Genomic DNA, 56234 nt, shown 5'->3' with positions numbered 1-56234 from the left:
ACGCCTGAACGCGGCCCCGTCAAAGCGTTCGCGCAGGCAACGCCTGCCCGCCGGGGTTGTAAGGTTGCTGCAAGGTCCGCCGTCCACTGCTGTGCGCATCGAAACACCCGTGACGGAGAGATCCATGCGTACCCCCCTTCTTGCCCTGATGCTGGCCGGACTGGCCTTTCCCGCTTTGGCCGCAGACCGCTGCGACGTGGCCCAGGCCGACTGGCGCCCGGTCGAGGAACTGACCGCCGCGCTGACCGCGAAAGGCTGGACCGTCAGCAACGTCAAGACCGAGGACGGCTGCTACGAGGTCTATGGCCACGACCAGGACGGCAAGCGCGTCGAGACGTTCTTCGACCCCGCCACCTTCGAGGCGGTGGGCGATGACGACTGACAGGGTACGCGTGTGGGACGGCTTCGTGCGGCTGTTCCACTGGTCGCTTGTCGCGCTGATCGCGGGGGCCTGGCTGACCGCCGATGGGCCCAAGATCGTGCACGAGCGCATGGGTTATGTCATCGCGGCGCTTATCGCGGCGCGCGTGATCTGGGGGCTGATCGGCCCCCGCCATGCCCGCTTCACGGATTTCGTCCGCGGGCCGCGCCCGGTGCTGGCCCATCTGCGCGACCTGCGGGCGGGCCGCGAACGCCGCTATCTGGGCCACAACCCGGCGGGCGGCGCGATGATCGTGGCGCTGCTGCTGACGGTCGCGGGCACCGCGCTGACCGGCTGGCTGCAGACGACCGACGCGTTCTGGGGATCGTCCACGATGGAGGAGGTCCACGAGGTTCTGGCCACGCTGATCCTGGTGCTGGCGTCGCTGCATGTCGCGGGCGTCCTGGTCGAGAGCCTGCGCCACCACGAGAACCTGGTCCTGTCGATGCTGACCGGCAAAAAGCGCCCCCTCTCCGACAGGGACCGCGGCTGAGGCGTGGCGCCCCGGCCGCGGCCACCGTGCCCCGCAGCATCGTCGCGCGATCCACACCGATTTGATTGTGGCCGGCTTTGTACCGGCCAACCACCCGGTCGGCCGGGGGGCCTCGTGCAAATGGCCCCTGTCGCTGCATCCTTGGAGCACAGTCGAGATGTGAATTTCGTGCAGCATTCTCGCTGCGTGCCGACAAAAGGCAAAGCAAAGCTGCACTCCGGCGCTGACCGGTGAGATGCGGCGTCCGGGCCGATGACATCCTTGCTGATCCTCGCACCCGACACAGGGCATCGAACCATTGCCGCACGCTATTGCCGGTTACCGCTGCCCTGCGCGTGATCCGCGGCGGTGATGACGTCGCGATCCCGAATGCAGGCTATCTCCACTGCGGTTCGCGTCACCCGGATGGCCTCGCATCGCGATTGATCGCGGCCATCGTGCGCCGCCGATGCCCGTCAGAGGAGGCAGCACGTAGCCCGTTGCAAATGGCAAAGGCGGTCTTCCGGGCCAATCCCAATCCCGCTGCGGCCAAGCACAGATGGCATTCCGCCGGGAACCGAGATGCGGCCGATTCAAAAACCATCGCGTGTATGGCGTTCGCAACCGGCGCCAAGGCGATGCTCCCGCCCTATAGGGCAAAACGTCACGTTGGAGACGAGACTGCCACACCCGTGCGGTCAGGGCAGGACCGCACCCTGGGTGGCGTTCCGCGTCATCATGCCGGCGATCAGGCCCGACTGCCGGGCATCCGCAAGAAACGCGTTCAGTGCGGCGACCACGGACGCATCGCGGCCGGCCGGCACGCCCAAGGCCTGGGGGATCACCATGAACCGTTCGGGCAGCAGGCGCAGGCCGGGATGGCGGCGCTGGTCGGATTCAAGCTGCTGGCGGATGCCGGCGGCGACCTCGAACCCTTCGCGCAGGGCGCAGTCGACGACTTCCTGCGAGGTTTTGACGCGTTCCAGGCTTGCCTGCACGATCGTGCGCGAGAGGTGCAGATCATAGGCGCTGCCCCGCCCGACCGCGATGCGGATGCCGGGACGGTCGACCTGATCCAGCGCGGTGATGGGCGATCCGTCGCGCACCAGATACCACCCCTCGATCAGCACCCAGGGGTCGGTGAAGGCCACGGTCGCGGCACGCGCCGGATCGACCGCGAAGAACCCCAGATCGGCGCGCCCCTCCGACACCATCGCGACCGAGGCGGCGGCATTCGGCACCGTCACCAGATCCAACGGCAGCCCGCGCCGTGCGGCCAGGGCGCGGGCCAGATCGACCGAGATGCCCGCGGGCTGCCCGTCCGCCGTGGGGCGGGTCAGGATCGCGTTCCCGGTGTTGATCACCACGCGCAGCGTGCCGGTGGGCGCCAGGGCGGCGTTCAGGTCGTCATCGGTCATGGGTGGCTCCGGGGTTGCGGATGGTGTCGACGATGCGCGCGGCAAAGGCGGCGGTGCCAAGCGGCCCGGCCAGATCTCCGGTCCGCCAGGCAGGAACGGCGATGACGCGAGCCACGGCATCCTCGATCAGGTCGGCCGCGGCTCCCAGGGCGGGATCGCCGCGGCGATCGCCCAGCCAGCGCAGAAGCATCGCGGTCGAATTGATCAGCGATGCCGGGTTCGCGCGGTCCTGGCCCGCGATCGACGGCGCCGATCCGTGCTGGGCCTGCGCCATGGCATGGGCCTCTCCGGCGTTCAACGATGCGGCAAGGCCGATGCTGCCCGCGATCTCGGTCGCCTGGTCAGAGAGGATGTCGCCGAACATGTTGGTGGTGACGATGGTGTCGAAGGCCGACGCGTCGCGCACCAGCAGGGCCGCCATGGCATCGACCAGCACCTCCTCGACCACGACATCGGGATAGGACTGTGCCACGGCGCGCGTGCAGGACAGGAACAGGCCGTCGCTGATGCGCAGGACGTTGGCCTTGTGGACGACGGTCAGCCGGCCGCCCCGCTGGCGCGCGATGCGGAACCCCGCCTCGGCGATGCGGGTCGAACCCTGGCTCGTCACCTTGCGCATGGCGATGGCCACGTCCTCGGTCGGCATGAACTCTCCGGTGCCGGCGAACATCGTGCGGTCGGCGTAAAAGCCCTCGGTGTTCTCGCGCACGATCACCAGGTCGACGGGCACGCCGCAGCGGGCCGGAAAATCGGGGTGGGACCGGGCCGGGCGGATGTTGGCGAACAGGTCCAGGTGCTTGCGCAAATGCCCCGACGGATTGACGCCGCCCTGTGCCTCGGGGGGATAGTCGTTGTGCGACACCGGCCCCAGGATCACCCCGTCCGCCGCGCGGGCCCGGTCCAGCAGGCCCGCGGGAAAGCTCGTGCCCTGCGCCGCAAGCGGCCGCAGCCCGACCTGGGCCCGGTCCAGGCGGAACCGCAGGCCGGTCCGGTCCTGCACCGCGTCCAGGACGTCCACCGTCGCCGCGGTGATTTCAGGGCTGATGCCGTCGCCGTCCAGGACCAGAAGCGTGACAGGATCGGATGGGGTCATGAAGGATCTCCGTTCTAGGAAGGGTCAATGCGGTGGGCGTTGTCCGGCAAGGTGCCAAGCCAGCATCTGTTGCCGGCGCGGCACGTGCTCAGACAGTCGCCGCGGTCGCTCACCAGCGGCAAGTCGTGCCCGCAGGCAGGGATCGCGCCAGGCCGTCCGCACCGCAGATCGCGGATGCGGGTGATGGTCGCGCTGCGGACTGGTTTGTACCGATGCTCAATCCACCACCGGACACATTGCGGATGAAGACCGCCAGCTGGCTTGGAAGATAGCGGCATAGATAGGAGGCGAAGAGCCGAGCCAGGGCATCGGTTCGCACGCCCGCGCCAAGGGGGATTACCCATTCCATCTGCTGCCCAGCATGATCAACCTTATGCGCGCGGGGGGCGGCGGGAATGGTCATCGTGGCCAGCAGCGCAGTCGTCAGGTTCCGTCGTCCGGTTGATCTCATGTCGTGGTTCCTTCGTCGGAAAATGCCCGCTGCGGCCCCAAGGCGGGCGCCTGTCACGGCTTCAGTGTGACACCCGCGCGGGCCGCCTCTTGCGCCAGCAGGCGCAGGTCCTCGCCGTCAAGGCGGATGCCGTCGCGCCTGCGGATCTGGGTTGCGCGCGCCTCGATCTCTCCGGGCATCATGATCCGGTCCACGCCGGCGGCGCGGGGCTGGTCCTTGGCGCGGCGGATCAGCTCCTCGATCCGCGCCTCGTACTGGCCGGGTTCCAGGAACAGGTCCGGGCGGAACGCCAGGAAGACGTGGCCCACATCCTGGGGGACGTCGAAATCGCTGTACTGATTGCCCACCGCGCCCCCGAAGGCTGCGCCTGACATCACCCCCGCCATGATCTCCATCATCAGGGACAGCCCCGACCCCTTGGCGCCGGCCAAGGGCAGCACGACGCCCTCGTATCCCTTCTGCGCATCCGTGGTGGGGTTTCCGTCCGCATCCAGCGCCCAGCCAAGCGGGATCGGTTCGTTGCGGGCGGCGGCGCGGCGCACCTTGCCGCGGGCCACGACCGACAGCGCCATGTCCAGGACGATCGGACGATCACCCGCCGGCGCGGCAAACGCAAAGGGGCTGGTTCCCAGAAACGGCGCCCGCCCGCCCCAGATCGGCATCGCCCGGGACGCGTTGGTGAAGACGAAGGCCGCCATTCCCGCATCCGTCGCCTGCAGCAGATAGCTTGCCGCCATGCCGAAATGCGTCGACCGCCGCACCGCGCACATGCCCATGCCATGGTCGCGCGCCATGTCGACCGCTTCGGCCATGGCACGGGTCGCGGCGACAAAGCCAAGCGCGTCATCCGCATCCAGCCGTGCCGCGACCGAGACCGGGCGGTCCAGCACCATACAGGGCCTGGCCTTGACCAGCCCACGACGCAGCCGATCCAGATAGATCGGGACGCGCGACACGCCATGTGACGACACCCCGCGAAGATCCGCCAGCACCAGGCATTCGGCAACCCGCCGCGCGTCGGCCTGGGGCACGTCATGGGCCGCGAAGATCGCGGCGACCGCAGACGTCAGACCGGCTTCGGTGAAGACTTGGCTTTCCTGCGGCATGCGCGGTCCTTTCGCTGTCGCGCATTTTATCCATTTTTGGTCGTTAAAATGCAATAGTGAAGACGACGACTGCGCGTGTTAGATCGGACGGACCCAAACAAAGGCCCCGCATTTGCCCCCCACGCCCCCGTCACGCAGCCGCATCGGCCCGCATCTTGCCGCCGACATCGCGGCGCATATCACCGCCGAATCCCTGACCGAGGGCACGCATCTGCGCACCGCCGATCTGGCCCGGAGATTCGCGGTGTCGCGCTGGCCGGTCGAGCAGGCCCTGAAGGAACTGGCAGAGAGCGGCCATGTCCGGCACGAACCGAACCGCGGCTTCTTCGTGCGCGGAAACGGGCCCGCGGCGCCCGCGGCGCCCGCGGCGCCCGATCCTGTCCATGCGGCCTATCTGCGCCTGGCGGTCCTGTTGACGGAACAGGCCATCGGTCCGCAGGTCACCGAACAGCAGATCCGCAACCGCTTTGCGCTGACACGGCGGCAGACCTCGGACCTGATGGGGCGGCTGATCCGCGAGGGGATCGCGGAGAAGCGCGCGGGCTATGGCTGGAACATCAACACTGAACTGACCGCACCCGACGCGCTGGACCATACCACGCAGATGCGGCTGATCCTGGAACCCGCGGCGCTGCGCCTGCCCCGCTATCACCTGCCCCAAGGCGACATCGCCCGCCTGCGCCGGGTCGAGCACGACCTGCTGGACGGCACGATCGACCGCGCGCCGCCCGATGCCCTGTACCTGCGCGGCGCGCAGTTCCATGAGGCAGTCATGGCCGGGGCGGGCAATCCCTTCATGCTTCAGGCGCTGACGCGGGTGAACCGGGTCCGGCGGCTGCTGACCTATCGCGCGATGGACGACCGCGAACGCTATTACCGGCAGTCGCGGGAACATCTGGCGATCCTGGACCTGATCGAGGCGGGCGACCATGCCGGCGCCGCCCTGCAGATGGAGGCGCATCTGCACAAGGTGCGCCACAGCCTGTCGGCGCTTGGCTTCATCCCCGCGCAGGACGTGGCGGGAACGACGCCCGGCTAGGGTCGGCGCCGGACCGGCCGCGGCACGCCCATATAGCGCGCCATCAGCGGGGCGCCGGTGATGACCACGACGATCCGCGTCAGGTGGTGCAGCACGACGAAGCCCAGGTCGGCACCCACGACGATGGCCAGCACTGTCAGTTCGGCCTGCCCGCCGGGGGCAAAGGCCAGGAACCCCTCCAGCGGGCGGGCCAGGCCGGTCAGGACCACGAATTCGGTGAAGGCCGCCGCCAGCACCGCCAGCACCATCACGAAGGCCAGCCCCGACAGCACGAACATCCGCAGCTCGCGCAGCGTGACGCCGACATACTGCACGCCGATGCCGATGCCGATGAACAGCTGCGCCAGCATGATCGCCTCGGCCGGGGGGCGCTGCGTGATGATGCCGGCCATCGACAGGGCGGCGGTGGTGATCATCGGACCCAGAATCGAGGCGCCGAACAGCCCCAGGTATTCGCCGCCCTTCCAGCCGACGATCGCGGATACCGCCATCCAGCCCAGCTGCCCCGCGCCGAAATCGCGCAGCGGCGCGCCCATCGCCCCGGTCAGCGGCGCATCGTACAGCCAGACCAGGATCGCCGGCGCGATGGTGACCAGCACCGCGACGCGGGTGGCGTGAATCAGGGACAGCGCCCGGACGTCGGCCCCGGCCTCCTGCCCGAAGATGACCATGTCCTGCAGCCCGCCGGGCATGGCGGCGTAATAGGACGTGGCCGGGTCAAACCCCAGCCTGCGAAAGAACGGCACCCCGATCAGGCCGATCAGCAGCACATAGACCGGGACAAGCGCCACGCTGAGTGCCATCTGCGGGATCTGGGCGACGACCTGGGGGGTGATCGACGCGCCGACGGCGACCCCCAAGATGGTCCGCGCCCCGACCGAGACCGGTCCCATCCCGCGCAGCCGCGCGCCCGTCAGCGCCGCCGCCAGGCAGAACGACATCGGCCCGAACAGGAACGGCAGCGGCAGTCCCAGCAGGTGGAATGTCGCCGCGCCCGCCAGCGCCAGCATCAGGGTGCCGGCCCGCGGGACCAGCGACGACAGCATGGAACGGTCGGGCTGCGTCATGGCATTCTCCTTGTTGACGCTTTATGTATCCAACTGTATGCAGCAGGATGCAACAAGGATCTGCAGGCCCATGACCGACGACACCGACGGCCCCCAGGGGCAATCCGCCTATCGCCGCCTGCTGGCCGACATCAAGTCGGGGCAGCTGCTGCCCGGCGCCCGCCTGCGCGAAACCGAACTGGCCGAGCGGTTGGGCATCTCGCGCACGCCGGTGCGCGAGGCGATCCGGCAGCTGGAGGCCGACGGCCTGGTCACCCACCAGGCGCGCCAGGGGGCCACGATCCGCAACCTGGACTATGCCGAGGTGATCGAGCTGTACGTGATGCGGTCGGTTCTTGAGGGCACGGCCTCGCGCCTTGCCGCGCGGATGGCGCAGCGCGTCGAGGTGGTCGAGCTGACCGAGCTGAACGACGCCTTGGCCGCCAGCGAACCGGGCGCCGCCGCGCAGGAGCTGAACCGCCAGTTCCACCGCACCCTGCTGGACGCCGCGCGCAACCGGTTCCTGGTCAAGACCATGAGCGCGCTGCAAAAGACGCTGCTGATCCTGGGGCCCACGACGCTGGCCGATCCGACCCGCCCCGAGGCCGCGGCGGCCGAGCATGCCGCCGTGATCCGCGCCATCGCCGCCCATGACGGCGACGCGGCCGAGGCCGCGATGCGCGCCCATGTCGAGGCCGCCCTGAACGCGCGCATCCGCGCCATGCGCGGCCGTGAAATACCGATGGAGGACGAATGACCCGATACAGCGACCTTTACGACATCGCGGTGGTCGGCGGCGGCAATGCCGCGCTGTGCGCCGCGATCACCGCGGCCGAGGCCGGCGCGCGGGTCATCATCCTGGAGGGCGCGCCCCTGCCCTATCGCGGTGGCAATTCGCGGCACACGCGCAACTTCCGTTGCATGCATCGCGGCCCGATGTCGCCGCTGACCGGCGCCTATGAAGAGGACGAATACTTCCACGACCTGATGCTGGTCACCAAGGGCAAGACCGACGAACACCTGGCGCGCATGACCATCCGCACCTCCGAGGAATGCCTGCCCTGGATGCAGGACCATGGGGTCCGGTTTCAGCCGTCCCTGTCGGGCACCCTGTCGCTGTCGCGCACCAACGCCTTCTTCCTGGGCGGGGGCAAGGCGCTGGTGAACGCCTATTACAACACCGCCGCCGACCTGGGCGTCACCATCGTCTACGAGGCGCAGGTCCGCCATGTCCACCGCGAGGGCCAGGCCATCACCCACCTGGACGTCGAGATCGCCGAGGCCCTGCCGGTCACCATCCGCGCGCGGGCCTTCGTGCTGGCATCGGGCGGGTTCCAGGCGGATCTGGACTGGCTGGCGCGGGCCTGGGGGCCGTCGGCGCGCAACTTCCTGATCCGGGGCACGCCCTATAACCGCGGCGTCGTGCTCAAGGACATGCTGGACCAGGGCGCCGACAGCGTGGGCGACCCAACGCAGTGCCACGCCGTGGCCATCGACGGGCGCGCACCGAAATACGACGGCGGCATCGTCACGCGGCTGGACTGCGTGCCCTTCTCGATCGTGGTGAACCGCGACGGCCAGCGCTTTTATGACGAGGGCGAGGATACCTGGCCCAAGCGCTATGCGATCTGGGGTCGCCTGGTCGCGGCACAGCCCGACCAAGTCGGCTATGCCCTTATCGATGCCAAGTCGATCGACCTGTTCATGCCGTCGGTCTTTCCCCCCATCGTGGCGGACACGATCCCCGAACTGGCCGCCAAGATGGGGCTGGACCCCGCCGCGGTGCAGACCACCGTTTCGGCATTCAACGCTGCCTGCCGCCCCGGCACGTTCCACCCGACAGAGCTGGACGGGATGGCGACCGAGGGGCTGGACATCCAGAAGACGAACTGGGCCCGCCCGTTGGATAAGCCCCCCTATTACGGCTATCAGCTGCGCCCCGGCGTGACCTTCACCTATCTGGGTCTGAAGGTGTCCGACAGCGCGCAGGTCCACACGCCCGACGGGCCGATCACCAACCTGTGGGCCGCCGGAGAGATCATGGCGGGCTCGATCCTGGGCCAGGGCTATCTGGCAGGCTTTGGAATGACCATCGGAACCGTCTTCGGACGCATCGCCGGCAAGGAGGCCGCCGCCCATGTCGCTTGATTTCGCCGCAACCACCCCGCTGACCGCCACTGAGGAGGCCCGCCGCCAGATCGAGATCTGCAACGCCTGCCGTTACTGCGAGGGGTTCTGTTCGGTCTTTCCCGCCATGACGCGCAGCAAGGCCTTTGCCGACGGCGACCTGACGCATCTGTCCAACCTGTGCCACAACTGCCGCGGCTGCCATTACGCCTGCCAGTACACCGCGCCCCATGAATTCGACCTGAACATCCCCGCCGCCCTGGCCGAGGTCCGCCAGGACAGCTGGGAACGCCTGGCGCGCCCGCAGGCGCTGGCCCGGATGTTCCATGAACGCGGCGTCGCCATGGCGGGACTGCTGGTCGTCGCGCTGACGCTGTTCTTCGCGCTGATCGCGGCGGCGCGCCCGACCGGGGGCGAGGGGTTCTATGCCTACATGGCGCACAATATGATGATCGCGATCTTCATCCCCGCCTTCGTCGCGCCCCTGGCGCTGATCGGGCTGTCGCTGCGCGACTATTGGCGCGAGGTCGGCGGCGGGCGGGTCCGGTTGCGCCACCTGGCCAAGGCAGGCGACATGGCCGGGCGGATGAAGAACCTGAACGGCGGGCATGGCGACGGCTGCAACTTCGAGGATGGCGACCGCTTCAGCCAGAAACGCCGCATCGCGCATCAGCTGATGATGTGGGGGTTCCTGGCCTGCTTTGCCGCGACATCGTCGGGCACGATCCTGCATTACGTCTTCGGCTGGTACGCCCCCTATCCGCTTTGGGCGCCGCCCAAGCTGCTGGGCGTGCCGGGCGGCATCGCGATGGTCGCGGGCGCGATCGGGCTGGCCGCGCTGAAGCTGCGCGCCGATCCCGGCCTGGGCGCGCGCCGGGTCTGGGGCGGAGAGATGGCCTTCATCGTGCTGCTGGGCGCGGTGGCGGCGACGGGGCTTGCGCTCTATGCGGCCACGGGCACGGGCGCGGTCGGCCCGCTGCTGGCGGTCCACCTGGCGACGGTCATGACGCTGTTCCTGCTGATGCCCTTCTCCAAGATGATCCACGGCTTTTTCCGCTTCACCGCGCTGGTGGCCGAGGCCGGGAAGCTGGAAAAGACCCGCTGATCCGTCACCCCCGCGCATGAAAAAGGCCCCGGCTGCGATGCCGGGGCCTTTGTCGTCCACGGGCGGGCCTATGCCCCGGCCAACGCGGCCGCGGGGACGAAGACCTCTCCGGTGACCAGCTTGCGCGCGGTGCGGATCGCGCCGGCGCTGACCACCTGCAGGTCGTGACCCCGGCCGCTGGTGCGCAGGGCCACGTCGATCATGCCGCTTGGATGCTCGATCAGGATCTCTCGGTCGTCTCCCTCCGGGCGCTGCGCCAGCCCGTCCGAGACCGACCCCTCCAGGACCGACACCGTCGCCACGCACAGCGCGCCGGTCACCGCGAAGGCGGCATGCGCCTTGTGCGGCACGAAATAGCGCGCGGCGACGTGCCCGCCGTCGCGCGGCGCGGCCAGGATCGCGACCTTGGGGATGACCTTTCCGGCCACGTCGCCCAGGCCCATGCGGCGCCCGGCCTCCAGCCGCATCGCCTCCAGCCGGGCAAAGAAGTCGCGGTCGGCGTCCAGTTCGGCGGGGGTCTCATAGCCGGTCTTGCCCAGGTCCGCCGCGCGCAGGATCATCATCGGCACCGCCACGTCGATCAGCGTGACGTCGATGCCGTCGATCTGTTCCAGCAGATGGCCCGAAGGCAGCAGCCCGCTGGTCTTGGACCCGACGATGTCCATGAAGTTCAGCCGCACCGCGGCGGCCGTGCCGGGCACCCCGGCGATGGCCTGATCGCCGTCGTAATCGACCGCACCGTCATCGGTGCTGACCACGGCCTCGATCCGGCTGGCGGTGTTCTCGTTATAGATGACGACGCGCGTCTCGCGGCCGGTCGCCGCGACCATGCCGCGTTCGATGGCAAAGGGGCCGACGCCGGCAAGGATGTTGCCGCAGGACGGCCCGGTATCCACCACCGCCTCGGTCACCGAGACCTGGGCGAACAGATAGTCGACATCCACCCCCTCGCGCGCGGAGGGACGCACCATCGCCACCTTGGAGGTCAGCGTGTCCGCGCCCCCGATGCCGTCGATCTGGCGCGCATCGGGCGAGCCCATCGCCGCCAGCAGCACGCGGTCGCGCGCAGCGGTGTCGGCAGGCAGGTCGTCAGTGCGGAAATACGGCCCCTTCGAGGTGCCGCCGCGCATGATGATGACGGGAATGCCGTGCTGTTTGGCCATGTTGTTCCTCCGTTCGTTCAACAGGAATGGCCCGCGCCTTTCGGTGCGGGCCAAGCTTTCGTCAAGAGACCAGCGGCCAGGGCAGCCGGTCGTAGAAGTGGTTCTGAAGCAGCCCCTCGGGCAGGATCAGGTTCAGCGCCGATGTCAGGATCAGCAGGATGATCGCCCCCATCAGCGTCAAGAGCAGGGTCTGAACCCAGCCAGACCTGGCGACGATGCGCAGGAACGCCACGAAGAACAGCACGACCGCCAGGAAATAGCCGACCAGCGCGATGGCGGCGACAAAGCCCACCAGCCAGCCGATGTATTTCAGCGGCGTCATCGGGCCCAGCTGGTCCGACACCTCCTTGGATTCCGCGTCGAAAACCGCCCCACTGGACCGGTTGCCGCGGATCTGCGGCCACAGGACCATGGCCGCCGTGGCCATGCCAACGACCGCGATGCTGACCGGGAAGATGCGGCCCAGCTGCGACAGGTTGATCGTCTCCATAAAGGTAAAGACGAACAGCGCCATGATGCCCAGGGTAAAGGCGATCTGCGGCCACATGGGCTGGGTCAGGGTCGCGGCGGACTTGCCCTCGACCTCGATCTTGCTGCCGCTCTTCTTCTGGGAATACATGCTGAAGCCGACGGACAGCAGGATGATCGCGCCGATGATCAGCACGATGGGACGCTGGAACGCGTTCCACCCCGAGAACTGCAGCGCCTGGTACAGATAGCGTTCGGCCTGCGTGGCCAGAACGAAGCCGATCAGGAAGGCCGGGCGCGGCCAGCCGAACCGGCGCAGCATCATGCCGACGACGCCCAGCACCACCAGCGCCACCAGGTCATAGAGCGAGCGGTTGGGCTGGAACGCGGCAAAGGTGATGACCAGGATCATGAACGGCGCGACCAGGGGATAGCGCACGACCGTGACCTTGGCGATGGCGGGCGCCAGCAGGATGCACAGCGCCGTGCCCAGGACGTTGGCGATCGCCAGCGACCAGACGATCGTGTAGGTCACGTCCAGGTTGGTGCTGACCATCGACGGTCCGGGCTGCAGGCCGATCAGGATCATGCCGGCCAGGAAGATCGCCATGGACCCCGACCCGGGAATGCCGAACAGCAGGGTTGGCACAAGGCCGCCGCCGTCCTTGGAGGCGGTGGTCGATTCCACCGCGATGACGCCGCGGATGTCGCCCTTGCCGAACTGGCTCTTGTCGCGCGAGGTCTGCACGACGTGGCCATAGGCGATCCAGTCGACGACCGATCCGCCCAGGCCCGGGATCATGCCCAGCATCGCGCCAAGCGCCGCCAGGCGCAGCGTCAGCCAGCGGTACATCCAGGTGTCCTTCAGTCCCTGCGACCAGCCGGCGCCGATGGCCGAGCCTTCCTGCGCGATCGAGCTGTTGCGGCGCAGAAGGTCGCCGATCTCGGGGATGGCGAACAGCGCCAGGCCCACGATGACCAGCGGGACGCCGTTCATCAGGTACAGCGAGCCGAACTCCATCCGGTATTCGCCGGTGGCGGGCGCCGCGCCGACCGCGCCAAGCGCAAGTCCGGCCGCGCAGGCGGCGACGCCCTTGGCCAGGCTGGAGCCGGACAGCGCGCCGACCATCGACAGGCCGAACATGGTCAGCATGAACAGTTCGGCCGCGCCGAAGGACAGGATCAGCGGGCGCGCGATCAGCACGCAGACCGTCAGGACCAGCGCCCCGAACAGACCGCCGATGAACGAGGCCGAGAATGCCGCGCTGAGCGCGCGGGCCGCCTGGCCCTTCTTGGCCAGCGGAAAGCCGTCCAGGATCGTCGCCTGCGAGGCCGACGACCCCGGGATCCCCATGAGGATCGAGGCGAAGGTGTCCGATGTGGACAGGACCGGCAGGATGCCGATCAGCATCGCCAGCGCCAGCGTCGGTTCCATGCCATAGACGAAGGGCAGCAGCAGCGACATCCCGACGATGCCGCCCAGGCCGGGCAGGACACCCACGACCAGGCCGGTCAGGACGCCGATCATCAGGTACTGGATATGTTGGAACGTCAGCACAGTGCCGAGCGCAGAAAGTATCGCGTCAGTGACCATGGTAAGCCCTTGGACCTTCTGATGGGGTGATGGCGCCGTGCAGCACGCGCGTCGCAGGACGCGGCGGCATGCCGCCGGGGGCGATCACCCGGTTTGCGGGGAACCGGCCGCACCCGGGCCCGGACTGCGTGTCGCAGGGGCATCGTGGCGCGGTCGGAACGGGGGGCGGGCGGCGCGCGTGTCGCGTGCCGCCCGCGGGTCAGGTCAGTCCAGCATCACGCTGTGGTTCTCGCTCAGATAGGTGCGGACCCATTCGCGGGCCTCGGGGTCGATGGTGGTCGCGACCTTGTACAGATCGACGACCTCGTCGCCCACGGCCTGGTCATAATCGCCCAGCACCTCGCCCGAACTGGCGATCAGCTCCGGATCCTGGACGGCGGCGGCGAATGCGTCGCGATAGGCCTGCACGATGTTCTCGGGCGTGCCGCCGGGCAGCATCGCGGGCTTCTGCGCGGCAAAGCCCGAGTTGAAGAACGCCTTGTACGCCTCGAAGGCCACGCCCGAGGGCGGCTCTCCGTGCATCATCTCGTAGGCTTCGACGAAATGCGGGATGTCCGGGAAGGACGGGTCGCGCTGCACGTTGCCTTCCGCGTCCAGCACCCCGTAGGAGAACAGCGGCACGGCCGAGCCTTCCTCGACCAGGGGTGCCACGTTCGTCAGATAGGCCGACGAAGTCTGATAGTCGATCGTGGCCTCGCCACGCTCGAACGCCAGGCGACCGTCGCCGCGTCCGGTCATGCCGAAGACGTGGCGCACGTTCAGGCCCATCACCTCGAAGGCCAGCATCGGCACCAGGTCCAGCGAGGTCGCGCCCTGGCTGGCATAGACCAGCTCGGTGTCGGCCAGCTTGCCCAGTTCGGACGCGTCGGCCACGCCGGCGCTGGCAGGGATGTAGACCACGCCGCCCGTGGGCGAGACCAGCACCGGTTCGAAATCGGCATAGTCATAGCGGACGCGCGTGTCGCCCAGCAGGAACGGGAACTGTGTCGAACCCGACGTGCCCAGCAGCTGCAGGCCGTTCGGACGCGCGCGGGCCGCGAATTCGTTGGTTCCGGTGATCGAGCCGCCGCCGGGGACGTTGCGGATGATCACGTTGGGATTGCCGGGCAGATGCCGCGACAGGTAGGGGGCGAAGAAACGCGCCCAGACATCCGAACCGCCGCCTTCCGAGAAGGGAACCCACCATTCGACGGTCTGGCCCGAGAAGTCGACCTCCTGGGCGGCGGCGGGGGCGGCGGTCAGGCTGGCGGCCACGAATGCGGCGGCGACGGCGCCCTTGAGGCGACGCAGTGTTGCTTGCATGTTTTTATTCCTCCCATTGGTCCGGCACCTGGGGCACCGGGCGAACGGGACAGTCATCGCACATGAAGCTGTCCAAAGACTGTCAGGATGCCGCCGCGTTAACTTTTTCTGCCCGATGGGGCATCAGCCTCTGCCAAGGGAAGCGTCAGCAGGATGACGCAGCCGCGGTCGGACGGTTCGACCCGCGCGTCGCCGCCCGCGCGCCGGGCGATGGCGCGCACGATGGGCAGGCCCAGCCCCGATCCGCCGTCATCCGCCGTGCTGACGCGGAAGAATCGCTCGAACACCGCGTCGTGCAGCTGGGCGGGGATGCCGTCGCCCTGGTCGCGCACGCGCAGCGCGGCCATGCCCCCGTCGCGCAACAGTTCCAGCCGCAGCGCGCTGCCCTGTGGCGTGCCGTATTTCAGGGCATTGTCGATCAGGTTGTCGACCGCCTCCTCCAGAAGGACGGGGTTCGCGGCCACGGGCAGCGGCCCCTCGACCCCGTCCAGGGACAGGTCGACGTCGCGGCGCAGGGCCGCGGGCACATGGCGGCGCGCGACCTCGGCCACGATCTGCGCCAGATCGGCGGGGGCGCCGCCCTGCGCATCCAGCGCGTCGCTGGCCGCGTCCAGCCGCAGCATCTGTTGGGTCAGGCGCGACAGGCGGCGGGACAGTTCGTGCAGGTCGGTCAGCCGCTGCTGGCGGTCGGCATCCGATCGCGCGTGCAGCGCGGATTCCGCCTGCGCCTGGATCGCGGCCACGGGGTTGCGCAACTGATGCGCCGCATTCGAGATGAACGCCCGCCGCCGGTCCAGTTCCGCGCCAAGCCGCTGGAACAGCCCGTTGATGGTCGCGACCAGCGGCACGACCTCGCGCGGGACGCGGCGGCGGATCGGGCGCAGCTCCTGGGGATTGCGCAGGGCGACCGCGTCGCGCAGGTCGGTCAGCGGCGACAGGCCGCGATTGATGCCGAACCAGACCAGCGCCGCCCCCAGGGCCACCATCAGTGCCACGACCGCCGCCGCCTGTCCCAGCATCTGCAGGGTCAGCGCCTCGCGCCGGGTCACGGTCTGCCAGACGCGTACGGTCGTCCAGCCGTCCAGTTCGGGATCGGTGATGTATTCGCGCAGCACCACCGCGCGGACCGGCTGGTCGTTATAGACGGCGTTGTAGAAGACGGGCACGGCCTCGGGGTATTCGCGGCCCGCCGGGATGGGCGGCGCATCGGTGCGCCCCACGATGAAGCGCCCGCCCGCCGCGTGCACCTGATAGAACAGCGGGTCCCCGATCGCGCCCTGCAGCGATGTCAGCAGCGATTCCGCAATCAGGTCGCCCTTGGTCACCATGACCTCGCGCGCGACGGCATGGGCCACCACCTTCAGCGTGTCGTCATAGAGGTTGCGCGACATGTCGCGCGCCATCCAGTGCAGCACCACGCTGGCCAGGACCGCCAGCACGAACTGCGGTACCACGATCAGCACGAACAGCCGCGTCCGCAGGCTGACCGCGCGACCGTCGGGCGCGGTCATGCGGGCCCGTCCTGCTGCAGGATATAGCCCAGCCCGCGGATCGACCGGATCTGCACCGCGCCGCCGTCGATCTTGCGGCGCAGCCGCGAGACCAGCAGTTCGACCGCGTTCACGTCCACATCCGCGCCGGTGCCGTAGATGCTGTCGCACAGGGCCGATTTCGCGACCACGCGTTCGGCGTTGTCGAACAGCGCCTCCCACAGGGCCAGCTCCCGGCGGGACAGCTCGATCACCCCGTCCGACCCGCTGAGGCGGCGCCCTGCGCGGTCGAAGGACAGCCCGCCGATCGTCTCGACCATCTGACCGCGCTTGCCGCGGCGCCGGCCCAGGGCGCGGACGCGGGCGCACAGCTCTGCCATCTCGAAGGGCTTGGTCATGTAGTCGTCGGCCCCGGCATCCAGCCCCGCCACCCGGTCGTCCAGCCCGTCGCGCGCGGTCAGGACCAGCACCGGGATGTCCAGGTCCATCGCGATGGTCCGGCGGATCACGTCCAGGCCGCCAAGCCGCGGCAGGTTCATGTCGACGATGGCCAGATCGGCGCCGTCATGGGTCAGGAAGTCCAGCCCGTCCTGCCCGTCGGCCAGCCAGTCGACGGAATGGCCCTGCTCGCGCAGCGCCTGCTCGACCGCGCGGGCCAGCATCTGGTTGTCTTCGATCAGGACGATCCGCATGGCCTTCGCCTCGGCTCGGGGGACTTTTCCCTCTTAGGGGGTGGATCGGCGAAGATACAGCCCCTAAACATGACGCAGCAGGGAGAGACGGCCGCAAGGTCGCCACGCCAGGGAGGCAAGCCATGCGACACGCACCGACCGCGCACGGCCTTGCCGGCGCGCTGATGATCTGCGTCACCGCCGCGATGGCGATGCTGTCGCCGCGCGCGGCCACGGCACAGGATGTAGACTTTGCCGGCCAGACGGTCGAACTGGTCATCCCGTTCTCTCAGGGCGGGGGGTCGGATGTCTGGGCGCGGTTCCACGCGCCGCTGATGGCGCGTCACCTGCCGGGGCAACCCTCGATCGTGGTGCGCAACGAACCGGGCAGCGGCGGCACGCGCGGCTCGAACGCCTTCGCCGAAGACGCGTCGGCCAACGGGCTCAGCCTGCTGGGCACGTCGGGATCGTCGCTGTTCGCCTATCTGCTGGGCGATTTCCGCGTGCGGTACGATTTCGACGACTGGTCGGTGCTGATGGCATCGCCCACGGGCGGCGTGGTCTATGTGGCGGGCGATCTGGGGGTCGCATCCTGGCGCGACATCGCGGCGCTTCAGGACCACCAGCTGGTCTTTGCCAGCCAGGGGATCACCTCGTTGGACCTCGTGCCGATGCTGGCCTTCCGGGTGCTGGGCCTGGATGCGAACTATGTCTTCGGCTATACCGGCCGGCACGACGGGCTGGAGGCGATGCGCCTTCACGAGGTCAACATCGACTATCAGACCACGTCGGCCTATCTGCAGAACGTGGCACCGATGGTCGCCGCGGGCGATGCGGTGCCACTGTTCAGCTGGGGAATCGTGGATGCCGACGGCAGCGTCCGGCGCGACCCGACCTTCCCCGACCTGCCCACGCTGGAGGAGCTGTACGAGCACCTGCACGGCACGCAGCCGTCGGGGCCGGAATACGACGCCTATCGCGTCTTTGCATCGGCAGGGTTCGCGGCGCAGAAGATGCTGGTCCTGCCCGGCGACACCCCGCCCGCGATCCGCGAGACCTGGCTGCAGGCGATCCGCGCGGCGCGCAGCGACCCCGAATACATCGCGCGCGCGCCGGCGATCCTGGGGGCCTATCAGTCGCTGGTCGGCGACGATGCCCAGCACCTGGCCGCCAGCGTGACGCGCATCGACGATGCCACCCGCCGCTTCGTGCTGGAATGGCTGGCCGACGAATATTCGATCAGGTTGACGGAGTAGCCTGCGGCCCGCCCCCGATGACGCGGATCCGTCGGCCGGCCTTCCAGGCCTCGACCGCCTCGACGGTCTGGCGGTAGAACATCCGGAACGTCTGGTCGCTGACATAGCCCAGATGCGGCGTGACGAGCAGCCGCCCGCTGTCGATCAGGTCGCGATCCAGGACCGGCGCCCCGTCGGGCAGCGGCTCGACGTCATGCACGTCCAGCGCGGCGCCGCCCAAGCGTCCCGCGCGCAGCGCCGCCAGCAGCGGGTCCACCTGCACGATCGACCCGCGCGAGGTGTTCAGCAGCAGCGCGTCGGGACGCATCAGCGCCAGTTCCCGCGCCCCGAACAGGCCGCGCGTCGTGTCGGACAGCACCAGGTTGATCGACACGATGTCCGATCCTTGCAGCAGCGCATCAAGATCGGGCGCGTGGCGCACCCCGTCGGCCGCGGCCCGGTCCGCCGTCAGGCTGCGCGACCAGGCCAGGATCTCGACCCCGAAGGGCCGCGCCAGCGTGGCGACCTGGCGCCCGATACGGCCAAAGCCCGCGATGCCAAGCGTCAGCCCGGACAGGTCGCGGCCCATGCCCGTCTGCCAGCCCCCGGCGGCGGCGGAATTGGCCTCGGGGACGATGCGCCGGGTCAGGGCCAGCATCAGCGCCATCACGAATTCGGCGGTGGTCGTCCCCCGTGATTGCGTGCCGCAGACGGTGATGCCGCGTTCCTGCGCGGCGGCCACGTCGATCGACAGGTTGCGGGCCCCGGTGGTCACGATCAGCTTGAGGTTCGGCAGGGCGCGGATCAGCGCGCCGTCCAGCGGCGTCCGTTCCCGCATGACGCACAGCACGTCGAAGGGCGCCAGCGTCGCGGCCAGTTCGGCAGGGTCAGTCATCGTGCGGTGAAAGACCGTGACATCGTCGCCCTGCGGCCAGTCGGCATATTGGCGCGCCACGTCGGCGTAGTCGTCAAGGACCGCTATCTTCAGTGCCATGGGATGCCTTCCGGGATCAGGTCGGACCGACTGTCGGCAACCCCGGCGGCACCGTCAAGCCCGCACGACCCGTCAGACCGCCTGGCCCTGGTTCACCCGCCGCGACAGCGCCTCGTGGCTTTCGACGCGTTCCGAGTAGCGGTCGACCAGCTGATCGCGGATGTCGCGGGTCAGCAGGGTAAAGCGCACCAGTTCCTCCATCACGTCCACGATGCGGTCGTGATAGGGGGACGGCTTCATGCGGCCGTCGTCGTCGAATTCGTCCCATGCCTTGGCGACCGAGGATTGGTTCGGGATCGTCAGCAGCCGCATCCAGCGGCCCAGGATGCGCAGCTGGTTCACGGTGTTGAAGCTTTGGCTGCCACCGCAGACCTGCATCACCGCCAGCGTCTTGCCCTGCGTGGGGCGCACGCCGCCCAGGGACAGCGGGATCCAGTCGATCTGCGTCTTGATCACCCCGGTCATCGCGCCGTGGCGTTCCGGCGAACACCAGACCATTCCCTCGGACCAGCCGACCAGGTCGCGCAGTTCGGCCACCTTGGGATGGTCGGCCTCGGTCGCATCGGCCAGGGGCAGGCCGCGGGGATCGAAGATGCGCGGTTCGGCCCCCAGGGCGGTCAGCATGCGGGCGGCCTCCTCTGTCGCGAAGCGAGAGAAACTGCGCTCGCGCAGCGATCCGTACAGCATCAGGATCCGCGGCGGATGGCTGCTGCGCGCTGCGGGCACCAGGTCGGCGGCCCGGACCGGGCGGAAGGCATTGGGGTTGAGGGTCGCGGCATCGCTCATCGGGCGGGTCCTTTCGGTGCGGAGGCTGAAGAGGGATCCGGGAACCGCCCCCGCGTACGGTTGGCGAAGGCGACCAGGGACAGCATCACCGGCACCTCGACCAGCACGCCGACCACCGTGGCCAGCGCGGCGCCGGAATTCAGGCCAAACAGGCTGATGGCGACCGCGACTGCCAGTTCGAAGAAATTGGACGTGCCGATCATCGCGCAGGGGGCCGCGATGCGGTGCGGCACGCGCATCAGCCAGGCCGCGCCATAGCCGATGGCAAAGATCAGATAGCTTTGGATCAGGATCGGCACGGCGATCAGCGCGATGATGGCCGGGCGGTCCAGGATGGTCCGGCCCTGCAGGCCGAACAGGATCGCGACCGTCGCGATCAGCCCCAGGACCGACAGGGGCTTGACCCGCGCCGAGAACGCCTCGATCCGGGCGGGGTCGCGCAGGACGCGCCGCGTCAGCAGGCCCGCCGCCAGCGGCAGCACCACATAGAGGACGGTTGCCAGGACCAGCGTCTGCCACGGCACCGCGATGTCGGTCACGCCCAGCAGCAGGGCCACGATGGGGGCAAAGGCCACGACCATGATCAGGTCGTTCACCGACACCTGCACCAGGGTATAGGTCGCGTCCCCCCGTGTCAGCTGCGACCAGACAAAGACCATCGCCGTGCAGGGCGCGGCGCCCAGCAGGATCAGACCGGCGATGTATTGCTGCGCATCCTGCGGCGCGATCCAGGGGGCGAAGACGTGATCGAAGAACAGCACCGCCAGCAGCGCCATCGTGAAGGGTTTGACCAGCCAGTTCACCACCAGCGTGATCAGCAGGCCCCTGGGCTGCCGGGCGACGCCGCCGATGGCCGCGAAATCGACGCTGACCATCATAGGATAGACCATCGCCCAGATCAGCACCGCGACGACGAGGTTGATCGAGGCGACCTCGGCCGCGGCGATGGCCTGCACGACGCCGGGCACCAGTACGCCAAGCGCCAGCCCGGCGATCATCGCCAGCGCGACCCACAGGGTCAGCCAGCGTTCGAACACGCCCAGGGGGCTGGGCTGTGCGGGGGACGGTTCGGTCATGGGGCGGCATCCGTGCGTGTCATGGGCCCGCAAGTGCAGGCGATCTGGTCCAGTACCGGCTGGCACAGGTCGGGGCGACCGCCGCAGCAGTCCTGCAGCAGAAAGCCCAGCAGGCCGCCCATCGTGTCCATTCGCGCGAAATAGCGGATCGAGCGCCCCTCGCGGACGGACCGGACCAGGGCTGCCGCGGTCAGGATGGTCAGGTTGTTCGACAGCGTGTTCGGGCGGATGTCCAGCCGCGTGGCGATGTCGCCGGCCGCCATGCCCGCGGGCCCCGCCTGCACCAGCAGACGAAAGACATCCAGGCGGATGTCATGGGCCAGCGCGGACAGGACGTCCAAGGTGCGATTCTTTTCCATACTTCATGTTATACAGAAACGTCATGGCCCGCAAGGACCGGACCGTCAGCGGAAATCGCGGGTCTTCACGGTGATCCCGTCACGCGGCAGGTCGCGGACATAGATCTGGCGGGGCTTGGGGCCCTCGCTGCGCGGATCGGGGGGCGGCGCGCCGCGGTGGAATTCGTCGCCGCGGCCGTGCGGCAGCGGAAAGGCGCCCTGCCGACCGACGGAGGCAAGCTCTGCCGACATGTCGGTCAGGCGGTGGGCGACCAGATGGACCACCTCTCCGGCGCGCTGGACGCGGCCCTCGACCCCGATCATGCCCGCACCCAGGACGATGCGGCGGTGCCGATCGAAGACCTTGGGCCACAGAACCAGGTTCGCGATGCCGCTTTCATCCTCCAGCGTGATGAACATCACGCCCTTGGCCGATCCGGGGCGCTGACGGACCAGCACCAGCCCCGCGACATGCATCCAGCGGCGGTCGGCGCTGGCCATCGCCTCGGCACAGGGGCGGATGCGGCGGCGGGTCAGGCTGTCGCGCAGGAAGGACAGCGGGTGGCGACGCAGGGTGACGCCGGTATGGGCGTAATCCTGGACCACCTCGCGTCCGGCGGGCATGGGGGACAGGGCGACGGCGGGTTCCGGAGCGGGGATGGCGGCGAACAGCGGCAGGTCCGGCTGATGGCCGCGAATGGCCCACAGCGCCTCGCGACGCGCCAGGCCATAGGTCGGGCGAAAGCCGTCGGCCTCGGCGATGCGGGTCAGGGCGGCGGCGGGCACGCCCGCGCGGCGGCACAGGTCCTGGGCCGTGGCGGCGGGCCGGGCGGCCACGATGGCGCGGGCATGGGTTTCGGCCAGCCCCCTGACCATGCGCAGACCCAAGCGGACGGCGAACCCCTGCCCCGCCGGTTCCAGCGTGCAGTCCCAATCCGACAGCGCGATGCAGACGGGGCGGATCGCCACGCCGTGATCGCGCGCATCGCGCACGATCTGGGCCGGGGCATAGAACCCCATCGGCTGACTGTTCAGAAGCGCCGCGCAGAACACGTCGGGATGCCAGCATTTCAGCCAGGCCGAGGCATAGGCGATCAACGCAAAGCTGGCCGCATGGCTTTCTGGAAAGCCATAGCTGCCGAACCCCTCCAGCTGGCGGAAGATCTTTTCCGAGAATTCGGGATCATAGCCGTTGGCGATCATCCCCTCGATGACGCGGTCGCGAAAGGCCGACACCCCGCCGGTCAGCTTGAAGGTCGCCATCGACTTGCGCAGCATGTCGGCCTGGCCGGGGGTAAAGCCCGCGCATTCGATGGCGATGCGCATCGCCTGTTCCTGAAACAGCGGCACGCCATAGGTGCGGCCCAGCACCTGTTCCAGTTCCGGCTTGGGATAGACCACCGCCTCTAGCCCGGCGCGGCGGCGCAGATAGGGATGGACCATGTCGCCCTGGATCGGGCCGGGCCGGACGATGGCCACCTGGATGGTCAGGTCCGCGATGCTGCGCGGCTTCAGCCGGGGCAGCATCGACATCTGCGCCCGGCTTTCGATCTGGAAGGTGCCAAGCGTGTCGGCCCGACAGATCATGTCGAATGTCGCCTCGTCGTCGGCCGGGATCGTGGCCAGGTCCAGCCGCAGGCCCTTGTGGCGGTCCAAGAGGGCGAAGCAGCGCGCGATGCAGGTCAGCATCCCTAGGGCCAGCACGTCCAGCTTCATGAACCTCAGCGCGTCGATGTCGTCCTTGTCCCATTCGATGATCTGGCGGTCCTGCATCGCGGCCGGTTCGATCGGGACCAGCTCGTCCAGCCGGTCCTGCGTCAGGACGAAGCCGCCGGGATGCTGGGACAGGTGCCGGGGCGTGCCGCGCAGCCGCGCCGCCAGGTCCAGCGTCAGCCGCAGGCGGCGGTCGGCGGGGTTCAGGTTCAGCTCCCGCAGCAGGGTTTCGGGCACGCCGTCCTCGGACCATGCCCAGATCTGGCCCGAGATGGCGCGGATCACGTCCTCGGGAAGGCCCAGGGCCTTGCCCACGTCGCGCAGCGCGCCCTTGGTGCGATAGCGGATCACGGTCGCGGTCAGCGCGGCGCGATCGCGGCCATAGGTGCGATAGATCCATTGGATGACCTCCTCGCGCCGCTCGTGTTCGAAATCCACGTCGATGTCGGGGGGTTCGTGGCGTTCCTCGCTGATGAAGCGCTCGAACAGCAGGTTGCCGCCTTGGGGGTCGATGGCCGTGATGCCCAGCACGAAGCAGACCGCGGAATTGGCCGCCGACCCCCGTCCCTGACACAGGATGCCCTGGCTGCGGGCGTGGCGGACGATGTTGTTCACGGTCAGGAAATAGGGCGCGTATTCCAGCTTGGCGATCAGGGCCAGTTCGTGGCGCAGGGTCGCCGCGACCTTGGGCGGGGTCCCGTCCGGATAGCGGACGGCCGCGCCCTGCCAGGTCAGCGCCTCCAGCGTCTGCTGCGGGCTGACCGAGGGGTCGGGGCGTTCCTCGGGATACTGATAGCGCAGCTCCTTGAGCGAAAATTGGCAGCGGTCGGCGATCTGGGCGCTGCGGGCCAGCGCATCGGGATAGCGGGCGAACAGGCGCGCCATCTCGGCCGGGGTCTTCAGGTGGCGGTCGGCATGGCGTTCGCGGCGAAAGCCCAGGGCGTCGACGGTCGTGTTGTGGCGGATCGCCGTCATCACGTCCTGCAGGATGCGGCAGTCGGGGTCATGAAACAGCACGTCGTTGGTGACCACCGTCGGCACCCCGGCCCGCGCGGCCAGCAGGGACAGCCGATGCAGGCGCAGCGGATCGTTGGGCCGCCGCCGCAGGGTCAGCGCCAGATAGGCGCGATCGCCGAAGACGTCGCGCATCCGGCGCAGGCGCAGCGCACAGTCGTCATCGGCCATGTCGGGGACCAGCACCGCCAGAAGGCCCTGGGCGTGGTCCGCCACATCGGCCCAGTCCAGGTGGCACGCCCCCTTGCCCGCCCGCGCCTTGCCCAGGGACAGCAGACGGCACAGCCGGCCATAGCCCGCGCGGTCCATCGGATAGACCAGCACCGACATGCCGCAGCGCAGGTCCAGGCGGCAGCCGACGATCAGCCGCACGCCGGTGTCGTTGGACGCCTCGAACGCGCGGACGATGCCCGCCAGGCTGTTGCGGTCCGTGACGGCCAGCGCCCGCATGCCCATCAGCGCCGCGGTGGCGAACAGCTCCTGCGCGGAGGACGCCCCGCGCAGGAACGAGAAATGCGAGGTCACCTGCAGTTCGACATAGCTCATCCGAAGACACCGTGCAGGAACCAGTTGTGGGACCCGGTGGTCACGTCCTCTCCGTCGCCCTGACGAAAGATCCAAAACCGGCGCCCGGCCTGGTCCTCGATGCGGAAATAGTCGCGCACCGCGCGGGTTTCGGCATCGCGCTTCCACCATTCGCCGAAGATGCGTTCCGGCCCGTCGGCGCCCTCGACGTCGTGGCGGGCGCCGCGCCAGACGATCCAGCGGGGCGGGTGGTCGGGCAGCAGGGCCATGGTGTCGATCGGTTCGGGCCGCGCCAGCAGCCGCGAGGGGCGCGGCCAGTGGTCGGGCCAGCCCTCGGCGATGACGCTCATCGGCGCCACGCGGGTGACCGACCGTTCGGGCACGTCGCTGGCCACCGGCGCCAGGCGATAGACGGCGCGCGCGCCGACCCGGTTCGTCAGGCTGTCGATCAGGCTGGACATGTCGGGAGCCGCGGGTTCCAGCAGGCTGTCGGTCTGGCGCGGGGCCAGGGGTTCGGCAAGGGTCGCGGTCAGGGACATGATCTCGATCCCGAAGCCCGGATCGATGGTGGGGATCCTGTCGCACAGCAGGCGCACCAGGCGTGCGGGGTCGCGCAGGGGCGCGGCCAGGCCCACGCGCACGGGTTGGGCGCGGCTGTCCACCCGCCAGCAGATCAGGTCCAGCCGCCGCGCGCCCAGGCCCCGCGCCTCCAGCTGGCGGCACAGGTCGCGGACCAGCTTGTCGATATAGCGGGCGATGGTCTCGGCCGCGCCGATCGGTTCGGCAAAGGCACGGCGTGCGGTCACCAGGTCGGCAGGGCGCAGCGGGTCCACAGGTTCGCCCAAGGTGCCCAGGGCCTGGTCCAGGCGGCGCATCACCTGGGGTCCGAACCGGCGGGTCAGCGGCGCACGCGGCACCGCGATCAGATCCGCGATGGTCGCAAGGCCCAGATCCTGCAGCCAGCCGACGATGGCGGGCGGCAGGCGCAACGCGGACAAAGGCAGGGGCGCCAGCGCCGCCTGCATGTCGCCGGTCGCGACGATGGGCAGGTTCGTGCCGTGGCGGGCCAGGGCATGGGCCGCGCCCCACGTGTCGGCCATGGCCAGCCGCGCGACGATGCCCGACAGGGTCAGCCGGCCCAGGATAGCCTGCAGCATAGCGTCCTCTCCGCCGTGCAGATGGTCGGTGCCGGTCGCGTCGATCACCACCCCGTCGGGCGGATCGACCGCGACGATGGGCGCGAAACGCTGCATCAGCCACAGGGCCAGCCGTTCCAGCGCCGCCATGTCGGCATCCGGGTCGGCCGGCTCGACGCGCAGGTCGGGGATCATCGCCTGCGCCTTGCTGACCGGCATGCCCGGCCGCAGCCCAAGCGCCAGCGCGCGGTCGCAGGCGGCGGTGACCACCCGGCGGCTGCCCGCCCGGCCCGACAGGATCAGCGGCGCGCTATCCGAAGGCGTATCGCCCACCCGCCGCAGCCGGTCGATCGGCCACATCGGCAGGCAGACCGAGATGACCCGTGCCATCGCATGCCTCCACTTCCAGATCGAAGGTCTCGCCCGCCCGTGCGCGCATCAGTTCCACCAACCACAGCGCACGGCCAAGGCCCGGCACCGGCAGCGCGGACGAGGGGCGTTCCGACACGCGCCAGCGCGTCATCGCCGCGGTGGGCTGGCCAAAGTCGTCGGCATCCGCCAGCCACCGCCAGCGTCGCAGCGCGATGCCCGTGGTACCGGTGTTCTTGGCCGCCAGGTGCAGCCTGCGCGAGGCGGTCATGGACAGGCGCCCGATCTCGGCCACGACGGCGGCCAGGCCGCCATGGCGCAGCCCCTCCTCCATGCAGGCCAGGACGGATGTCTCGTCCCCGGCCTCGACATGGATGACCCGGTCGGGGGTCAGACCGGCCTGCGCCAGGCCCGGCGCGAACAGGTCCGCCCGCGTCACGCACCACAGGACCTGACCCGGCAGGCGCGCGGCGATGCCGGCCGCGAAGCAGGCGGCCGCGGCCCCGTCATCGGCGCCCGCACCGCTGCCCGCGACCTCGTGCAGACAGCCCAGGGCCAACCCGCCCTGGGGCAGGCGGCGGTCCAGCTCGGGCAGCCCGAAGGGCAGCACCGCATGGGCCTGCACATGCCCCTCGAGATGCGAGATGCGACTGCGAAGCGCGGAAAGCGTGGCGGAGGAGGCAGACATGGGGTTACCAAAACAGGGCTGTAAGTTCCTGTTTTGTTCTTTTCACCATCAAAAGTCAACGCATCAGGCCATCCCCCTGCCCGGTCAGTCCGCGGACCGGGGTCCCGGCGCGATGGTCCGGCTGAAGAGCAGGAACACCGCCAAGGCCGCAAGGGCCACGCCCGCGCCGATGAAATGGGACATGCCATAGCCGTGGCCAGACACGATCCAGCCGGCGAAGACGTTGGAGAAGGTCGCCCCGACCCCCTGCACGGTCATCACCGTCGCAAAGCCCAGATTGAACCGCCCGGTCTCGGCCAGCAGCCGTTCCGCGGCAACCGGGGTCAGGATGCCCAGCATGCCGGCGCCGATCCCGTCCAGCATCTGCACCGGAACCACGACCCAGAAATCCGGGACCATCCCCGCCAGGACGCCGCGCAGCGGCAGCGCGCACAGTGCGATGAGAAAGCACGACTGCAACCCAAGACGCCGGATCAGCCACGGGGTCGCCGCGGCCACCGCGATCATCGTCGCCTGTGCGACCCCGGTGATCAGCGCCGTCGTGCGGAAAGGCGTTCCCAACTGGATCGAGAATTCCTGCGCGATCAGCCGGCTCATCGGGGCATTGCCGAAATGGAACAGCATCATCACCAGCGCCAGCAGGATCAGGCCGCGGTTGTGCAGCAGCACCGACAGACCGGATGGCCGGGCATGGTTGTCCGTACCCCGGCCCCCGACCATGCCGCGTGCCACGTCATGGTCGATCCTGTCCGGGCGGATCATCCGCAGCGCGATCAGCGCCCCAAGCGCCGTCACGATCATCAGCCAGACGACCGAGAACTCTCCGAACAGGCTGACGGCAAGATAGATCGCCATCAGCGATGCCAGGTTGCCGCTGTGGTTCCAGAATTCGTTGCGCGAGATCTGGCGCGGAAAGGCGCGCTGCCCGACCAGTCCCAGGCTGAGCCCTGCCAGGGCGGGGGCGATGACCACGCCCAGCACCGCGGTGGCGATGGTGCCGACCCAGACCACGGCCGGATCAGGCACCAGCAGCGTCAGCAGCGCCCCCGCGGTGATGACGATCACCGGGCCGGCGATCAGCGCACGTTTCCAGTGCGACCTGTCGACCAGCGCCCCCGCAAACGGGGTCAGGGCAAGGCCGATCAGCCCACCGACCGTCGCGATCGCCCCCAGGGTCAGCGGCGACCAGCCGCGCGTCGCCAGAAAGGCGTCCAGAAACGGCCCAAGCCCGTCCCGCGCATCCGCCAGGAAGAAATTCAGGATCGCCAGGCCCAGCAGGGAGCTGTCCGACAGGCCGGAACGCGAAACTGTGGCCATGGGATGCGCCCTTGTGATCAGTGGTCCGTCTGCCGAACCCGCCGATCACGCCATCGTTCCCGTTCGAACGATGAAATTGCGACATAAATGATGGCGCGCCATTCATGCCGTTCCTGCGACCGCGTCGGGCGCGGCCGCAGGGTGCGTCGTCACTGGGCGGCGAGCTGTGCCTCGTGCCGATTCCAGCGGATCGACGACCACAGCGAGATGCCGATCAGCGTCGCACCGCCCAGGCCGGTGATGACCTCGGGGATGTGGACAAGGGACTGGGCAAACATCACCACGGACAGCGCGATGATCGCATAGAAGGCGCCGTGTTCCAGATAGCGGTATTCCGACAGGGTGCTGTTCTCGACCAGCATGATGGTCATGGACCGCACGTACATCGCCCCGATGCCCAGGCCGATCGCAATCACGAACAGGTTCTGGCTGAGCGCGAAGGCACCGATCACGCCATCGAAGCTGAAGGACGCGTCCAGGACCTCAAGGTACAGGAATGCGCCCAGACCGCCCTTGGCGGCACCGTGCAGGGTCTCCTGCGTGCTGTCCAGCAGCCCGCCCAGAACCTCGACCAGCAGGAAGGTCATCAGGCCCCAGATCGCGGCGGTGAAAAAGGTCGTGCGTTCCACACCCTCCAACAGATGCGAGAAGCCCAGGACGAACAGCAGGACCACTGCGACCTCGACCCCGCGGATCGAGGCGTACTTGGCCATGTGATGTTCGATCCAGCCGACCCAGTGCACGTCCTTTTCGTGGTCGAAGAAGAAGCTGAGCCCGACCATCATCAGGAACGTCCCTCCGAAGGCGGCGATGGGCAGGTGCGCGTCATGCATGATGCGGGCGTATTCATCGGGCTGGCTTGCGGCCAGCACCAGCGCCTGCCACGGGCCGATGCCCGCCGCGATCACCACAATCAGCAGCGGGAACACGATCCGCATGCCAAAGACGGCGATCAGGATGCCCCAAGTCAGGAAGCGGCGCTGCCAGACCGGCTGCATGTCCTTGAGCTTGTTGGCGTTCACAATGGCGTTGTCGAAGGACAACGAGATCTCCAGCACCGCCAGCACCGTGACGATGAACAGGATCGACAGCATGCCCCCAAGCGTGCCGGTCGTCTGCCATCCCAGCACCGCGCCCAGGGCCAGGCCCAGGAAGGTGACGATGATCGCCCATTTCAGATAGGAAAGGACCGGGCGCTTTTGCGCGGTGGATAGGGTGTCCTGTGTCATGAGGAAAAGTCCAGGCGGTGAATCCGAAAACAGGTGCCGACATCACGAAAGCGCCGCCACTTTCGTCAGAGGGGCCCGGACACCACTCGATGCGTTCACGACGCCGTGCGACCGTGTGTCCGCCGGGAAGATTCGGCAAGCCCTTCGTTCAGCTTTTCCCGCGATGGGCGCCGTTCCGCGGATCGGGCCGGGGGATGTCGTGTCGATAGCGGGAAGCACGGACCCCTTGCTGATCTTGTCAGATCGGTAACAACGCTTCGGAAAACGACCCAAGCCGGCGTTGGCACGATTGCACCACTGTGGCTGCGTCATCTCAGGAGCAAAAAAAAATAAGGCCCGATGGGCCCTGAATTTTGCGTCCCGATGGGACGCGGCTTGACCGTAAAATGGGTCGGCAGACGCGCCCGTCACGGGTGACGGGCGCGGGCAGCGGATCAGGCGCTGCGGGTCTGGTCCTCGTGCCGCCCTTCGCCGAATTCCTCGATCAGCTTGGCGCAGAAGGCGGGCAGATCGTCCGGGTTGCGACTGGTCACCAGACCGCTGTCGGTCATGACCTCCTTGTCCACCCAGGTCGCGCCGGCATTGGTGATGTCGGTCTTGAGGCTGGGATAGGATGTGATGGTCCGCCCCTTCAGCACACCGGCCTCTATCAGCACCCAAGGGGCGTGGCAGATGGCACCGACGGGCTTGCCCTGCGAGAAGAAGTCATGGACGAAGGCCACCACATCCTTGTCCGCGCGCAGCGTATCCGCGCCCACGGTGCCGCCCGGAATGACCAACCCGTGGAAATCGCTGGCCGAGACCGATCCGACCGCGCTGTCAACCTGATGATCCGACCCCGGATCCAGATCGCCGTTCACCGTCTTGGCGGTGCCGGTCTGGGTGCTGACGACCGTAACCTTGGCACCGGCGTCGCGCAATGCGGCCAGCGGCTTGGAAAACTCCGGCTCTTCGGTTCCACGGGGAGAGATCAGCAGGGCGATATTCTTTCCGTCCAGTTTCATGGGACGTTCCTTTCAGCAGCAATTCGTTCGCTGATGAAACGCGGCCCCCCGGGGGAACGGTTCCTGCGCGCCGACCGGATGGCGCGCAAGCCGCGGGGCATCCTGAAAAATTTCAAGGCGCTTGGCGCGACAGGGCCAAGCTGGCCTGCAAGGCCGCCAGATGGCTAAGACCCTGGGGCATGTTGCCCAGCCATTCGCCGCTGTCAGGATCGATCATCTCGGGCAGGATGCCCGGCGCATCGCCGATACGTGCGCGCAGCCCCGACATCAGCGCAAGCGCCTTGTCGCGCTGATCCAGCAGGACGCGCGCCTCGACCATCCAGAACGAACAGGCTAAAAAGCACCCCTCCTCGGCGTCCATGCCGGTATATCGGTAATGCAGGTGTCCGCCCGCGCCCAGTTGCGCGTCGATCGCATCCAGCGTGCGGCGCAGACGGTCATGGCCGTCGTAATCGAAACGCACCGCCAGAATCAGCGCCGCGTCCAGCCGCGTGGTGCCGGGATGCATGACATAGGCGCCGATATCTGCGTCCCAACAATGCGCATCGATCCAGGCGGCGATGCGGGCGCGCTCGCGGCTCCAGCGGTCGCGGCAGGTGGTGGGCAACTGACCGGCATCGGCCAGTTCGACCGCGCGGTTCAGCGCCTGCCAGCAACTGATCTTGGACATCGTGTAATGTTCAAGCTGCGGCAGTTCCCAGATGCCGCTATCCTTCTGCTTCCAGCGGTCGGCGCATTCGTCGGCCAGATGCGACAGAGTCTCGGCGCTGCGGTCGTCGATCAGGCCGCCGGCGCGCACGAACGCCGACACCGTCTCGAAGATATCGCCATAGATGCCGTGCTGATGCTGGCGCGCCGCGCGGTTGCCCGACAGGACCGGGCGTGATCCGCGATAGCCGGGAACGGGAATCTCCTCCATGCCCTCCTCGACACCGCCGTCCAGCGAAAAGCAGACCTTGGCCCCATGCGCGCAAAGCTGGTTCAGAAGCCAGGTCAGCGCGGCCTTGGCCTCGGCCATGATCCCCAGATGCAGGAAGGATTCGATGACGTAGCCCGCGTCCCGCACCCAGGCAAAGCGATAGTCATAGTTCTTGTCGCCCCCGATCCGTTCGGGCAGCGAGGTCGTGGCCGCGGCGGCGATCGCCCCACTGGGCGCATAGAGCAGCACCTTGAGCGCCAGCGCCTGACGCATCAGAAAATCGCGGTCGGGCAGGTCGGGCGCGATCAGGGCGCACCAGTCGCGCCATTCCTGGTCGGACAGGTCGATGCGGGCGTCGATGTCTGACAGGGGCGGCACGACCAGCGGCTCGTTCGCGCCGGTGACGATGGCGATGACCTCGGTCTGGCCCCGGGTCAGGACCAGCCGCGCCTCGACCCGGTCGTCGCCACGATGGTCGATCTGCAGCTGTTCGCCATGCAGGAACAGGCCCAGCACCGATCCGACATGGAACGTCTCGTAGGGGCCGCGCTTGGCCATGTAGGGGCTGCGCTTGCCCGACCGGTGGCCCAGCTGCAGCACCACGTCAAAGCTCATCTGCCCGTCCAGGACCTGAATGCGTCGCGCCAGCTCCGCCCAGGGCAGCCGTCCTGCGGTGGAGCTGTTCAGGCTTTCGGTCAGCACGGCCACGCCGTCATCGGTGCGAAACCGCGTCTCCAGCACGTTGCTGTCGGGCCGGTAACGCCGGGTGGCCGAGAAGGTCCCCCGCGGCGTGATCGTGAAATGGCCGCCCTGCGCGCCGTTTTCCAGCACGTCGTGACCCACCAGAAGGCGATCGAACAACGGCGGGCTGTCCATGTTCGGCACGCACCACCAGTCGATGCCCCCGTCCGCACCGGACAGGGCCACGCCGCGCCCGTCGCCAAGCGCGGCATAATCGGACAGGGGCAGATAGCCCGCGGCGTCGCGCGCCATCAGGCGCCCTGCCCCAAGTTGATCGATAGCCCGCCATCGATGAAAAAGCTTTGCCCCGTCACGTATGCCGCCGCGTCCGATGCCAGAAAGGCGATCAGGTCCGCGACCTCGTGCGGTTCGCCCGCGCGGCCCAGGGGGATGTTCTTCTCCATCTTGCGGCGCAGGTCGGGGTTGTCCTTGGCTGCCTGGTTGATCGGGGTCAGGATCATGCCGGGCGCCACGTTGTTCACGGTGATCGCATCGCCTGCCAGCTCCAGCGCCAGCGTGCGCGTCAACATCCGCAGCCCGCCCTTGGCGGCGTCATAGGCGGCCGATCCGATGCGTGGCGTATCCTCGTGGATGGAGCTGACGTTGACGATCCGCCCGCCATTCCCCGCCTTGACGGCACGGGTGGCAAAGGCGCGGCACAGCATGAACGGACCGGTCAGATCCGTGGCGATCGTCTTGAGCCAGTCATCGTCGGTCATCTGTGCCGCCGGCGTGCCGCTGGCGTCGATGCCGGCATTGTTGACCAGAACGCGCGCGGCGATCCCCTGGTCATCCAGGTCCGCGAACATCGCAGTGATGTCGTCAGGGACGCTTTGGTCGCAACGCACATGACGTGCCCGGCGGCCGATCTGGGTGATCTTGGAGACGGTCTCGGACGCGCCGTCGCGGTCCGACCGATAGGTGATCAACAGGTCATGGCCCGCCTTGGCCAGCGCGATGGCGGTTGCCCGCCCGATGCCGGAATCGGCGCCGGTCACGATGGCAAGGGGGTTCTGCGGGGTGTCTGGCATGGGATGCGGTCCGAATGGCTGAGTTCCGGGGCCAACGCCTGCCCCCGACCGTCGTTCCGCGCCGCGGCATCGCGTCCCGATGTCACGGGCCGCAGCGAGGGTCAGCGCCCGTGTGGCAGGCGCAGGGCGTTCCCCTCAAGCGCGGACAGGAAATTGCCGATCTCTCGCATGCGGTTGGCCGTGTCGGTCACCTGATCATCCACGCCCAGCTGCCAGGCCAGATCCGTGCGGGCGGGGTCGTCGCTGAGCGCCTGCAGCCTGTCCGCATGAACCTCGACCGCCTTGATGCTGGCGGCCAGCCCGGCATCGACAAGGTCGGACGCCTGGCGGCGCAGCGAGGCCGCGACCTCGGCCAAGGTGATCTCGGGGTGATACTGGTCGCCCCAGAAGACGCCGTTGCCATGCCGGATCTCGGCTGCCTCGACGGGGGTGTCGGCGTTCCGGGCCAACACCCGTGCGCCCGGAGGCAGGGTCGTCACGACGCTGGAATGCATCGCGGGCGCCGTCCAGACCGGCGGGCGTCCGGCCAGCATCGGGTGGTCGCGACCGTCATCGGTGGTCAGGATGTTGCGGGCCAGCGCGGCCTCTATGCCCGGCTGTCGCGGGCCGGTCGCGCCCCCGGCAGCCACCGCCGCGATCTGCAATCCCGCACATGATCCAAAGGACGGCGTCCCTGAATCGAAGACCAAGCGCATGAATGCTGCGGCACGGCGCGTCTCGTCGCTGACATGGTGCATCTGGATCGGCGATCCGGCAAAGACGATACCGTCGAACTGGGCCACATCGCGCAGGCTCATCTGCGTGCCGTTCTCTACACAGGAGGTCGAGTCGATCTCAAGATCATCGCGCAAAGCCTTGAGCGCCAAGGCATAGCTTTCGTGGGAAGCGGTATTGGCATAGCGGCGCCGTTCGTCACGCTGGTCTTTGGTCTCGCTGGCGACAACCAGGATGCGAAGGGGCACGGTTCAGGTCCGATCAACAGGGAAAAAGGTGCCGGCCAACGCGACGGCGATCCGGTCGTTCCCGCACGATCGCGACAGGCGGGATCAGGTTGCGGGCCAGCGCGGCCCGCAGCCCGGTCTTATTCAAGGTCCAGCTTGGCTTTCAGCGCATCGATGCGGGTCGACGCCTCGGCCTTGCTGATGCTCTCGTCATAGGCGTCGGGCTGGTGCGCCTGCTCGCTGAGCGTCTTGAGGTAGGACGCCTGTGCGCCGGTCATCGGATCGTTGCCGCTGACCCAGGCCGACGGGTCCTTTTCGGCATTGTCGACGGGATGGGACTTGGGATCGGTATCGTCCATGGGAACAGCCTTTCGTGTTTCAGCCTGGTTAACGCGATACACATGTTCCGGTTCCGTTCCATTCGCACCGTGGACGACGGACGGTTGGGGTTTGCACATCGTGACCGGGACGCCTATGCGCAGGGCGCAAGGCAGCGGCGGGGACCACGATGTTGAAGACGGACACGCCCGCGCGGCTGAACGCCATCGGCGCGGCATGGATGATCGTCGCCATGGCGGCCTTCGCGCTGGAGGATGCGCTGGTCAAGGCAGTGTCTGACCTGCTGCCCGTGGGCCAGATCATGATGCTGTTCGGCTTGGGCGGTGCAGCGCTGTTCGCGATCATCGCCCGTGCGCAGGGCGACGCGCTGATGACGCCGGACGTGCTGTCGCGGGCCATGCGGGTCAGGGTGTTCTTCGAGATCACGGGACGGCTGTTCTATGTCCTGGCGCTGGCGCTGATCCCGCTGTCCACGGCGACCGTGATCCTGCAGGCGACGCCGCTGATGGTGGTCGCCTGTGCGGCCCTGATCTTTGGCGAACGGGTGGGCTGGCGGCGCTGGACGGCGATCGGGCTGGGCCTGCTGGGCGTGCTGATCATCCTGCGGCCGGGGACGGGCGGGTTCTCGGCCCTGTCGCTGCTGGCGGTGATCGGCATGCTGGGCTTTGCGGGCCGCGACCTGGCCAGCCGCGCAGCGCCGCGCAGCCTCAGCACCGCGATCCTGGGGCTGTACGGCTTTCTGGCGCTGGCCGTGGCCGGCCTGCTGTTTTCCCTATGGCAGCGGCAGGGCTTCGTGATGCCCGATGCGCGCGCCGCCCTGTTGCTGTCGGCGACCGTCCTGATCGGCATCGGGGCCTATTCCTGCCTGATGAAGGCGATGCGCACCGGCGACGTGTCGGCCGTGACCCCGTTCCGCTATACCCGGCTGCTGTTCGGCGCGGCCCTGGGGATCGCTCTGTTCGGCGAGACGCTGACCGTGGGGATGCTGGTGGGATCGGGACTGATCGTGCTGTCCGGCCTGTTCATCCTGTGGCGCGGCAAGGCCAAGGCCCCCGCCATCGGCGATCCCGTCCCGGTCCGCCACGCCGCGCGGCGATAGGCGTCGCGCGGGGGCCCTCCGGTCCCGACACGAACGGACACATCTGCTTTATTTTGCGTCTTCGCCGGTTCCGCGGGAAATATTTCGGGTATCACGCACGTTGACAGTACGGCTTTGATCCGCGCGGGAAGGACAGACATGATGCGACGCTTTATCATTTCCACGATGCTGGCAGGCACGATGGCCCTGCCCGGCCAGATGGCAATGGCGGAAACCGACCTGGGCGAGATGGTCGGCACGATCGCCAAGACCCTGCTGGAACAGCAGCAGGCCGCCCAGGAAAGCTCGCTGTGGCAGGGCGTGGTCGAGAACGGCTCTGCCGCGGCCTATCGCCAGTATCTCGACGCCTATCCGAACGGCACCCATGCGCGCGAGGCCCGCCAGCGGCTGTCGAACCTTGGCGGCGCGCCGGTGGCGCAGAACAACGCCGCGCGGGCCGAGGCCGATCTGGGCCTGTCGCGGGCCAGCCGCATGGCGATCCAGCGGCGACTGGCGACGCTTGGCTTCTATCGGTCGGGGATCGACGGCGTCTTCGGGTCCGGCACGCGCCGCGCGATCGCGGCCTGGCAGGATTCCCGACAGCTTCCGGGCAACGGCTATCTGAACGCCAACCAGGCGCGGATGCTGCAGAACGGGGCCGCCGCATCGAACCCCGCCCCCGCCGATCCGGCGACATCCGCGGCGCAGGCCGAACTGGACCTGCGGCTGTCGCGCAGCCAGCGCGTGCAGATCCAGCGCAACCTGATCGCCCTGGGCTATGACCCCAAGGGCGCGGACGGCCTGTTCGGCACCGGCACGCGCGAGGCGATCCGCATGTGGCAGCGCGACACCGGCGAACGGGTGACGGGCTATGTCACCAACGCGCAGGTCCGATCGCTGCAAAGCGATGCGGCAGGCCGCGACCCGGCGCCGACGGAGAACCGCGCGGCCGCCATCGACGAGGAGTTGCTGGGCCTGACCCGCGACGAACGCGTGGCGATCCAGCGTCAGCTGATCAGCCTGGGCTATCTGAGCGGGCGCGCCGACGGGGCGTTCGGACCCTCGACCCGCAGCGCCATCGCCCGCTGGCAGGGCGACAACGGTCTGGCGGCCAGTCGTTATCTGACGGCCGAACAGGTCCGCACGCTGCGGCAGCAGGCGCGCATCTGAACCTGACCCGGCCCTGCGCGGCGGCCGCGATCGCGGCGCAGGGGGTCGCGCGCGTCGGCAGGGAACCGCCTGTCTGCCATGGGCGGGCCATTCCGGCGGCGGGTTCCTGCTGAAAATGCGCGGAGATTCTTCCTTTGTCCGCCAGTTCGTGAAAGAGGAGGGTCAACAAAAGCGGCGCGGCACCGAATCGCGACCCGCCCCAGAGCAGGAGCAGCCTCGACGTGTCAGAACGATACGCCCGGAACCGGCATGATCGCGCGCCGGCCACCGTCGCCGCCTTTCAGGTGCGCGGTCGATTCCTGACCGCGCTTGTCCTGCGCATTGATCGTGACAGCCCGGACCCGGCCTTCTATGCCCAGCTGGACGAACAGCTGCGCACCACGCCCCAGTTCTTTGCCGGCGCGCCGATGGTGCTGGACCTGGCCAACGCCCCCGGCCTGCGCGAGGACGGCCGCATCGGCGACCTGCTGGCGCATCTGCGGACCCGCGAACTGCGGGTCTTCGGCGTCCAGAACGCGCATGGCATGGACGAGGCGCTGCTGGGCCGGCACGGGCTGATCCCGGTGACCACCGGACGCGACGCACCGCTGCCCCGCGCGGCCGCCGCTGCCGCCGCCGCGTCGGGTGCCGCGGCTGCCGCCGACGTGCCGCCCCCGGTCCAGAACGTCGTCATCCACGCGCCCGTCCGGTCCGGACAGCGGGTGATGGCCGAACATGGCGACCTGACCATCATCGGAACCGTGGCGTCGGGCGCCGAGCTGGTGGCGGCGGGCAACATCCATGTCTATGGCACGCTTCGCGGGCGCGCGATGGCGGGATGTCATGGCGACGAGGGCGCGCATATCTTCTGCCAGAACCTCAGCGCCGAACTGGTGGCCATCGCGGGCCTTTACCAGACCAGTGAGACGCTGGATGCGGCGGCCCTCCAACGCTGCACGCACATATATCTCAGGGATGAAAAACTTTGCATGGAGGTGATCGCATGACAACAGAACCCAAGACCAACCCGCCCCTTGGGCGGGTCATCGTGATCACGTCGGGCAAGGGCGGCGTGGGCAAAACGACATCGTCGGCGGCGATCTCGGCCGCGCTGGCCAAGAAGGGCTTCCGGACCGTCGTCATCGATTTCGACGTGGGTCTGCGCAACCTGGACATGACGATGGGCTGCGAGCGCCGGGTGGTGTTCGACTTCATCAACGTCATCCAGGGCGACGCCAAGCTGAAGCAGGCGCTGATCAAGGACAAGCGGGTCGACACGCTGTCGATCCTGCCGACCTCGCAGACCCGCGACAAGGACGCCCTGACCAAGGAGGGCGTCGAGAAGGTCCTGAACGAGCTGAAGGCCGAATTCGACTATGTCGTCTGCGACAGCCCGGCGGGGATCGAGCACGGCGCCCAGATGGCGATGTATTTCGCCGACGAGGCCGTCGTCGTGACCAACCCCGAGGTCTCGTCGGTGCGCGACAGCGACCGCGTCTTGGGCCTGCTGAGCAGCCAGACCAAGCGCGCCGAGACCCAGGGCGCCGAGCCCATCAAGGCGCAGGTCCTGATCACCCGCTATGACCAAGAGCGCGTCGACCGCGGCGAGATGATGACCGTCGACGACGTGCTGGAGATCCTGGCCGTCCCGCTGCTGGGCGTCGTGCCGGAAAGCAAGGCGATCCTGAAGGCATCGAACGTCGGCACGCCCGTCACCCTGGACGGCCCTTCCGCCGCGTCCCAGGCCTATAACGACGCCGTCAGCCGACTGACCGGCACCCAGGTCGAGATGCGCATCCAGGGCGAACGCCGCCCGGGCCTGTTCCAGCGTCTGTTCGGGCGGGCGTCATGAACCTGTTCGGATTCGCCCGCAAGAAGACCCCGCCCGCGACCGCGCAGACGGCCAAGGACCGCCTGCAGATCCTTCTGGCCCATGAACGCAGCAGCAGCGGCACCGCCGAGGCGGATTACCTGCCGATGCTGCAGCGCGACATCGTCGCGGCGATCCGCAAGCACGTGCCGATCGGCGACAAGGATGTCGACGTCCGCATGGAGCGTGGCGACAACATGTCCAGCCTTGAGATCAACATCGACCTGCCCGCGGTCAAGTCGAACTGATCCCTGCGGCCGGCCCCTGCACGGGGCCGGCCCTTTCCGTCAGATCAGGCTTTCGGGATGGATCGGGAACCGCGTCGGGCGGATGCCGGTCGCATGCCAGACGGCATTGGCGATGGCGCCCACCGTACCTGTGACGCCCAGCTCTCCGACACCCTTGATGCCAAGCGCGTTCACGAACTCGTCGTCCTCGTGGACGGTCAGCGCCTCGACATGCGGCACGTCGGCATTGACCGGGATGTGATATCCGGCAAGGTCGTTGTTGGTGAACCGCCCCGTGCGCGGGTCATGGACCGCCTCCTCGTGCAGCGCAAAGCCTATGCCCCAGATCATCCCGCCCAGCAACTGGCTGCGCGCCAGATGCGGGTTGACGATGCGACCGGCGGCAAAGGCCCCGACCAGCCGGCTGACCCGGATCTGGCCCAGGTCCGGGTCGACCAGCACCTCGGCGAAGACCCCGCCATGAGAGAACATGGCCCGTTCCGGCTCGCCCTCGCGGGCGCCCCTGCCCTCTCCGCGCAGCAGGTCCAGCCCGGCGCGCGCCAGGATGTCCTCATAGGCCTCGCTGCGGCTGTCGTCGTCGTTGCGGTACAGGCGCCCGCCCCGCGCGGTGACGCCCGCATTGCCGGCCCCGAACAGCGGTGATGCGGGATCCTTCGTCGCGATGTCGGCCAGCTGCCGCACCGTGTCGGCGCCCGCGTTGAACAGCGCCGTGCCCGCCGTGGCCGTGTGGCCCGATCCGCCCGCCACCCCGGCATCGGGCAGGTCGGAATGGCCCGACCGGAACTCCAGCCGGTCGACATCGATGCCAAGCCCGTCGGCGGCGATCTGCGCCAGCGCGGTCCAGGCGCCCTGCCCCATGTCCGCGGCCGAGGTTTCGACCACAGCGCTGCCATCGGCACGAAGCGTCGCATGCGCCGCGGCCTGGAACATCGGGCAGGGAAACTGCGCCGTGCCCATGCCCCAGCCCTTGAGGAGCCGCCCCTGGCGCATCTGCCGCGGCGCGGTCGGGCGGTCGGCCCAACCGAACAGGTCAGCGGCCCGCGCATAGCAGTCGCGCAGCGCCTTGGACGAAAACGCCATCCCCGATGCCGGGTCGGTTTGGGCATAGTTCAGCAGGCGGAAAGCCAGCGGGTCCATGCCCATCGCATGGGCCGCCTGGTCGATGGCCACCTCCAGGGCCGCCGATCCCGGCGCTTCTCCGGGCGCGCGCATCGGGCCGGGCGTGCCGGTATCGGCGCGCACCGCGCTGTGCGTCGTGCGCATCGCGGTCGTGGCATAGACGCTGTGCGAGGCGTTCGATGCGCTTTCGATGAAATCGTCGAAGCTGGAGGCGACGGCCAGCGTGTGATGGTCCAGCGCCATGATGCGCCCCTTGTCGTCCAGGTCCAGCCGCAGCGTCTGGCGCGTGGCGGGACGGTGGCCGACCGGGCCGTACATCTGGTCGCGCCGCAGGGCAAGCTTGACGGGCCGGCCCAGGTCCCGCGCCGCCAGGACCACCATCAGCTGGGCACCGTAGAGGATTGCCTTGGACCCGAAGCCGCCGCCCAGGAACGGGCTGCGGATCACGATCTGCGCCGGATCGATGCCCAGATAGGCCGAAAAGCTTTGCTTGAGCAGGCCGATGGCCTGGTTCGGCGTGTCGATCTCCAGCCGGTCGCCGATCCACCGGGCGGTGATGGCATGGGGTTCCAACGCGTTGTGATACTGGGCCGCGGTCTCGATCACCGTGTCGACATGGTGGGCGGCCCGCGCGCGGACGGCGTCCATGTCCCCCACCAGCAGCGATGGCGGGCGGCCGATGCTGACGGTCTCCGGCTCATAGGGCGCATCGCCGTCCAGGCCGATCCGCGGCGGGTCGGCACGATACTGCGGGTTCAGCAGGCGCGCGCCCTCAGTCGCGGCCTCCAACGTCTCGGCGACGACCAGCGCGATGGGCTGGCCGGCATAGCGGACCGTGTCGTCCTGCAGCGCCTCGGTCTTCCAGGCAAAGCCGTGGATCTTGGTGTCGGGATGGACCGCCAGCGGGGGTCGGTTCGCGGGGGTATAAACCCTGACCACGCCCGGATGCGCCATGGCCGCGTCGGTGTCCAGATGCGTGACCGTGCCCCGCGCGATGCCCGCGACGGCGGTGACGGCATGCAGCACGCCCTCGGGCCGCAGGTCGGCCGCATAGGGCGCCCGGCCCGTCACCTTCAGCACCCCGTCCCGCCGGGTCATCGGCTGACCCGCGTTCGAGCCCAAGCGCACATGCTGCTGGGTGGTCGTCATGTCAGCCATGGTCGTCTCCTTCGAAGACAGAGGCGGGAAGCGCCGGCATCCGGTCGGGCGTGCCCTGTGCGGCCAGCATCAGCGCGCGCAGGGCGATCCGCTGTGCCAGCACGATCTTGGCGGCATTGTCCCCCGATGGCGCGGCACCCTGCACCGCCAGCGCGGCGGCGTGGGCAAAGGCGTCCCCGGACGCGGGCTGGCCGATCAGGGCGGCCTCGACCGCATGGGCGCGCCACGGGCGGGCCGCGACCCCGCCCAGGGCCAGGCGGGCGGCCACGATCCGGCCGTCTTCCACATGGACCCCCGCCGCGGCCGAGACGATGGCAAAGGCATAGGACGTCCGCTCGCGCAGCTTCAGATAGCGGGCGTGTCGGGCCATGCCGCCGGGATCGGGCAGGGTCACATGGGTGATGACCTCTCCGGCCGAAAGGGCGGGCGGCACGCCGACCGCATCGGGCAGCGGGTGGAACAGGGCCATCGGCACGCTGCGGGTGCCGGTCGGGCCTGCGACATGGACCACCGCGTCAAAGGCCGCCAACGCCACGCACAGATCGGACGGGTGCGTCGCGATACAGGCGTCGGACCAGCCAAGGATCGCGTGGTTGCGCGTCACGCCGCCGATGGCGGAACAGCCCGACCCGGGTTCGCGGCGGTTGCAGGGCGACAGCGGGTCCTGGAAATAGCTGCAGCGGGTCGCCTGCATCACGTTGCCGCCCGTGCTGGCGGCGTTGCGCAGTTGCGGGGACGCGCCGGACAGCAGCGCCTCGGCCACGGCGGGAAACCGGGCCAGGATGCGCGGGTCGCGCGCCAGATCCGCATTGCTGACCATCGCGCCGATGCGCAGGCCGCCGTCATGGTCGTCGATCTCCCGCATCGGCAGCCGCGAGATGTCGACAAGCCGCGACGGCGTCGCCACACCGATCTTCATCAGGTCCAGCAGGTTCGTCCCACCCGCCAGGATCGCGCCATCGGCGCCAACCGCGGCCTCCAGCGTGTCGGCGCGGGTGTAATCGAACGGGTTCATGCCGCGTCCTCGCGGGCGGTCATGACGCGGGTCGCGTCCAGCACGGCCTCGGTGATGCCGGCATAGGCGGCGCAGCGGCACAGGTTGCCGCTCATCCCTTCGCGGACGCGCTCGGGGTCCAGCCCGGCCTCGCCTTCGGCGATCAGGGCGACGGCCGACATGATCTGGCCGGGCGTGCAATAGCCGCACTGGAACCCGTCATGGCGGATGAACGCGGCCTGAACGGGGTGCAGTTCCTCGGCCCGGGCCAGGCCCTCGACCGTGGTGATGCTGGCCCCGTCATGGGACAGCGCCAAGGCCAGACAGGCATTCATGCGCCGCCCGTCGATCAGCACGGTGCAGGCGCCGCACTGGCCGCGGTCGCACCCCTTCTTGGTCCCGGTCAGGCCGATCCGTTCGCGCAGCACGTCCAGCAGGGTCGCGCGCGGGTCGTCCAGGGCGATCGCCCGGGCGGTTCCGTTGATGGTCAGGTTCAGGGTCTGTGTCATCTTTCCCTCGTTGGCGGTAAGCTATCGGGAAGTCGGGCCGGTGGCGGCCATGGCATCACTATACGGAGGCATCCTCCGTTTCGCAACAATGATGAAGGAGACGCCGGGGGATGGGCGAAGACACGCCAGTCGCGCGCAAGCCGCGGGCCGATCAGGCCCGCAACCGCGACCGCCTGCTGACCGCCGCGCGCGAGGTCTTTCGCAGCGACGCCGCCAGCCTAGAGGCCGTGGCGCGGCGCGCGGGCCTGGGCATCGCGACGCTTTATCGCCATTTCCCCACGCGCGAGGCGCTGTTCCAGGCCGTCTATGCCCGCGAGGTCGAGGCGCTGGAGGCCCTGGCCCGCGCCGACGACCTGCCCGTCTGGATGCACGCCGCGCTGGACATGATGGCCACCAAGCGGGGCATGGTCGCGGCCCTGGCCCCGGTGCTGGACAAGGAGGCGCCGTTCTTCACCGAACAGTCGGCGCGCATGCTGGCGGCCGTGGGTGGGCTGCGCGACCGCGCCGTGGCCGCGGGACAGGTCCGCGGCACGGTCACGGCGGACGACCTGATCCGGGTGCTGCTCAGCCTCAGCTATGGTCCCGGTGCGGACCCGGCGCGGGCCGGCCTGCTGCTGGACGTGTTCCTGGACGGGCTGCGGCCGCGATAGGACCGCGGACCATCACGCACGCCCCGCGTCGCGGACCATGGCCAGGAACGCCGAAAACCCCGCCGACGGGTTGCGCCGATCCGGATAGTACAGGCTGAAGCGCGCTCGCGGCGGCGTCCAGTCGGCCAGCAGGCGCACCATCCGCCCGGCGGCAATGTCATCGGCCACGTCCTGTTCGATGAAGAACCCGATGCCGGCGCCATCCAGCACCGCGGCGCGCGCAATGGCGGCCTCGTCCAGGGTCAGGCGGCCCTGGGCCTCGATCTGCACCACCTCGGCGCCGCGCTGGAACGGCCAGCGCAGCAGCGCGCCGTTGGGCAGCCGCACCCGGATGCACTCCGCCGGCGGCAGATCGGCGGGCGTCAGGGGCGTACCATGTGTCGCGATCCAGTCCGGCGATGCGACGACGGCATGGCGCTGCGGCCGCCCCACGGGCAGGGCGATCATGTCACGCGGCACCAGGTCCGCAGGGCGCAGGCCCAGGTCGAACCCTTCGGCCACGATGTCGACCAGCCGCCCTTCGGTGACAAGATCGACCAGCATCCGGGGGTGACGGCGCAGGAAGGCCAGGACCAGGGGCGCCACCTCGCGCCCCGCCTGGACGGATGCGTTGATGCGCAGCAGGCCGGAGGGGGTCGTCCCTTGCGACTGCGCGGTCTCCATCGCGGTGCGGATCTCGGTCACCGCGGGGCCGATGCGGGCGACAAAGGCGCGACCGGCATCGCTCAGCGACACGCTGCGGGTGGTGCGGTTGAACAGGCGGACGCCAAGCGACGCCTCCAGCCGTGCGATGCTGTGCGACAGGGCGGTCGTCGACATGCCCAGGTCCAGCGCCGCCGCCCGGAATGATCCGCGCCGCGCGATGGCCAGCACTGCCTCCAGCGCCTTCAGCCCTGCATCCATCGCACGACGCCCATTGTCCCGATCCTGTCATCACCAGATGCCGATCTATCCCGATTATCCGCATGACCGTCCAGCGCTATGTTGGGGGCAGCAGACATGAAAGGACGTCCCATGCAGATGCCGCCCCCGATCCGCACCTATTTCACCGCCCGCGCGCCCCAGGATAGCGACGCCCTGGCCGCCGCCTTCGCCAACGATGCCGTTGTCCACGACGAAGGTCGTGACCATCACGGGCCGCGGCAGATCCGCGACTGGTGGCTGGCCGCCAAGGCCAAGTACCGCCACCATGCCGAACCGATCGACATGACCCAGGGCCATGGCAGGACCTTCGTCCGCGCCACCGTCACAGGCGATTTCCCCGGCAGCCCGGCCGTGCTGCGCTTTGCCTTCGCGCTGTCGGATGATCGCATCACCGCATTGGAGATTGGCGCATGACCGGGTTCCTGACGCTGGCGGGCAAGCGCGCCCTGATCACCGGCGGAACGCAGGGCGCGGGCGCGGCGACGGTGGCGCTGTTCCGCGACCTTGGCGCGCGGGTGCTGACCACGGCGCGCAAGGCCGCCGACCTGCCGGACGACCTGTTCGTCGCTGCCGACCTGACCACCCTGGCGGGATGCGACAGCGTCGCGGCCATCGTGCGGGATCGGATGGGTGGCGTCGACATCATCGTGCACATGCTGGGCGGATCGTCCGCCCCCGGCGGCGGCTTTGCCGCCCTGGGAGAGGCGGAATGGGAGGCCGAACTGGACCTGAACCTGCGGCCCGCGCTGCGTCTGGACCGCGCGCTGGTGCCCGGCATGGTCGCGCAGGGGTCGGGGGTGGTGATCCACGTGACCTCGATCCAGGCGCTGCTGCCCCTGCCCGAGGCCACGACCGCCTATGCCAGCGCCAAGGCCGCCCTCTCGGTCTACAGCAAGAGCCTGTCCAAGGAGGTCACGCCCCATGGCGTGCGCGTGGTCCGCGTGGCGCCGGGATGGATCGAGACCGAGGCCTCGGTCCGGCTGGCCGAACGCGTGGCGTCGGATGCAGGAACGGACCTGGACGGGGGGCGGCAAATCATCATGGACAGCCTTGGCGGCATCCCCCTGGGCCGCCCGTCCCGGCCCGCCGAGGTGGCCAACCTGATCGCGTTCCTGGCGTCCGATCGCGCCGCCAGCATCACCGGCACGGAATACGTGATCGACGGGGGGACCGTGCCGACCGCATGACGGTCGGCGCCATTTCCGCCCGGCGCGCGTTGCAGCAGGGATCGGCGGGCCGCAGCCATGCCCGCCCCCACCAGTCCGGACCGGAGAGAGCAGAATGCAGACATTCGTCATCGCCCTGGGCGCCGCCCCGCACATGAAGCTGTCGCAGGCAGGCGACGGATTCACCGCGACCGACGCGCCCATGGCATTCGACAGCCATCAGGCGGCCTATGACTATCTTGTCCGGCACACCGAGGACGACCCGCTGAAGGGCGTGCGGGCCGAGATCATCGAGGATCTGTCGCTCTAGGCGATCTTGCCCGCATAGGGTGAAACTTTTCCGGACCCCGCCCGTAAACTGTATGTGCAGGGTTTGCCCGATCAGCGAGTTCCCTCTCCTCTCAGCCTTCATTAGGCGGGTGGATCGGGCCCCTGCAGCGGCCCCCGGTCCCGTTTCCGGGGGCCGGTCTTGTTCGTGCCGTCCGATATGCGATCACCCCACCCTGTCGAAACAGATAGGCTGACTGGTCAATCAATTTCAGGCATAAGGTACATAACAATCGGGGACGTTGATTGGTGTTGTTTTAGTTTCTTTCCCCGGTTGTTTATCTGCCCGAACCGGTTTTGTACGTGACGCGTGCGGGACGGGATCGCCGATCGATCCATCCGCGATCATTGCTACGCCCCCTGCCATTATCACGACACTGTGCCGCCCTTCGGGGAACCGGCTGCGATCCCTCCTGTTGAGGTGGGACGCAAACGGGAGATGCATGATGGATGACACACGGATCTGGAACTTTGAGGAAAGCCTGTGGCGCGCCTCGGAAGGGCGGTACCATGAGCGGGTCGACCCCGAATGCGTGATGGCGCTGAGCCATGCGCCCTATCTGTTTCATGGCGAGGCCGCGGTCGAGGCCGTCACCGGCACGCCGGGATGGGACGAGGTCGCTTTTTCGAACCGCCATATCTCTCGTCCCCAGGAGGGCCTGATCGTCGTCGGCTATGAGGTCAAGGCGCAGAAGGGCGACACCACCTTTACTGCCGCCTGTACATCCGTCTATCGGCAGAAGGCCCATGAGGACTGGACGGTCGTCCAGCACGCGCAGGTCGTGCAGGGGCATGGCGATCAGGCTTGATGACCGGTCAGCAGTTCAGGCAGTAGGATCGATCCCGGCAGGAATGCCGGGGTTTTCTTTTGGATTTGTTTGGTTCGGGATCGAACCTTTCCGTAACGCTTTCCTTGTAACGGTCTTGAATGACGCCCCAATGGCCGCGCTGGAGGGCGGACAGGCGATCACTTATTGGCGTTGGGCATTAGGGCGACGATGTCCGTCGAACCTTGGGTGGTGCATCGGATGCCGTCTTGCTCTATTCCCTGCCTGAACGGACGAAGGCGGCATGAACCGGCAGCCACCAGATGAGGCAGCATGACTGACACGACGATGTCCTCCATGGCGGATCACCTAGGCATGGTGGCGACGGGGCTGGAATGGATCGTGATCGCGCTGGAGCTGTTCGCGATTGGGATCCTGCTTCTGGGCGTGGCGCGTTTCGCCACGCGCTTCGTGTCGGGCGACGTGATGCACCGCGACGCGCATGACCGCCATCATCAGCTGAACCACGGGCGGCTGGCACTTGGCCGGCACATCCTGGCAGGGCTGGAGGTGCTGATCGTGGCCGACCTGATCCGCACCATCCTGCATCTCAGCTTGGCGAACATCCTGCTGCTGGGCGCGATCGTGGTCATCCGGTCCTTCATCTCGTTCATGATGGAGTACGAGATGAAGGCGTTGAAGAACGACTGACGGCCCTTGGCGCTGCCTGATCCGCAGGGGTCAGGCAGCGTCGGGGCCAATCGGCCGTTCCGCCGCCAGTCCGCCTGTCAGATCCCGAAACAGCGCCGTTGCCACCAGATCGTCCAGCGGCATCGACAGCTTGCGCCGCCAGTTGGGATATTCGTCCACCGTCGACGGCACGTTGACCGGGTGCAGCTCGGCCGCCAGATCCTCCAGACGCACGGCGAACAGGCGCGACGGCGCGCTGGCCAGGTGGCGATGCACGGCGATGGTCAATGTGGTGGGGGCGTCGCTCGGGTCGATCCCCGCCGCGACGTCGGCCGTCAGCAGCCCTGCCGCGACAAGATCGGCCAACAGATCGGCGCGTTCCACCGTGCGCGCATTGCGCTGTTCGGTCGCGGCCGCGTCGCTGATGAAGCCGAACCGCTGGCGCAGGGCTACGTCATCGCCCTTCCACCAGCCGCGAAACGTCGGCAGGTCATGCGTGGACAGGCAGGCCAGCGCGTCGCGCGGATAGTCCGCAGGCGGGATGAAGCCGTCCTCGCGTCGTTCGAAGAAGAAGATGCGATAGGACAGGATGCGGCACGCCTCCATCACCTCGCGGAAGCCCGGGGGGACGTTGCCCAAGTCCTCTCCGATGATGGTGGTCCGGTTCTGCCGGGACGCATCGGCCAGTGCGGACAGCATGTCATCCAGCGGATAGCGGGCATAGGTTCCGTCGGCGGCCCCTGCCCCCTCCGGCATCAGGAACAGCTGCCACAGTCCCATCGCATGATCGATCCGCAGCGCGCCTGCCTGCCGTGTCGCGTGCCGGATCAACTCGCGGAACGGCGCCGCGCAGGTCGCGGCCATGGCGACGGGCGACAGCGGTGCCAGACCCCAGTCCTGCCCCTGTTCGTTGAAGTAATCGGGCGGCGCGCCGATGCGCACGTCGGGCAGCACGATGTCGCTGCCCCAGCTGCCGGACCCGTCGGCCGCCTCTCCGACGGCGAAATCCAGATAGAGGCCGATCGCCATGCCCAGATCGCGACAGCGGTCGCGCAGGGCCCGCAGCTGCGACTGGCACAGATATTGCAGCCACATATGAAAGGCGACGTCATCCGCCCGTTCCTGCGCCATCTGCCGCATGGCATCGCCATCGACATCGCGCCACGCCTTGGGCCAGCCAAGCCAACCTGCGCCATTACCGGCATCGACCATCGCGGCCGAGGCGACCTCGAACAGCGCATGACGGCACAGATCGTCGCCGCCTTGGGCCACGAAATCGTCCGGCAGGGTCGCGCCTGCGGACCAGATGGCGCGCAAGGCCGACAGCTTGGCCGCGGCTACGCCCGGATAGTCGACCAGTTCCGCGGCGCGCAGATCCTCAAGCACCGCCGCATCGGCCATGTCGGCGCGAAATCCCGGCACCTGATCGACCGCCAGGTACAGCGGGTTCAGGAACCGGCGGTTCGACGGAGAGAACGGGCTGCACCGTGACGGGTCGGCTAGGAACATCGCGTGCAGCGGGTTGAGGCCCAGAAACGCCGCCCCGGCTTGTGCGGCATGACCGGCCAGCACGCGCAGGTCGCCGAAATCGCCGATGCCCCAGTTGCGATCGCTGCGCAGCTGGTACAGCTGCAAGGCGATGCCCCAGTGACGACCCTGCCCGGGCACATGGCATTGCGCACCGGCGGGCGCGGTCAGGCGTGGCTCTGATGCCAAGGGCGGCAGCGTGTCCGCATCGAACGCCTCCAGCAACCCGCGCAAAGTTTCGTCGGGGGCGTCATGCACCGCGCCCCCGACCAGGTCGTATTGCGGCTGGATGCCATAGGCGCGGGCGCGGGCATGCAGGTCGCTGCCATCACCCTGCGCCGGAGGGGCAGAGGTCATGCCTGCACCGGCATCAGCACGATGGTCGCCAGCGGCGGCAGGGTCAGGCTCAGCGACTGGTCGCGACCATGCCAGACGACGGCTTCGGCATCGCGCACCCCCGCGTTGCCGACACCCGATCCACCATAGGCCTGATCGTCGCTGTTCAGCACCTCGCGCCAGGCACCGGGAACCGGAACGCCGATCCGGTAGTCCTCGCGCACGACGGGGGTCAGGTTGCACACCACCACCACCGGAGGCGCGCCGTCGTCGGACTTGCGCATCCAGACCAGCACGCTCTGGGCGCTGTCGCTGCTGTCGATCCATTCGAACCCGTCCGGATCGCAATCCAGCCGGTGCAGCGCGGGCGTGTCGCGATACAGCCGGTTCAGGTCCCCGACCAGCGCCTGCACGCCGGAATGCATAGGATCGTCCAGCAGATGCCAATCCAGAGACTGGTCGTGGTTCCATTCGCGGTCCTGCGCGAATTCGCAGCCCATGAACAACAGCTTCTTGCCGGGATGGGTCCACATGAAGGCATAATAGGCCCGCAGGTTCGCGAACTTCTGCCAGCGGTCTCCGGCCATCTGGCGGATCAGCGATCCCTTGCCGTGCACGACCTCGTCATGGCTCAGCGGCAGGACGAAATCCTCGGAGAAGGCATAGACCAGGCCGAAGGTCAGATCGTGCTGATGATACTGCCGATGGATCGGGTCCAGCCGGAAATAGGCCAGCGTGTCGTGCATCCAGCCCATGTTCCACTTGAACGCGAAGCCCAGGCCCCCCTGGTCGACCGGACGGCTGACCATCGGGAAGGCGGTCGATTCCTCGGCGATGGTCACGGCGCCGGAATGGTCGGTGGTGACACGGGTGTTCACCTCGCGCAGAAAGTCGATGGCCTCCAGGTTCTGGTTGCCGCCATGGCGGTTGGGCACCCATTCGCCGGGCTGGCGCGAATAGTCCAGATACAGCATCGACGCCACCGCATCGACGCGCAGCGCGTCGACATGGAACTTGTCGACCCAGTACAGCGCGCTGGCCTGCAGGAAATTGGCAACCTCGCGGCGGCCGAAGTTGTAGATCAGCGTGTTCCAGTCCTGATGGAACCCCTGGCGCGGATCGGCATGTTCGTACAGCGCCGTGCCGTCGAACTGCGCTAGACCATGGGCGTCGGACGGGAAATGCGCGGGCACCCAGTCCATGATGACGCCGATGCCCGCCTGGTGCAGCCGGTCCACCAGCCGCGCGAACGCCTCGGGGGAACCAAAGCGGCTGGTCGGGGCGAACAGGCCCACGGGCTGATAGCCCCATGATCCGGTAAAGGGATGTTCGCCCACCGGCAGGAATTCGACATGGGTAAAGGCCATCTGCTGGACATAGGGCACCAGCAGATCGGCCATCGCGTCATAGTCCAGGATCTCGGCATCGCCGCCCCTGCGCCATGACCCCAGATGCACCTCATAGATCGAGATGGGCGCCTGACGGTCCTGCCGACGCGCGCGTTCGGTCATCCATTCGCCGTCGCGCCAGTCGTGATCGGGCAGCCCGTGGACAACGGACGCGGTTTCCGGCGGCTGCTGATGGGCGAAGCCGACGGGGTCCGCCTTCAGCGGCAGGCGTTCGCCATGCGCGCTGAGGATTTCGTACTTGTAGACCTCTCCGGTCGTCAGGCCGGGGATGAACAGCTCCCAGATGCCGGGTCCAAGACGGCGGCGCATCGGGTGGCGGCGTCCGTCCCACGCGTTGAAATGGCCGACCACGCTGACGCGCCGGGCATTGGGTGCCCAGACCGCAAAGGCCACGCCGGCGACGCCCTGATGGGTGACCGGATGGGCGCCCAGCTTGTCGTACAGGCGGCGGTGGCTGCCTTCGGCCAGCAGATATTCGTCCATCTCTCCCAGCACGGGGCCAAAGCGATAGGGGTCATCGACCTGCCATTCATGGTCGCCTGCCCGCATCGCCAGTCGATAGTCCCTCTGCGGGGCGGGCCCGCAGAAGAACCCCTCGGGGTGGATGCGTTCCAGCGGAAAGACACCGCCATCGGCCACCGCGCGGACCTCGGCGGCTTGGGGCGCAAAGACGCGCAGCTGCCCGTCATGCGGACCCAGGATCGCGAAGGGATCGTGATGCTGACCCCGCAGGATCGCCTCGATCCCGGTGGAGGTCAGCCCGTCGGGCAGATATGCGACATCGGTCATGCGTTCTCCTGCGTCAGCAGTTCCAGGATACCGGCCAGCGGGATGCCGACCCAGGCCGGGCGATTGCCCAGCTCGTATCCGGTCTCGTAGATGGCCTTCTGCAGCAGGAACAAATCCAGCAGTGCATCGGCCACGGCGCGATCAGACGGCAGGTTCGCGGACCCGTCGACATGCTGGCGATAGCTGTCCAGGAAGGCCGCACTGGCAGTGCGCCGCCAATCCTCGATCCGCTCCAGCGCCTGTTCGACCGTCGTGCCAAAGCTGGCGCGATGCCGTGCCACGACCGTCATCGCGGCATAATCAAAGGACCGCAGCATCCCCGCCACATCGCGCAAGGGCGACGACAGGGCCCGACGTTCGTCCAGCGACCGCGCGGGTTCGCCTTCGAAATCGATGATCGCCACATCGTTCTGCGCCAGCAGGACCTGACCCAGGTGATAATCGCCATGGATGCGCGACAGCCCGCCGGACGGAGTCAGCTCCGCAACCCGGCGCAGACGGTCCAGCAACGCGTCGCGCTGCGCCAGCACCTGTTGCGCCAAGGGCGCCGCATCGTCTGGCAGGTCGGCCTGTTCCAGCCGGGCCAGCATCGCCTCGGCATCGGCGACCGCATCATCGGCCCAACCGCGCAGCGTCTTTGCGGTCAGGTCCTGCAGCGCGAAGGCCGGATCATCGGTGGGCGTCGCCAGGGCGCGGTGCAGCTCGGCAGTCCGCTGTCCCAGCAAGGTGCCGATCGACAGCGGAAAGTCGTATCCGTGCCGCACCGGCGCGGCATCGCCCGCCGAGGTCCAGCCGTCGCTTTCGTTCAGCTCCAGCATCAGCGCATCGACGATGCCCGTCCAGGCGTCGCCCCGGTTCGGAACGAAGGCAAAGGCGGCCGCCAAAGTCGTGTCCTGATCACCCTTGTGATCCAGATGGCCCAGATAGCGCGGCGTATGGGCAAAGCCCGCGACCGTGGTCAGGAACTGCGCCACCTCGACATCGGGCTGATGCCCGGTGCGCAGGCGACGATACAGCTTCAGGATGATCTGGTCCGAGAAGGCGATCGACAGGTTCGACTGCTCGACCCCCATCTGGCGCGGAGTGCCCGGTTCAGTGATGGCCCGCAGGGCGTCGGTGCCGTGGAACTGCAGATCGCCCTGGGTCTTGCCCTCAACCATCCCGTCCAGCAACAGCTGCGGCAGGCGTTCGTCGAAGGCGCCGTCGACCAGCGCGCCAACCCGTGCGGTGTGGCGGATCTTGGCCAGCGTCCAGGACAGCTTGGGCGCACCGGGACGCAGATTCTCGTCGCCCCACCGGGCCGACAGGGGCAGGAAATAGCTCTGCTCCTCGCCCTCACCGCCGGGGGTCACGTCCAGGGCGACCATCGCATGTTCGCCCTGCCCCAGATCGCCCAGCTGACGCAGACGGACACGGGTCGGGACGGACTGGTCCTTGGCCGCGAACCAGCGCTGCAGCGGCAGCCATTGGGGCAGAACCTCTGCCTGCAGCTGCGCGCCCTCACGTCCGGCCAGCGCGGTGCTGACCTTGCCGTCGCGGGTGGTCAGCGTCATGAATTCCGGCAGGATGTCGGGCAGCTGTTCGTGCCAGGACGGCATCTCTTCCTCGCCCGACAGGGCGAACCAGAAGAACCCATAGGCCGGCAGCGTCAGCATGTAGGGCAGATCGCCGATCGGCGGAAAGGCCGACCGACCGGTCAGTTCCACCGGCACCATGCCGCGGCGGCTGGCCAGGTCCAGCTCGACCGCCTGCGCGCTGTCCGACAGGTTGGCGACGCACAGATAGGCGCGCCCCTCGTGTTCGCGGACATAGGCCAGGATCTTGCGGTTGCGCGGATAAAGCAGCGTCATCTCTCCGCGCCCGAAGGCCGGATGCTGGCGGCGCACGGTGATCATCCGGCGCATCCAGTTCAGCAGCGACGACGGGTCGTCCGCCTGCGCCTCGACATTGATCACCTGGTGGCCATAGACCGCATCGATGATCGTCGGCAGATAAAGCTGCTGCGGCTTGGCCGTGGAAAAGCCCGCATTGCGGTCGCCCGACCACTGCATCGGCGTCCGGACCCCGTCACGGTCGCCCAGGTAATAGTTGTCGCCCATGCCGATCTCGTCGCCGTAATAGATGATCGGCGTACCGGGCATCGACAACAGCAGCGAATTCAGCAGCTCGATCTTGCGGCGGTCATTCTGCATCAGCGGCGCCAGGCGGCGGCGGATGCCCAGGTTGATGCGCGCCCGCGTGTCGGTAGCATAGGTCTGCCACAGATAGTCGCGCTCCTCGGACGTCACCATCTCCAGCGTCAGCTCGTCATGGTTGCGCAGGAAGATGCCCCACTGACAGTTCTCGGGGATCTCGGGCGTCTGGCGGATGATGTCGGTGATCGGATGTCGGTCGGCCTGCGCCAGCGCCATGTACATGCGCGGCATCAGCGGGAAATGGAAACCCATGTGGCACTCATCACCCTCGCCGAAATAGGGGCGGGTGTCCTCGGGCCACTGGTTCGCCTCGGCCAGCAGCATCCGGTCGGGGAAATGCTTGTCCAGATCGGCACGGATGGCCTTCAGGACGTCATGCGTCTCGGGCAGGTTCTCGTTGTTGGTGCCGTCGCGTTCGACCAGATAGGGGATCGCATCCAGGCGCAGACCGTCCACGCCCATCTCCAGCCACATGCGCATGACCTTGAGAACCTCGGCCAGCACCTTGGGGTTGTCGAAGTTCAGGTCGGGCTGGTGCGAATAGAACCGGTGCCAGTAATAGGCGCCCGCGACAGGGTCCCAGGTCCAGTTCGACTTTTCCGTGTCCAGAAAGATGATCCGCGTCTCGGGCCATTTCTCGTCCGTGTCGGACCAGACATAGAAATCGCGCGCCGCCGATCCGGGCTTGGCATGGCGGGCCTTCTGGAACCACGGATGCTGGTCGCTGGTGTGGTTGATGACCAGTTCGGTGATCACGCGGATGCCGCGCCGATGCGCCTCAGTCACGAAGGCCTTGAAGTCGCGCATCGCGCCATAGGACGGATTGATCGACCGATAGTCGGCGATGTCATAGCCGTCGTCGCGCAGGGGCGACGGATAGAAGGGCAGCAGCCAGATGGCTGTCACGCCCAGTTCCTGAACATAGTCCAGCCGCTGCATCAGCCCGGCGAAATCGCCGATGCCGTCGCCGTTCGAATCCATGAACGCCTTGATGTGCAGCTGATAGATGACCGCGTCCTTGTACCAGTCGGCCTGGTCGCGGTCGATGCCGCCGGTCACGGCGAAGGTTGCGCCGTCGCGCTTGGGGTTCGGGATGTTCATGGGCGCGGCGCTCCGGGTGCGATGAGTTGCCAGATGGCATAGGGACGGGTCTGCGGATCAAGATCCAGGGTCTGGGTCTTGCCGTGCCAGGTGAAGCTGTTGCCGTGGATCAGGTCACGGACCTCGATCGACGCGTCGTCGGGCAGGCCGAATTCCCACAGCGGGACCTCGAACTGGAACACCTGGGTGTTGTGCGGGTCCAGGTTGACGTGGATCAACACGTAATCGTCCCCGGAACGCTTGCCATAGGCCAGAACCTGGTCGTTATCAGCCACGTGGAAGGTCAGATCGGTGAACTGACGCAGCGCAGGATGATCGCGCCGCAGGCGGTTCATCAGGCGGATGTCGTCCTGGATGTTGCCCGGCTGGTCCATGTCCCAGACCCGCAGCTGGTACTTCTCGCTGTCCAGATACTCTTCCTTGCCGGGCACGGGCGCGGCCTCGCAGATCTCGAAGCCGCTATAGACGCCGTAATTGCCGCCCAGGGTCGCGGCCAGTGCCAGGCGGATGCGAAAGCCGGGCCGGCCGCTGGACTGCAGATAGCGCGGATTGATGTCGGGGGTATTCACGAAGAAGTTCGGGTTCATCACCAGACGGCTGTCGGTCTGCGTCAGCTCGGTCAGGTATTCGGTGATCTCGGCCTTTTCGTTGCGCCAGGTGAAATAGGAATAGGATTGCGAAAAGCCGACCTTGGCCAGCCGCTTCATCACCTTGGGCCGGGTGAAGGCCTCGGCCAGAAAGATCACGCCCGGATCGACGCGACGGACCTCGGCGATCATCCACTCCCAGAACGGGAAAGGCTTGGTGTGCGGGTTGTCCACGCGAAAGATGCGCACCCCGTGGTTCACCCAGAACAGCACGATGTCGCGCAGCGCGTACCACAGCCCCGGCAGGGCATCGCGATAGAAATGGACATTGACGATGTCTTCGTACTTCTTGGGCGGGTTCTCGGCGAACTTGATGGTGCCGTCGGGGCGCCAGTCGAACCATTCCGGGTGTTCTCTGATCCACGGGTGATCCGGCGAGCACTGGATCGCGAAATCCAGCGCGATCTCCAGCCCGTGGTCGCGAGCGGCATCGATCAGGCAGCGGAAATCGTCGAAATCGCCCAGTTCGGGGTGGATCGCATCATGCCCGCCATCCGCGGACCCGATGGCATAGGGGCTGCCGGGATCGTCCGGCCCTGCGGTCAGGCTGTTGTTCGGACCCTTGCGGTTCGTACGCCCGATCGGGTGGATCGGCGGGAAATACAGCACGTCAAAGCCCAGATCGCGCACATAGGGCAGGCGCGCGATCACGTCGTCGAAGGTGCCGTGCCGGTCCATGCTGGCCGATTGTGACCGGGGCATCAGTTCATACCACGCGCTGAAGGCCGCGGCCTGCCGGTCGACATGCAAAGGCAGCGTGTCGGACAGCGTCAGGTCGGTCCGGGGTGCAGCGCGGTTCATCAGCGCGGTCACCGGATCATCCGTCAGTACGGCCAGGCGGGCCGCATCGCCCTGCGCGGCCAGACCGTCGTCCTGCACCAGAACCGCATCCAGCGCGGCCCGGTCGTCGGCGCCGGCGCGGCCCTTGGGGCCCATGGCGGCCTCGACCAGACGCCGGCCCTCAGTGAGTTCCAGCGATATGGCTTGACCCGCGGCGTGCTTGGCCAGGATCTCCTTGCGCCATGTCGCGAACAGGTCGCGCCAAGCGGCAAAGCCGATCTGATAGTCCCCCGGCGCGTCGAAGGCGTGACTGGCCTGCCAGCGGTCGTTGATGACGAAGGTCATCGGCACTTCGGCAAAATCATCCTGCCCGACCGGGCGCCACAGCAAAACGGCGTCGATGATGTCGTGCCCGTCCGAAAAGATGTCCGCCTGAAACA

General features: G+C 68.2%; 50 protein-coding genes (1 of these 50 cut by a window edge). 18 read left to right on the top strand and 32 right to left on the bottom strand.

The genetic code is table 11. The features are described 5' to 3' along the window. Window positions 1-124 precede the first annotated feature (124 nt). Together LZ686_RS10725 and LZ686_RS10720 are read left to right on the top strand one after the other, a co-directional pair. Window positions 125-382 carry a PepSY domain-containing protein gene (locus tag LZ686_RS10725; protein WP_045982517.1) on the top strand — a complete coding sequence of 86 codons (258 nt, stop codon included), beginning with the start codon at window positions 125-127 and terminating at the stop codon, window positions 380-382. After that, complete coding sequence (locus LZ686_RS10720; RefSeq protein WP_349547768.1) at window positions 372-914, top strand: cytochrome b/b6 domain-containing protein; 543 nt, start codon at window positions 372-374, stop codon at window positions 912-914. Before LZ686_RS10725 ends, LZ686_RS10720 begins: the two co-directional genes overlap by 11 nt. Before the next feature lie 677 nt (window positions 915-1591). On the opposite strand, the gene LZ686_RS10715 is transcribed toward LZ686_RS10720, so the two are convergent. The 4 genes from LZ686_RS10715 to LZ686_RS10700 form a co-directional block, all read right to left on the bottom strand. Continuing rightward, window positions 1592-2311: a transporter substrate-binding domain-containing protein gene (locus tag LZ686_RS10715; RefSeq protein ID WP_349547767.1), complete on the bottom strand. Its 720-nt coding sequence runs from the start codon at window positions 2309-2311 to the stop codon at window positions 1592-1594. Further along, a complete protein-coding gene (locus tag LZ686_RS10710) occupies window positions 2301-3404 on the bottom strand; it encodes an isocitrate/isopropylmalate dehydrogenase family protein (RefSeq protein WP_349547765.1) in 1104 nt (367 codons plus the stop codon). Before LZ686_RS10710 ends, LZ686_RS10715 begins: the two co-directional genes overlap by 11 nt. A gap of 109 nt (window positions 3405-3513) precedes the next feature. Then, a complete protein-coding gene (locus LZ686_RS10705; protein WP_349547764.1) occupies window positions 3514-3855 on the bottom strand; it encodes a hypothetical protein in 342 nt (113 codons plus the stop codon). 53 nt (window positions 3856-3908) lie between these two features. After that, window positions 3909-4961, bottom strand: coding sequence for an Ldh family oxidoreductase (locus LZ686_RS10700; protein WP_349547763.1), 1053 nt, complete (start codon window positions 4959-4961; stop codon window positions 3909-3911). 112 nt (window positions 4962-5073) lie between these two features. On the opposite strand from LZ686_RS10700, the gene LZ686_RS10695 reads away from it, so the two are divergent. Further along, a complete protein-coding gene (locus tag LZ686_RS10695) occupies window positions 5074-6000 on the top strand; it encodes a GntR family transcriptional regulator (RefSeq protein ID WP_349547762.1) in 927 nt (308 codons plus the stop codon). Here the strand turns inward: LZ686_RS10695 and LZ686_RS10690 are convergent. Next, complete coding sequence (locus LZ686_RS10690; RefSeq protein WP_232303380.1) at window positions 5997-7067, bottom strand: AbrB family transcriptional regulator; 1071 nt, start codon at window positions 7065-7067, stop codon at window positions 5997-5999. The genes LZ686_RS10695 and LZ686_RS10690 overlap by 4 nt on opposite strands. A gap of 70 nt (window positions 7068-7137) precedes the next feature. Between LZ686_RS10690 and LZ686_RS10685 the strand changes: the two genes are divergently transcribed. From LZ686_RS10685 to tcuB, 3 genes are read left to right on the top strand one after another with little or no spacing between them, the layout of a single operon-like run. Then, window positions 7138-7803: a GntR family transcriptional regulator gene (locus tag LZ686_RS10685; RefSeq protein WP_349547761.1), complete on the top strand. Its 666-nt coding sequence runs from the start codon at window positions 7138-7140 to the stop codon at window positions 7801-7803. Beyond that, window positions 7800-9194, top strand: a complete 1395-nt coding sequence (gene tcuA / locus LZ686_RS10680) for an FAD-dependent tricarballylate dehydrogenase TcuA (RefSeq protein ID WP_349547760.1) — start codon at window positions 7800-7802, stop codon at window positions 9192-9194. The genes LZ686_RS10685 and tcuA overlap by 4 nt, the downstream gene beginning before the upstream one ends. Continuing rightward, entirely contained in the window at window positions 9184-10278 is a 1095-nt protein-coding gene (tcuB, locus tag LZ686_RS10675) for a tricarballylate utilization 4Fe-4S protein TcuB (RefSeq protein WP_349547759.1), read from the top strand. The genes tcuA and tcuB overlap by 11 nt, the downstream gene beginning before the upstream one ends. Before the next feature lie 68 nt (window positions 10279-10346). On the opposite strand, the gene LZ686_RS10670 is transcribed toward tcuB, so the two are convergent. The 5 genes from LZ686_RS10670 to LZ686_RS10650 all read right to left on the bottom strand — a co-directional run bounded on the left by LZ686_RS10670 (window position 10347) and on the right by LZ686_RS10650 (window position 16987). After that, window positions 10347-11441, bottom strand: a complete 1095-nt coding sequence (locus LZ686_RS10670; RefSeq protein WP_349547758.1) for a 4-oxalomesaconate tautomerase — start codon at window positions 11439-11441, stop codon at window positions 10347-10349. A gap of 61 nt (window positions 11442-11502) precedes the next feature. Continuing rightward, window positions 11503-13503, bottom strand: a complete 2001-nt coding sequence (locus LZ686_RS10665; RefSeq protein WP_295165833.1) for a tripartite tricarboxylate transporter permease — start codon at window positions 13501-13503, stop codon at window positions 11503-11505. A gap of 204 nt (window positions 13504-13707) precedes the next feature. Further along, complete coding sequence (locus LZ686_RS10660) at window positions 13708-14805, bottom strand: Bug family tripartite tricarboxylate transporter substrate binding protein (protein ID WP_349547757.1); 1098 nt, start codon at window positions 14803-14805, stop codon at window positions 13708-13710. 98 nt (window positions 14806-14903) lie between these two features. Further along, entirely contained in the window at window positions 14904-16316 is a 1413-nt protein-coding gene (locus LZ686_RS10655) for a sensor histidine kinase (RefSeq protein ID WP_349547756.1), read from the bottom strand. Further along, window positions 16313-16987 (bottom strand): response regulator transcription factor, encoded by a 675-nt coding sequence (locus LZ686_RS10650; protein WP_349547755.1) that lies wholly within the window; start codon window positions 16985-16987, stop codon window positions 16313-16315. Before LZ686_RS10650 ends, LZ686_RS10655 begins: the two co-directional genes overlap by 4 nt. Window positions 16988-17109: 122 nt before the next feature. Here LZ686_RS10650 and LZ686_RS10645 point away from each other — a divergent pair, with 122 nt between their 5' ends. Then, window positions 17110-18222, top strand: coding sequence for a Bug family tripartite tricarboxylate transporter substrate binding protein (locus LZ686_RS10645; RefSeq protein ID WP_349547754.1), 1113 nt, complete (start codon window positions 17110-17112; stop codon window positions 18220-18222). Here the strand turns inward: LZ686_RS10645 and LZ686_RS10640 are convergent. From LZ686_RS10640 to LZ686_RS10575, 14 genes are all read right to left on the bottom strand, one after another. Next, entirely contained in the window at window positions 18206-19195 is a 990-nt protein-coding gene (locus LZ686_RS10640) for a D-2-hydroxyacid dehydrogenase family protein (protein WP_349547753.1), read from the bottom strand. The genes LZ686_RS10645 and LZ686_RS10640 overlap by 17 nt on opposite strands. Before the next feature lie 72 nt (window positions 19196-19267). Next, window positions 19268-19981 carry an arsenical resistance protein ArsH gene (gene arsH / locus LZ686_RS10635; RefSeq protein WP_349547752.1) on the bottom strand — a complete coding sequence of 238 codons (714 nt, stop codon included), beginning with the start codon at window positions 19979-19981 and terminating at the stop codon, window positions 19268-19270. Next, complete coding sequence (arsB, locus tag LZ686_RS10630) at window positions 19978-21057, bottom strand: ACR3 family arsenite efflux transporter (RefSeq protein WP_349547751.1); 1080 nt, start codon at window positions 21055-21057, stop codon at window positions 19978-19980. The genes arsH and arsB overlap by 4 nt, the downstream gene beginning before the upstream one ends. After that, on the bottom strand, window positions 21054-21416 hold the full coding sequence (locus LZ686_RS10625; RefSeq protein WP_139597931.1) for an ArsR/SmtB family transcription factor: 363 nt from the start codon (window positions 21414-21416) through the stop codon (window positions 21054-21056). Before LZ686_RS10625 ends, arsB begins: the two co-directional genes overlap by 4 nt. A 45-nt stretch (window positions 21417-21461) precedes the next feature. Further along, window positions 21462-24668 (bottom strand): error-prone DNA polymerase, encoded by a 3207-nt coding sequence (locus LZ686_RS10620; RefSeq protein ID WP_349547750.1) that lies wholly within the window; start codon window positions 24666-24668, stop codon window positions 21462-21464. Next, window positions 24665-26173, bottom strand: coding sequence for a Y-family DNA polymerase (locus tag LZ686_RS10615; RefSeq protein WP_349547749.1), 1509 nt, complete (start codon window positions 26171-26173; stop codon window positions 24665-24667). Before LZ686_RS10615 ends, LZ686_RS10620 begins: the two co-directional genes overlap by 4 nt. Next, on the bottom strand, window positions 26094-26840 hold the full coding sequence (locus tag LZ686_RS10610) for an ImuA family protein (protein ID WP_349547748.1): 747 nt from the start codon (window positions 26838-26840) through the stop codon (window positions 26094-26096). Before LZ686_RS10610 ends, LZ686_RS10615 begins: the two co-directional genes overlap by 80 nt. An 84-nt stretch (window positions 26841-26924) precedes the next feature. After that, the gene (locus tag LZ686_RS10605) at window positions 26925-28157 is read right to left on the bottom strand and encodes an MFS transporter (protein WP_349547747.1); all 1233 of its coding nucleotides are present in this window, start codon (window positions 28155-28157) and stop codon (window positions 26925-26927) included. A gap of 149 nt (window positions 28158-28306) precedes the next feature. Continuing rightward, window positions 28307-29386: a DUF475 domain-containing protein gene (locus tag LZ686_RS10600; protein WP_349547746.1), complete on the bottom strand. Its 1080-nt coding sequence runs from the start codon at window positions 29384-29386 to the stop codon at window positions 28307-28309. Between the two features lie 434 nt (window positions 29387-29820). Continuing rightward, window positions 29821-30390: a type 1 glutamine amidotransferase domain-containing protein gene (locus tag LZ686_RS10595; RefSeq protein WP_252927817.1), complete on the bottom strand. Its 570-nt coding sequence runs from the start codon at window positions 30388-30390 to the stop codon at window positions 29821-29823. 112 nt (window positions 30391-30502) lie between these two features. Then, on the bottom strand, window positions 30503-32302 hold the full coding sequence (locus LZ686_RS10590) for a glycoside hydrolase family 15 protein (protein WP_349547745.1): 1800 nt from the start codon (window positions 32300-32302) through the stop codon (window positions 30503-30505). Next, window positions 32302-33081: an SDR family oxidoreductase gene (locus tag LZ686_RS10585; RefSeq protein WP_349547744.1), complete on the bottom strand. Its 780-nt coding sequence runs from the start codon at window positions 33079-33081 to the stop codon at window positions 32302-32304. Before LZ686_RS10585 ends, LZ686_RS10590 begins: the two co-directional genes overlap by 1 nt. 101 nt (window positions 33082-33182) lie before the next feature. After that, window positions 33183-34043 carry a glutamine amidotransferase-related protein gene (locus LZ686_RS10580; protein WP_349547743.1) on the bottom strand — a complete coding sequence of 287 codons (861 nt, stop codon included), beginning with the start codon at window positions 34041-34043 and terminating at the stop codon, window positions 33183-33185. A 119-nt stretch (window positions 34044-34162) separates the two neighbouring features. Then, entirely contained in the window at window positions 34163-34381 is a 219-nt protein-coding gene (locus LZ686_RS10575; protein WP_349547742.1) for a DUF3072 domain-containing protein, read from the bottom strand. A 149-nt stretch (window positions 34382-34530) separates the two neighbouring features. Between LZ686_RS10575 and LZ686_RS10570 the strand changes: the two genes are divergently transcribed. The 5 genes from LZ686_RS10570 to minE all read left to right on the top strand — a co-directional run bounded on the left by LZ686_RS10570 (window position 34531) and on the right by minE (window position 38706). Further along, window positions 34531-35460, top strand: coding sequence for a DMT family transporter (locus LZ686_RS10570; protein ID WP_349547741.1), 930 nt, complete (start codon window positions 34531-34533; stop codon window positions 35458-35460). A gap of 138 nt (window positions 35461-35598) precedes the next feature. Next, window positions 35599-36609, top strand: a complete 1011-nt coding sequence (locus LZ686_RS10565) for a peptidoglycan-binding domain-containing protein (RefSeq protein ID WP_148911603.1) — start codon at window positions 35599-35601, stop codon at window positions 36607-36609. A 221-nt stretch (window positions 36610-36830) separates the two neighbouring features. Continuing rightward, entirely contained in the window at window positions 36831-37595 is a 765-nt protein-coding gene (gene minC, locus LZ686_RS10560; RefSeq protein WP_252927828.1) for a septum site-determining protein MinC, read from the top strand. Beyond that, window positions 37592-38440: a septum site-determining protein MinD gene (gene minD / locus LZ686_RS10555; RefSeq protein WP_045981816.1), complete on the top strand. Its 849-nt coding sequence runs from the start codon at window positions 37592-37594 to the stop codon at window positions 38438-38440. The genes minC and minD overlap by 4 nt, the downstream gene beginning before the upstream one ends. Then, the gene (gene minE / locus LZ686_RS10550; RefSeq protein ID WP_176695051.1) at window positions 38437-38706 is read left to right on the top strand and encodes a cell division topological specificity factor MinE; all 270 of its coding nucleotides are present in this window, start codon (window positions 38437-38439) and stop codon (window positions 38704-38706) included. Before minD ends, minE begins: the two co-directional genes overlap by 4 nt. Before the next feature lie 39 nt (window positions 38707-38745). Here minE and LZ686_RS10545 read toward each other — a convergent pair whose 3' ends face one another. The 3 genes from LZ686_RS10545 to LZ686_RS10535 are packed head-to-tail and all read right to left on the bottom strand — an operon-like array spanning window position 38746 to window position 42486. Further along, window positions 38746-40983, bottom strand: coding sequence for a xanthine dehydrogenase family protein molybdopterin-binding subunit (locus LZ686_RS10545; RefSeq protein WP_349547740.1), 2238 nt, complete (start codon window positions 40981-40983; stop codon window positions 38746-38748). Then, complete coding sequence (locus LZ686_RS10540) at window positions 40976-41998, bottom strand: FAD binding domain-containing protein (RefSeq protein WP_349547739.1); 1023 nt, start codon at window positions 41996-41998, stop codon at window positions 40976-40978. Before LZ686_RS10540 ends, LZ686_RS10545 begins: the two co-directional genes overlap by 8 nt. Continuing rightward, window positions 41995-42486 carry a (2Fe-2S)-binding protein gene (locus LZ686_RS10535; protein ID WP_349547738.1) on the bottom strand — a complete coding sequence of 164 codons (492 nt, stop codon included), beginning with the start codon at window positions 42484-42486 and terminating at the stop codon, window positions 41995-41997. Before LZ686_RS10535 ends, LZ686_RS10540 begins: the two co-directional genes overlap by 4 nt. Before the next feature lie 110 nt (window positions 42487-42596). Between LZ686_RS10535 and LZ686_RS10530 the strand changes: the two genes are divergently transcribed. Further along, window positions 42597-43136 (top strand): TetR/AcrR family transcriptional regulator, encoded by a 540-nt coding sequence (locus tag LZ686_RS10530; RefSeq protein WP_139597944.1) that lies wholly within the window; start codon window positions 42597-42599, stop codon window positions 43134-43136. 12 nt (window positions 43137-43148) lie between these two features. Here LZ686_RS10530 and LZ686_RS10525 read toward each other — a convergent pair whose 3' ends face one another. Then, the gene (locus tag LZ686_RS10525; RefSeq protein ID WP_349547737.1) at window positions 43149-44039 is read right to left on the bottom strand and encodes a LysR family transcriptional regulator; all 891 of its coding nucleotides are present in this window, start codon (window positions 44037-44039) and stop codon (window positions 43149-43151) included. 111 nt (window positions 44040-44150) lie between these two features. On the opposite strand from LZ686_RS10525, the gene LZ686_RS10520 reads away from it, so the two are divergent. From LZ686_RS10520 to LZ686_RS10500, 5 genes are all read left to right on the top strand, one after another. Beyond that, complete coding sequence (locus tag LZ686_RS10520; RefSeq protein ID WP_349547736.1) at window positions 44151-44474, top strand: nuclear transport factor 2 family protein; 324 nt, start codon at window positions 44151-44153, stop codon at window positions 44472-44474. Then, window positions 44471-45247, top strand: a complete 777-nt coding sequence (locus LZ686_RS10515) for an SDR family oxidoreductase (protein WP_349547735.1) — start codon at window positions 44471-44473, stop codon at window positions 45245-45247. The genes LZ686_RS10520 and LZ686_RS10515 overlap by 4 nt, the downstream gene beginning before the upstream one ends. 94 nt (window positions 45248-45341) lie before the next feature. Then, window positions 45342-45536 (top strand): hypothetical protein, encoded by a 195-nt coding sequence (locus LZ686_RS10510; RefSeq protein ID WP_046001518.1) that lies wholly within the window; start codon window positions 45342-45344, stop codon window positions 45534-45536. Between the two features lie 460 nt (window positions 45537-45996). Further along, window positions 45997-46362 carry a hypothetical protein gene (locus tag LZ686_RS10505; protein WP_349547734.1) on the top strand — a complete coding sequence of 122 codons (366 nt, stop codon included), beginning with the start codon at window positions 45997-45999 and terminating at the stop codon, window positions 46360-46362. Between the two features lie 291 nt (window positions 46363-46653). Continuing rightward, the gene (locus LZ686_RS10500) at window positions 46654-47031 is read left to right on the top strand and encodes a DUF1622 domain-containing protein (RefSeq protein ID WP_045981824.1); all 378 of its coding nucleotides are present in this window, start codon (window positions 46654-46656) and stop codon (window positions 47029-47031) included. A gap of 30 nt (window positions 47032-47061) precedes the next feature. On the opposite strand, the gene malQ is transcribed toward LZ686_RS10500, so the two are convergent. The 4 genes in view from malQ to LZ686_RS10480 are tightly spaced (each overlapping or abutting the next) and all read right to left on the bottom strand, a layout consistent with a single transcriptional unit that may run on beyond the window. Continuing rightward, window positions 47062-48894: a 4-alpha-glucanotransferase gene (gene malQ, locus LZ686_RS10495; protein WP_349547733.1), complete on the bottom strand. Its 1833-nt coding sequence runs from the start codon at window positions 48892-48894 to the stop codon at window positions 47062-47064. Beyond that, complete coding sequence (glgB, locus tag LZ686_RS10490; protein WP_349547732.1) at window positions 48891-51071, bottom strand: 1,4-alpha-glucan branching protein GlgB; 2181 nt, start codon at window positions 51069-51071, stop codon at window positions 48891-48893. The genes malQ and glgB overlap by 4 nt, the downstream gene beginning before the upstream one ends. Then, window positions 51068-54367, bottom strand: coding sequence for a maltose alpha-D-glucosyltransferase (gene treS, locus LZ686_RS10485; protein WP_349547731.1), 3300 nt, complete (start codon window positions 54365-54367; stop codon window positions 51068-51070). Before treS ends, glgB begins: the two co-directional genes overlap by 4 nt. Then, window positions 54364-56234, bottom strand: partial view of an alpha-1,4-glucan--maltose-1-phosphate maltosyltransferase gene (locus LZ686_RS10480; protein WP_349547823.1) — the 3' portion only. The gene runs 97 nt beyond the window's last position; 1871 of the gene's 1968 nt are visible here — the last part of the coding sequence; the start codon falls outside the window, past its right edge — the gene reads right to left on this strand; it ends in the stop codon at window positions 54364-54366. The genes treS and LZ686_RS10480 overlap by 4 nt, the downstream gene beginning before the upstream one ends.

This window comes from Paracoccus sp. NFXS7 (genome assembly GCF_040148865.1).
Classification (GTDB): domain Bacteria; phylum Pseudomonadota; class Alphaproteobacteria; order Rhodobacterales; family Rhodobacteraceae; genus Paracoccus; species Paracoccus marcusii.
The sequence above is the reverse complement of the archived record's forward strand: the minus strand, read 5'-3'. Positions and strand labels throughout refer to the sequence as shown.

What these genes read in the sequence shown, in the direction of transcription:
- LZ686_RS10725 (WP_045982517.1), top strand. Translation starts at nt 125, where the DNA reads ATGCGTACCCCCCTTCTTGCCCTGATGCTGGCCGGACTGGCCTTTCCC.
- LZ686_RS10720 (WP_349547768.1), top strand. Translation starts at nt 372, where the DNA reads ATGACGACTGACAGGGTACGCGTGTGGGACGGCTTCGTGCGGCTGTTC.
- LZ686_RS10715 (WP_349547767.1), bottom strand. Translation starts at nt 2,311, where the DNA reads ATGACCGATGACGACCTGAACGCCGCCCTGGCGCCCACCGGCACGCTG.
- LZ686_RS10710 (WP_349547765.1), bottom strand. Translation starts at nt 3,404, where the DNA reads ATGACCCCATCCGATCCTGTCACGCTTCTGGTCCTGGACGGCGACGGC.
- LZ686_RS10705 (WP_349547764.1), bottom strand. Translation starts at nt 3,855, where the DNA reads ATGAGATCAACCGGACGACGGAACCTGACGACTGCGCTGCTGGCCACG.
- LZ686_RS10700 (WP_349547763.1), bottom strand. Translation starts at nt 4,961, where the DNA reads ATGCCGCAGGAAAGCCAAGTCTTCACCGAAGCCGGTCTGACGTCTGCG.
- LZ686_RS10690 (WP_232303380.1), bottom strand. Translation starts at nt 7,067, where the DNA reads ATGACGCAGCCCGACCGTTCCATGCTGTCGTCGCTGGTCCCGCGGGCC.
- LZ686_RS10685 (WP_349547761.1), top strand. Translation starts at nt 7,138, where the DNA reads ATGACCGACGACACCGACGGCCCCCAGGGGCAATCCGCCTATCGCCGC.
- tcuA (WP_349547760.1), top strand. Translation starts at nt 7,800, where the DNA reads ATGACCCGATACAGCGACCTTTACGACATCGCGGTGGTCGGCGGCGGC.
- tcuB (WP_349547759.1), top strand. Translation starts at nt 9,184, where the DNA reads ATGTCGCTTGATTTCGCCGCAACCACCCCGCTGACCGCCACTGAGGAG.
- LZ686_RS10670 (WP_349547758.1), bottom strand. Translation starts at nt 11,441, where the DNA reads ATGGCCAAACAGCACGGCATTCCCGTCATCATCATGCGCGGCGGCACC.
- LZ686_RS10665 (WP_295165833.1), bottom strand. Translation starts at nt 13,503, where the DNA reads ATGGTCACTGACGCGATACTTTCTGCGCTCGGCACTGTGCTGACGTTC.
- LZ686_RS10660 (WP_349547757.1), bottom strand. Translation starts at nt 14,805, where the DNA reads ATGCAAGCAACACTGCGTCGCCTCAAGGGCGCCGTCGCCGCCGCATTC.
- LZ686_RS10655 (WP_349547756.1), bottom strand. Translation starts at nt 16,316, where the DNA reads ATGACCGCGCCCGACGGTCGCGCGGTCAGCCTGCGGACGCGGCTGTTC.
- LZ686_RS10650 (WP_349547755.1), bottom strand. Translation starts at nt 16,987, where the DNA reads ATGCGGATCGTCCTGATCGAAGACAACCAGATGCTGGCCCGCGCGGTC.
- LZ686_RS10645 (WP_349547754.1), top strand. Translation starts at nt 17,110, where the DNA reads ATGCGACACGCACCGACCGCGCACGGCCTTGCCGGCGCGCTGATGATC.
- LZ686_RS10640 (WP_349547753.1), bottom strand. Translation starts at nt 19,195, where the DNA reads ATGGCACTGAAGATAGCGGTCCTTGACGACTACGCCGACGTGGCGCGC.
- arsH (WP_349547752.1), bottom strand. Translation starts at nt 19,981, where the DNA reads ATGAGCGATGCCGCGACCCTCAACCCCAATGCCTTCCGCCCGGTCCGG.
- arsB (WP_349547751.1), bottom strand. Translation starts at nt 21,057, where the DNA reads ATGACCGAACCGTCCCCCGCACAGCCCAGCCCCCTGGGCGTGTTCGAA.
- LZ686_RS10625 (WP_139597931.1), bottom strand. Translation starts at nt 21,416, where the DNA reads ATGGAAAAGAATCGCACCTTGGACGTCCTGTCCGCGCTGGCCCATGAC.
- LZ686_RS10620 (WP_349547750.1), bottom strand. Translation starts at nt 24,668, where the DNA reads ATGAGCTATGTCGAACTGCAGGTGACCTCGCATTTCTCGTTCCTGCGC.
- LZ686_RS10615 (WP_349547749.1), bottom strand. Translation starts at nt 26,173, where the DNA reads ATGGCACGGGTCATCTCGGTCTGCCTGCCGATGTGGCCGATCGACCGG.
- LZ686_RS10610 (WP_349547748.1), bottom strand. Translation starts at nt 26,840, where the DNA reads ATGTCTGCCTCCTCCGCCACGCTTTCCGCGCTTCGCAGTCGCATCTCG.
- LZ686_RS10605 (WP_349547747.1), bottom strand. Translation starts at nt 28,157, where the DNA reads ATGGCCACAGTTTCGCGTTCCGGCCTGTCGGACAGCTCCCTGCTGGGC.
- LZ686_RS10600 (WP_349547746.1), bottom strand. Translation starts at nt 29,386, where the DNA reads ATGACACAGGACACCCTATCCACCGCGCAAAAGCGCCCGGTCCTTTCC.
- LZ686_RS10595 (WP_252927817.1), bottom strand. Translation starts at nt 30,390, where the DNA reads ATGAAACTGGACGGAAAGAATATCGCCCTGCTGATCTCTCCCCGTGGA.
- LZ686_RS10590 (WP_349547745.1), bottom strand. Translation starts at nt 32,302, where the DNA reads ATGGCGCGCGACGCCGCGGGCTATCTGCCCCTGTCCGATTATGCCGCG.
- LZ686_RS10585 (WP_349547744.1), bottom strand. Translation starts at nt 33,081, where the DNA reads ATGCCAGACACCCCGCAGAACCCCCTTGCCATCGTGACCGGCGCCGAT.
- LZ686_RS10575 (WP_349547742.1), bottom strand. Translation starts at nt 34,381, where the DNA reads ATGGACGATACCGATCCCAAGTCCCATCCCGTCGACAATGCCGAAAAG.
- LZ686_RS10570 (WP_349547741.1), top strand. Translation starts at nt 34,531, where the DNA reads ATGTTGAAGACGGACACGCCCGCGCGGCTGAACGCCATCGGCGCGGCA.
- LZ686_RS10565 (WP_148911603.1), top strand. Translation starts at nt 35,599, where the DNA reads ATGATGCGACGCTTTATCATTTCCACGATGCTGGCAGGCACGATGGCC.
- minD (WP_045981816.1), top strand. Translation starts at nt 37,592, where the DNA reads ATGACAACAGAACCCAAGACCAACCCGCCCCTTGGGCGGGTCATCGTG.
- minE (WP_176695051.1), top strand. Translation starts at nt 38,437, where the DNA reads ATGAACCTGTTCGGATTCGCCCGCAAGAAGACCCCGCCCGCGACCGCG.
- LZ686_RS10545 (WP_349547740.1), bottom strand. Translation starts at nt 40,983, where the DNA reads ATGGCTGACATGACGACCACCCAGCAGCATGTGCGCTTGGGCTCGAAC.
- LZ686_RS10540 (WP_349547739.1), bottom strand. Translation starts at nt 41,998, where the DNA reads ATGAACCCGTTCGATTACACCCGCGCCGACACGCTGGAGGCCGCGGTT.
- LZ686_RS10535 (WP_349547738.1), bottom strand. Translation starts at nt 42,486, where the DNA reads ATGACACAGACCCTGAACCTGACCATCAACGGAACCGCCCGGGCGATC.
- LZ686_RS10530 (WP_139597944.1), top strand. Translation starts at nt 42,597, where the DNA reads ATGGGCGAAGACACGCCAGTCGCGCGCAAGCCGCGGGCCGATCAGGCC.
- LZ686_RS10525 (WP_349547737.1), bottom strand. Translation starts at nt 44,039, where the DNA reads ATGGATGCAGGGCTGAAGGCGCTGGAGGCAGTGCTGGCCATCGCGCGG.
- LZ686_RS10520 (WP_349547736.1), top strand. Translation starts at nt 44,151, where the DNA reads ATGCAGATGCCGCCCCCGATCCGCACCTATTTCACCGCCCGCGCGCCC.
- LZ686_RS10515 (WP_349547735.1), top strand. Translation starts at nt 44,471, where the DNA reads ATGACCGGGTTCCTGACGCTGGCGGGCAAGCGCGCCCTGATCACCGGC.
- LZ686_RS10510 (WP_046001518.1), top strand. Translation starts at nt 45,342, where the DNA reads ATGCAGACATTCGTCATCGCCCTGGGCGCCGCCCCGCACATGAAGCTG.
- LZ686_RS10505 (WP_349547734.1), top strand. Translation starts at nt 45,997, where the DNA reads ATGATGGATGACACACGGATCTGGAACTTTGAGGAAAGCCTGTGGCGC.
- LZ686_RS10500 (WP_045981824.1), top strand. Translation starts at nt 46,654, where the DNA reads ATGACTGACACGACGATGTCCTCCATGGCGGATCACCTAGGCATGGTG.
- malQ (WP_349547733.1), bottom strand. Translation starts at nt 48,894, where the DNA reads ATGACCTCTGCCCCTCCGGCGCAGGGTGATGGCAGCGACCTGCATGCC.
- glgB (WP_349547732.1), bottom strand. Translation starts at nt 51,071, where the DNA reads ATGACCGATGTCGCATATCTGCCCGACGGGCTGACCTCCACCGGGATC.
- treS (WP_349547731.1), bottom strand. Translation starts at nt 54,367, where the DNA reads ATGAACATCCCGAACCCCAAGCGCGACGGCGCAACCTTCGCCGTGACC.